At 39.2% G+C, this 57,671-nt stretch carries 44 protein-coding genes and 1 tRNA gene (1 of these 45 running past the window's edge); 11 read left to right on the plus strand and 34 right to left on the minus strand.

Going from position 1 to position 57,671, the window contains the following annotated elements; translation table 11 throughout:
* Nucleotides 1–235 precede the first annotated feature (235 nt).
* From tnpA to AC0UA9_RS01835, 4 genes are all read right to left on the minus strand, one after another.
* The gene (gene tnpA / locus AC0UA9_RS01820) at nt 236–607 is read right to left on the minus strand and encodes an IS66 family insertion sequence element accessory protein TnpA (RefSeq protein ID WP_475656200.1); all 372 of its coding nucleotides are present in this window, start codon (nt 605–607) and stop codon (nt 236–238) included.
* 294 nt (nt 608–901) lie between these two features.
* Nucleotides 902–1,180, minus strand: coding sequence for a peptidylprolyl isomerase PpiC (gene ppiC / locus AC0UA9_RS01825; RefSeq protein WP_475656202.1), 279 nt, complete (start codon nt 1,178–1,180; stop codon nt 902–904).
* Nucleotides 1,181–1,352: 172 nt separating this feature from the next.
* Nucleotides 1,353–1,437: transfer RNA gene (locus tag AC0UA9_RS01830), tRNA-Leu, on the minus strand.
* A gap of 193 nt (nt 1,438–1,630) precedes the next feature.
* The gene (locus AC0UA9_RS01835; protein ID WP_475656205.1) at nt 1,631–2,287 is read right to left on the minus strand and encodes a TetR/AcrR family transcriptional regulator; all 657 of its coding nucleotides are present in this window, start codon (nt 2,285–2,287) and stop codon (nt 1,631–1,633) included.
* A 157-nt stretch (nt 2,288–2,444) separates the two neighbouring features.
* Here AC0UA9_RS01835 and AC0UA9_RS01840 point away from each other — a divergent pair, with 157 nt between their 5' ends.
* From AC0UA9_RS01840 to AC0UA9_RS01850, 3 genes are all read left to right on the plus strand, one after another.
* On the plus strand, nt 2,445–3,542 hold the full coding sequence (locus AC0UA9_RS01840) for an efflux RND transporter periplasmic adaptor subunit (protein ID WP_475656207.1): 1,098 nt from the start codon (nt 2,445–2,447) through the stop codon (nt 3,540–3,542).
* Between the two features lie 10 nt (nt 3,543–3,552).
* Nucleotides 3,553–6,603 (plus strand): efflux RND transporter permease subunit, encoded by a 3,051-nt coding sequence (locus AC0UA9_RS01845; protein ID WP_475656209.1) that lies wholly within the window; start codon nt 3,553–3,555, stop codon nt 6,601–6,603.
* Between the two features lie 144 nt (nt 6,604–6,747).
* A complete protein-coding gene (locus tag AC0UA9_RS01850; RefSeq protein WP_475656211.1) occupies nt 6,748–7,248 on the plus strand; it encodes an RDD family protein in 501 nt (166 codons plus the stop codon).
* Nucleotides 7,249–7,303: 55 nt separating this feature from the next.
* On the opposite strand, the gene lptG is transcribed toward AC0UA9_RS01850, so the two are convergent.
* Together lptG and lptF are read right to left on the minus strand one after the other, a co-directional pair.
* Nucleotides 7,304–8,371, minus strand: a complete 1,068-nt coding sequence (lptG, locus tag AC0UA9_RS01855; protein WP_475656213.1) for an LPS export ABC transporter permease LptG — start codon at nt 8,369–8,371, stop codon at nt 7,304–7,306.
* Nucleotides 8,371–9,537, minus strand: a complete 1,167-nt coding sequence (lptF, locus tag AC0UA9_RS01860; RefSeq protein WP_475656879.1) for an LPS export ABC transporter permease LptF — start codon at nt 9,535–9,537, stop codon at nt 8,371–8,373. The genes lptG and lptF overlap by 1 nt, the downstream gene beginning before the upstream one ends.
* Before the next feature lie 218 nt (nt 9,538–9,755).
* Here lptF and pepA point away from each other — a divergent pair, with 218 nt between their 5' ends.
* The 4 genes from pepA to AC0UA9_RS01880 all read left to right on the plus strand — a co-directional run bounded on the left by pepA (nt 9,756) and on the right by AC0UA9_RS01880 (nt 15,499).
* The gene (pepA, locus tag AC0UA9_RS01865) at nt 9,756–11,264 is read left to right on the plus strand and encodes a leucyl aminopeptidase (protein ID WP_475656215.1); all 1,509 of its coding nucleotides are present in this window, start codon (nt 9,756–9,758) and stop codon (nt 11,262–11,264) included.
* A 23-nt stretch (nt 11,265–11,287) separates the two neighbouring features.
* Nucleotides 11,288–11,773, plus strand: a complete 486-nt coding sequence (locus AC0UA9_RS01870) for a DNA polymerase III subunit chi (RefSeq protein WP_475656218.1) — start codon at nt 11,288–11,290, stop codon at nt 11,771–11,773.
* Between the two features lie 72 nt (nt 11,774–11,845).
* Nucleotides 11,846–14,731 carry a valine--tRNA ligase gene (locus AC0UA9_RS01875; RefSeq protein WP_475656219.1) on the plus strand — a complete coding sequence of 962 codons (2,886 nt, stop codon included), beginning with the start codon at nt 11,846–11,848 and terminating at the stop codon, nt 14,729–14,731.
* A gap of 558 nt (nt 14,732–15,289) precedes the next feature.
* Entirely contained in the window at nt 15,290–15,499 is a 210-nt protein-coding gene (locus AC0UA9_RS01880) for a cold-shock protein (protein ID WP_475656221.1), read from the plus strand.
* 319 nt (nt 15,500–15,818) lie between these two features.
* Here the strand turns inward: AC0UA9_RS01880 and AC0UA9_RS01885 are convergent, their stop codons facing one another.
* The 8 genes from AC0UA9_RS01885 to dbpA all read right to left on the minus strand — a co-directional run bounded on the left by AC0UA9_RS01885 (nt 15,819) and on the right by dbpA (nt 26,280).
* Nucleotides 15,819–16,475: a FlgO family outer membrane protein gene (locus tag AC0UA9_RS01885; RefSeq protein WP_475656222.1), complete on the minus strand. Its 657-nt coding sequence runs from the start codon at nt 16,473–16,475 to the stop codon at nt 15,819–15,821.
* A 118-nt stretch (nt 16,476–16,593) separates the two neighbouring features.
* On the minus strand, nt 16,594–17,082 hold the full coding sequence (locus tag AC0UA9_RS01890) for a hypothetical protein (RefSeq protein ID WP_475656223.1): 489 nt from the start codon (nt 17,080–17,082) through the stop codon (nt 16,594–16,596).
* A gap of 42 nt (nt 17,083–17,124) precedes the next feature.
* Nucleotides 17,125–20,598, minus strand: coding sequence for a hypothetical protein (locus AC0UA9_RS01895; protein ID WP_475656225.1), 3,474 nt, complete (start codon nt 20,596–20,598; stop codon nt 17,125–17,127).
* A gap of 206 nt (nt 20,599–20,804) precedes the next feature.
* Complete coding sequence (locus AC0UA9_RS01900) at nt 20,805–21,563, minus strand: fimbrial biogenesis chaperone (RefSeq protein ID WP_475656227.1); 759 nt, start codon at nt 21,561–21,563, stop codon at nt 20,805–20,807.
* A gap of 140 nt (nt 21,564–21,703) precedes the next feature.
* On the minus strand, nt 21,704–22,360 hold the full coding sequence (locus AC0UA9_RS01905; protein ID WP_475656230.1) for a hypothetical protein: 657 nt from the start codon (nt 22,358–22,360) through the stop codon (nt 21,704–21,706).
* Between the two features lie 122 nt (nt 22,361–22,482).
* Nucleotides 22,483–23,310, minus strand: a complete 828-nt coding sequence (locus tag AC0UA9_RS01910) for a DUF2884 family protein (RefSeq protein ID WP_475656232.1) — start codon at nt 23,308–23,310, stop codon at nt 22,483–22,485.
* Between the two features lie 216 nt (nt 23,311–23,526).
* Nucleotides 23,527–24,774: a cell division protein ZapE gene (zapE, locus tag AC0UA9_RS01915; protein ID WP_475656233.1), complete on the minus strand. Its 1,248-nt coding sequence runs from the start codon at nt 24,772–24,774 to the stop codon at nt 23,527–23,529.
* Nucleotides 24,775–24,843: 69 nt separating this feature from the next.
* Nucleotides 24,844–26,280 carry an ATP-dependent RNA helicase DbpA gene (gene dbpA, locus AC0UA9_RS01920; protein WP_475656235.1) on the minus strand — a complete coding sequence of 479 codons (1,437 nt, stop codon included), beginning with the start codon at nt 26,278–26,280 and terminating at the stop codon, nt 24,844–24,846.
* 146 nt (nt 26,281–26,426) lie between these two features.
* Here dbpA and AC0UA9_RS01925 point away from each other — a divergent pair, with 146 nt between their 5' ends.
* Complete coding sequence (locus AC0UA9_RS01925; protein WP_475656237.1) at nt 26,427–26,588, plus strand: DUF2986 domain-containing protein; 162 nt, start codon at nt 26,427–26,429, stop codon at nt 26,586–26,588.
* Between the two features lie 263 nt (nt 26,589–26,851).
* On the opposite strand, the gene nagP is transcribed toward AC0UA9_RS01925, so the two are convergent.
* The 4 genes from nagP to AC0UA9_RS01945 all read right to left on the minus strand — a co-directional run bounded on the left by nagP (nt 26,852) and on the right by AC0UA9_RS01945 (nt 33,370).
* Complete coding sequence (nagP, locus tag AC0UA9_RS01930) at nt 26,852–28,171, minus strand: N-acetylglucosamine MFS transporter NagP (RefSeq protein ID WP_475656239.1); 1,320 nt, start codon at nt 28,169–28,171, stop codon at nt 26,852–26,854.
* A gap of 131 nt (nt 28,172–28,302) precedes the next feature.
* The gene (gene nagA, locus AC0UA9_RS01935) at nt 28,303–29,436 is read right to left on the minus strand and encodes an N-acetylglucosamine-6-phosphate deacetylase (protein ID WP_475656241.1); all 1,134 of its coding nucleotides are present in this window, start codon (nt 29,434–29,436) and stop codon (nt 28,303–28,305) included.
* Nucleotides 29,437–29,501: 65 nt separating this feature from the next.
* A complete protein-coding gene (gene nagK, locus AC0UA9_RS01940) occupies nt 29,502–30,410 on the minus strand; it encodes an N-acetylglucosamine kinase (protein ID WP_475656244.1) in 909 nt (302 codons plus the stop codon).
* 248 nt (nt 30,411–30,658) lie between these two features.
* Complete coding sequence (locus AC0UA9_RS01945) at nt 30,659–33,370, minus strand: family 20 glycosylhydrolase (protein ID WP_475656249.1); 2,712 nt, start codon at nt 33,368–33,370, stop codon at nt 30,659–30,661.
* 115 nt (nt 33,371–33,485) lie between these two features.
* Here AC0UA9_RS01945 and AC0UA9_RS01950 point away from each other — a divergent pair, with 115 nt between their 5' ends.
* The gene (locus AC0UA9_RS01950; RefSeq protein ID WP_475656252.1) at nt 33,486–34,196 is read left to right on the plus strand and encodes a DUF6445 family protein; all 711 of its coding nucleotides are present in this window, start codon (nt 33,486–33,488) and stop codon (nt 34,194–34,196) included.
* A gap of 66 nt (nt 34,197–34,262) precedes the next feature.
* The gene (locus AC0UA9_RS01955) at nt 34,263–34,976 is read left to right on the plus strand and encodes a SapC family protein (RefSeq protein WP_475656256.1); all 714 of its coding nucleotides are present in this window, start codon (nt 34,263–34,265) and stop codon (nt 34,974–34,976) included.
* A 489-nt stretch (nt 34,977–35,465) separates the two neighbouring features.
* Here AC0UA9_RS01955 and AC0UA9_RS01960 read toward each other — a convergent pair whose 3' ends face one another.
* The 11 genes from AC0UA9_RS01960 to AC0UA9_RS02010 all read right to left on the minus strand — a co-directional run bounded on the left by AC0UA9_RS01960 (nt 35,466) and on the right by AC0UA9_RS02010 (nt 49,268).
* Nucleotides 35,466–38,087: a TonB-dependent receptor gene (locus tag AC0UA9_RS01960; RefSeq protein ID WP_475656259.1), complete on the minus strand. Its 2,622-nt coding sequence runs from the start codon at nt 38,085–38,087 to the stop codon at nt 35,466–35,468.
* Between the two features lie 550 nt (nt 38,088–38,637).
* Nucleotides 38,638–39,963: an amidohydrolase family protein gene (locus AC0UA9_RS01965; RefSeq protein ID WP_475656263.1), complete on the minus strand. Its 1,326-nt coding sequence runs from the start codon at nt 39,961–39,963 to the stop codon at nt 38,638–38,640.
* Nucleotides 39,964–39,973: 10 nt separating this feature from the next.
* A complete protein-coding gene (locus tag AC0UA9_RS01970) occupies nt 39,974–41,329 on the minus strand; it encodes an amidohydrolase (protein ID WP_475656882.1) in 1,356 nt (451 codons plus the stop codon).
* A 570-nt stretch (nt 41,330–41,899) separates the two neighbouring features.
* Nucleotides 41,900–42,520, minus strand: a complete 621-nt coding sequence (msrQ, locus tag AC0UA9_RS01975; protein ID WP_475656265.1) for a protein-methionine-sulfoxide reductase heme-binding subunit MsrQ — start codon at nt 42,518–42,520, stop codon at nt 41,900–41,902.
* A 107-nt stretch (nt 42,521–42,627) separates the two neighbouring features.
* On the minus strand, nt 42,628–43,641 hold the full coding sequence (gene msrP, locus AC0UA9_RS01980; protein ID WP_475656268.1) for a protein-methionine-sulfoxide reductase catalytic subunit MsrP: 1,014 nt from the start codon (nt 43,639–43,641) through the stop codon (nt 42,628–42,630).
* Nucleotides 43,642–43,751: 110 nt separating this feature from the next.
* Nucleotides 43,752–44,120: a glutaredoxin family protein gene (locus AC0UA9_RS01985; RefSeq protein ID WP_475656885.1), complete on the minus strand. Its 369-nt coding sequence runs from the start codon at nt 44,118–44,120 to the stop codon at nt 43,752–43,754.
* A 217-nt stretch (nt 44,121–44,337) separates the two neighbouring features.
* A complete protein-coding gene (locus tag AC0UA9_RS01990) occupies nt 44,338–45,123 on the minus strand; it encodes a glucosaminidase domain-containing protein (protein WP_475656272.1) in 786 nt (261 codons plus the stop codon).
* Between the two features lie 45 nt (nt 45,124–45,168).
* On the minus strand, nt 45,169–46,374 hold the full coding sequence (locus tag AC0UA9_RS01995; RefSeq protein ID WP_475656276.1) for a DEAD/DEAH box helicase: 1,206 nt from the start codon (nt 46,372–46,374) through the stop codon (nt 45,169–45,171).
* A 119-nt stretch (nt 46,375–46,493) separates the two neighbouring features.
* On the minus strand, nt 46,494–46,952 hold the full coding sequence (locus AC0UA9_RS02000; protein WP_475656281.1) for a YehS family protein: 459 nt from the start codon (nt 46,950–46,952) through the stop codon (nt 46,494–46,496).
* A 180-nt stretch (nt 46,953–47,132) separates the two neighbouring features.
* Nucleotides 47,133–48,404, minus strand: a complete 1,272-nt coding sequence (locus tag AC0UA9_RS02005; protein ID WP_475656284.1) for an O-acetylhomoserine aminocarboxypropyltransferase/cysteine synthase family protein — start codon at nt 48,402–48,404, stop codon at nt 47,133–47,135.
* A gap of 165 nt (nt 48,405–48,569) precedes the next feature.
* The gene (locus tag AC0UA9_RS02010) at nt 48,570–49,268 is read right to left on the minus strand and encodes a glutathione S-transferase (RefSeq protein WP_475656287.1); all 699 of its coding nucleotides are present in this window, start codon (nt 49,266–49,268) and stop codon (nt 48,570–48,572) included.
* Between the two features lie 223 nt (nt 49,269–49,491).
* On the opposite strand from AC0UA9_RS02010, the gene AC0UA9_RS02015 reads away from it, so the two are divergent.
* Nucleotides 49,492–50,010, plus strand: a complete 519-nt coding sequence (locus AC0UA9_RS02015; RefSeq protein ID WP_475656289.1) for a prepilin-type N-terminal cleavage/methylation domain-containing protein — start codon at nt 49,492–49,494, stop codon at nt 50,008–50,010.
* A 710-nt stretch (nt 50,011–50,720) separates the two neighbouring features.
* Here the strand turns inward: AC0UA9_RS02015 and AC0UA9_RS02020 are convergent.
* The 5 genes in view from AC0UA9_RS02020 to AC0UA9_RS02040 are tightly spaced (at most 50 nt apart) and all read right to left on the minus strand, a layout consistent with a single transcriptional unit that may run on beyond the window.
* Nucleotides 50,721–51,974, minus strand: coding sequence for a hypothetical protein (locus AC0UA9_RS02020; RefSeq protein WP_475656293.1), 1,254 nt, complete (start codon nt 51,972–51,974; stop codon nt 50,721–50,723).
* A 2-nt stretch (nt 51,975–51,976) separates the two neighbouring features.
* Entirely contained in the window at nt 51,977–53,071 is a 1,095-nt protein-coding gene (locus AC0UA9_RS02025) for a nucleoid-associated protein (RefSeq protein ID WP_475656298.1), read from the minus strand.
* Nucleotides 53,072–53,121: 50 nt separating this feature from the next.
* Nucleotides 53,122–56,445 (minus strand): type I restriction endonuclease subunit R, encoded by a 3,324-nt coding sequence (locus AC0UA9_RS02030; RefSeq protein ID WP_475656302.1) that lies wholly within the window; start codon nt 56,443–56,445, stop codon nt 53,122–53,124.
* Nucleotides 56,446–56,473: 28 nt separating this feature from the next.
* Entirely contained in the window at nt 56,474–57,433 is a 960-nt protein-coding gene (locus tag AC0UA9_RS02035; protein ID WP_475656304.1) for a virulence RhuM family protein/type II toxin-antitoxin system death-on-curing family toxin, read from the minus strand.
* A gap of 2 nt (nt 57,434–57,435) precedes the next feature.
* A protein-coding gene (locus AC0UA9_RS02040; protein WP_475656306.1) for a DUF6933 domain-containing protein crosses the window boundary here: on the minus strand, nt 57,436–57,671 show its final stretch. Its footprint extends 361 nt past the window's final position; the window shows 236 of its 597 coding nt (coding positions 362–597); its start codon lies beyond the right edge, outside the window; it ends in the stop codon at nt 57,436–57,438.

Raw genomic sequence — 57,671 nt, forward strand, 5'->3', positions numbered from 1 at the left:
GCGGTTGGTACGGTTGATGAACTCAACGCTTTTGCCATGCATACCAATAAAAAATGGATAAGTGGGCAGCGACAGCAAACCTGTGTGTTTGGTTAACGCCAGTTCAGCTCAACTTCCGTTGTCCCCCCTGTAAAATCTAATTACTACCTTGATTACTGCTAGCCTTGCCTGAGATTCAGCAAAAATGGCTGAACAAGTTGGGATTTGAATAAATAAACTGAAAATTAGTATTTAATTATAATTTCTGCGTGAATAACAAAAATAACAGCTTAGGTAAATCAATACTTGGGTGTCCCAAATTTTTTTGGGGTGTCACAAACTTGCATAAACAAAAATAACAGCTTAAGTAAATCAACACTTGGGTGTCCCAAATTACTATGAAAGCTTGGCTTTTTACTTTAACTAACGTAGGTGCTTGTTCACTTGCCTGTAATCTGTTGCGATATTTATAAAAGTTTGATGTGGGTAATTTATTTTGTTTACAGAACCCAACTATGGATAATCCGCTCGTCTTTTGCTGCTCAATTAAACGTTGCCAATCTTCTAGTGTTCTTCTTAGCTTCATAATACCTCCTGAAAAATCAGAGGGTATAATTAAACGAATCAAAATGATCTGCTAGGTGTGGTTACTCGGACGCTTACGCATAAACAAAAATAACAGCTTAAGTAAATCAACACTTGGGTGTCCCAAATTACTACCTGGGTGTCCCAAATTACTATCAAAACTTGGGTGTCCCCAATTAATCATCATCAAAACTTGGGTGTCCCCAATTAATCCCTATCAAAACTTGGGTGTCCCCAATTAATCCATCAAAACTTGGGTGTCCCCAATTAATCCAATTATACCCAATTAGCTTCCAATTTTTGAAAAGCAGCTGTATTAAAAAGTAACAGCGCTTAATTATGTTCTGTAAAGCACTTTGATTACATGCCAACCAAACTTAGTTTTAACTAAATGTGGTTCTAATATCGCGCCACTGAAGGCTACTTTGTCAAACTGGGGTACCATTTGGCCACGTCTAAATTCGCCTAAATCTCCGCCCTTTTTACCTGAGGGGCATGATGAGTGTTTTTTAGCTAAGGTTTGAAATTTGGCGCCTTTGTTTAACTGCTTAATAATATCTTCGGCTATTTCTTTGTGCTTAACTAATATGTGAAGTGCGTGCGCTGTTGTCGCCATCTTAAAACCTTTTTAATATTGTTTGATACTGTTTAATAAGTAAATTAAAGCAAAAATCACTTGGTAAATATATACCTTATAAAAACCTGTAATCGGTTACAGCTACTCTATTTCAATATGATTTTTTGGCATAAAAAAACCCCGACTCTGCTGAATCAGGGTTTTGCTGTGATGGTACCAGCGGTCGGACTCGAACCGACACGTCTTGCGACAGGGGATTTTGAATCCCCCATGTATACCAATTTCATCACGCTGGCAAAGCTTTTAAAGGCATTTGTAATTTGCAAAAAGCTCTATTCTTACTCTAAAAAAAGATTTTTTTGCAAACTTTATCGGTAACTTAAACGATAACAACGAAATATTTTTGCTGTAATCGCTAAAGTGGTTGGCATTATACGAGATCTCGTTGCATGTGCAATAAATTTTTCTTCTGTCTGGGTTATTTGTTGATTATTTATTCACTTGTGTATTGGTTTGGTGCGCTTTAATAAATAGCGCTACCGCTTTGTCAACCTGTTGGTGAATTTCGCTGTCTGATATTTTTTCATTTGGTAATAATAGTGCTTTAACGTGTAGGCGCCCTTTGACCATTTCCATTAACATTTGAGTCGCGGCTAATGGGTCGTCTATCGCTAATACGCCGTTTTTGTTTAAATGTATTAAATAGTCTGTTAGTGGTTCCATGCCTTTAAGTGGCCCTTGTTCATGTACCAACATTCCTATTTCTGGCAGTTTAGGTACAACTTGAATTACTAAGCGAAATAACGACACCGCGGTGTCTGATACAATCGCTTGCACGAACTTAAAGCATATTTGTTTCAGCGCTTCTTGCGGTGCTAATTCACTTAATTGGATAGCGCTGATATTAGCGGTATGAAGAATAACTTCTTGTTCGATAACAGACTTTAATAAGCCTTGTTTATTACCAAACTCATGATAAATAGTGCGACGCGAACCTCCAGATTTAGCAATAATCATCTCGAGTGAGGTTTTTTCGTAGCCATTTTTTAGTAACAGTGTTTTGGCTGCTTTGAGTATTAGTTTACCTCGTGGGCTGAGATTACCAAGGTTTGATTTTTGTGCTTTTAATTCTGCGCTTGTGGCCATTATTATGCTGACACCATTTAACTATTTGTTGACTTTGGTACTGCATAGTACCAAGATATGTATCACTTATCAGGATTAATTTATCTGCAAGCAAGGTTAACCAGCGCTTTGCATGCTATAAAGTACTTTATATAAAGATCACATCACTGGAATTATCATGCGCATATTACTTTCTCTTCTTTTAGTTGCTTTTTTAGTCGGCTGCAATAAACAAGAAGTGAACACTGAAAAAGTGATCAGGCCTATTGCATGGACTCAGGTTAGTGAGTCAAACCTACAACAGTTGCGTACATTGTCTGGTATTGTTGTTCCGGTTGAGGCTACCACGTTAAGCTTTGAAGTTACGGGCAAAGTAGATGCGGTGAATGTGAGACTTGGTGATACCGTTAATAAAGATCAGGTACTGGCGCAACTTAATCACCGCAGTTTCGCACTGTCGGTCAATTCTGCGCAAGCGCAATTAGATAAAGCAAAGTCTGACCAAGTAGAAGCACAAAGTGATTTTACTCGTTATGGTCAGTTAATTAAAAAGGGGCTGGTGTCGCAAGCTAGCTTTGATAATGTCCATGCTAATTATATGGCCAGTAAGAGTGCGGTAAATGTTGCACAAGCGCAATTAGATATTGCCAAAAAAAACTTACAAGATGCAACATTGCTCGCGCCCTACAAAGGTATTATTACCAAACGCTTAATTGAGCCGTCACAACAAATTGCGGCCGGACAATCAGCCTTTGAAATAGAGGGTGAAGACGGATTAAAGGTGCACATTATGGTGCCAGAAACATTAATACGCGCCTTACAGCATAACAGTATTTTTTCTGTGCGCTTTCCGGTGCTACCGCAACTAACCATGTTAGGCCGTATTATTGAAATAGGCACAAGAGCTGAGGCGGCTAATGCGTTTCCTATCAGCGTAATGTTACAAACAGAAAACCAGCAGTTAAGAGCAGGAATGACTGCCGAAGTTGACTTTACCTTTGACGACCTTGCTAACAGAGGTAGTCAAGGAGTAGTTGGTGTGCCATTTAGTGCAATACGTGCAGGTATTAACCAAAAAAGTTATGTGTTTATTTACAACGCTAAGACACAAACCGTTAAACAAAGTGAAGTAATTATTGAAAATATACGTAATAACACTGCCTTTGTTTCTACAGGTTTATCAGCGGGTGATATTATTGCTGTTGCGGGGGTCGCCTTTTTACGTGATGGGCAAAAAGTAACCCTGTTAGATAACACCACACAACGTTTTAATTAAGAATATTACGATGAATATTACTCATATCGCGTTTCAATACCGTAAAAGTGTTTTTTTTGTGCTAGCACTGTTATTGGTAAATGGTGTCTTTGCTTACTTCACTTTGCCTGCGCAAGAAGATCCCACAATTACGATAAGGGAGTCAGTTGTTTCTACGTCTTTTCCAGGTATGTCGCCTGAACGAGTCGAGCAATTAATCACTAAAAAACTTGAAGAAGAAATACGAAAAGTGCCTGAAGTAACTGAAATAAGGTCACTGTCAACCTCGGGCTCTTCCAGCATTCACGTTAAAATACATGATCGCTATTTTAATCTTGATGATATTTGGCAAGACGTACGCAATAAAGTGGCCGCTGCGCATAATAATATGCCCGCAGGTACTAGCACACCTTATGTAAACACTGAATTTGGCGATGTTTCAGTGGTGACATTAGCGCTAACTGCTGACGGCTTTGGCATGAGTACTATGTATGAAATTGCCCAGCATATTCGCGATACCTTATACGGAGTAGAAGGCACAAAGAAAATTGAAATTATGGGCCACTTACAAGAGCGTATTTATTTGGAAGCGTCAAATGCACGGTTGGCGCAACTGGGTATTTCTCCACAAACTCTGATTAATGAGCTTAAAAAACAAAATATCATTCGTTCTGGCGGTGAGGTAGACACAGGTAAGAAGAACTTTATTATAGAGCCGTCTGGCAACTTTGGCAGTGTTCCTGATATTGCAAATACTTATATTCACATCCCCAACTCTGAAGGTTTTATTGCTTTAAAAGATGTGGTGAGTATCAAGCGTGACTATATTGACCCACCTGATAAAGTGGCTTATTTCAATGGTAAACCAGCCATTTTCTTTGCGATTTCTATGTTGCCTCAATACAATATTTTAGAATACGCGCCCCGAATAAAAACGAATGTTGAACAAATAATTAACACACTACCTATTGGTTATCAGCTTGATATTGCCACTTACCAAGCGGATGAAGTAGAAAAAACAATTCGTGGGGTGTCTATTAATGTGTTACAAACATTAGCGATAGTGCTAGTGGTGGTGGTCTTGTTTTTAGGGTTAAGAACCGGCTTAATTGTTGGCGCTATTGTGCCCTTTGTAATGTTAACAACCTTATCGATTATGCTCTTTTTTGATATGAAATTAGAGCGAATGAGTTTAGCCACTTTAATTATATCACTGGGCTTATTGGTTGATAATGGCATTGTGATTGCTGAAGACTTCAAACGCAGAATTGAGCAAGGAGTTAGCCGTTTTGATGCCATGCTACAAGGTTGCCAAGAGCTCGCTATTCCGTTATTAAGCTCTTCTGTGACCACTATTTTATTTTTCTTACCGTTAATGCTAGCTGAGCATGTTGCGGGGGAGTTTACTCGGTCAATTTCGTTGGTTATTTTAATTACTTTAATGACCAGTTGGGTAATGGCGTTATGTATCACCCCTATTCTGTGTTATTACTTTATAAAACCTTCGGTTAACGAGAATCAAGTGGGGGTATTATCCACTAAGCTTTATGCTGGGTACGAGCAGTTTTTACATTGGGTGTTAAAACATAGGGTAATGTTTATCACTGTGATAGTCGCGTTATTTATTAGCGCTATTGTTTCAATGAAGTTTGTCGCTAAGCAGTTTTTTCCTGAGTCTGATCGGACGCAAATATTAATGTACATTGATTTACCTAATGGCACTTCATCGCGTGAAACTAACCGCCAAATGCAAGCAATATTTACTTGGTTAAATAATACAGAAAAGTTCGATTTTATTGAAAATTACTCTGGCTATGTTGGCTTTAATGGCCCGCGCTTTGTTTTATCACTAAACCCCGAAGATCCGGCGCAAAATAAAGGCTTTGTGGTATTAAATGTGGTGGAAGGTACCGATGTTGCTAAACAAGTATTGATGCTCGATACTGAACTAGAAGCTAGATTCCCCAATGTTTCAGCCCGAGTAAAAAAAATGTTTTTAGGCCCTTCTGACGCAAAAACCATAAAAATACAAGTAAAAGGCCCTGACAAAGACGTTATTTACCAAAAAGCTCAGCAAGTAATGGACTTACTTCACCAAGTGCCCGACACCATTAATATACGCACTGACTGGGAAAATTTAATTGTTAAAATTGATGTACAAATTGATCAACACAGGGCGAAAAGAGCGGGTTTAACCTCGACTGAAATTGCCGACGCCTTACAAACTTATTTCTCTGGCGCACAAATAACAGAATACCGTGAAGGTGATAAAATAATACCGATCATACTGCGAGCTCAGGAAGCTGATCGCCACAACTTAGACAAGTTACGTACCTTGAATGTTTATTCTGAAAAAACAGGCAAGGCAATACCGTTACTGCAAGTAGCTACGTTTGCGCCGGTGAACCAATTTTCAGTGATACACCATGAAGACATGTTTCGTACTATTAGTATTGAGGCGCGTAATAACGCTATGGCTGCGGAAGATCTGCAACTGGTAATTGATAAGCAACTACAAGCATTAGCAGCCGATTTACCCATTAACCATAAAATTGTTTATGGTGGCGCAATTAAAGAGTCGAAAGCTGCCCAAAAAGCCTTAAGTGCCAGTATGCCGATGGTTATTGGTTTTATTCTTATTCTTTTGGTGGCTCAATTTAACTCGTTTAGAGAAGCAACAATTATAACATTAACCATGCCATTATCATTTATTGGTGCGGTGATCGGCCTATTAGTGATGCAAGCTCCCTTTGGCTTTATTGTTACTTTAGGCTTATATAGTTTAGCAGGTATTATTATTAACAATGCCATTGTGCTGATTGAACGCATTAAAATAGAAGGTGAAAGTGGTAAAGCCCCCTATCAAGCTTTAGTTGACGCTTGCTTAACTCGATTGCGCCCTATTACGATGACTACAATTACCACGGTAATGGGGTTGCTGCCGCTGATTATCAGTAAAGACCCTTTGTTTTACGGGATGGCGAATGTTATCGCCTTTGGTTTAGGGATTGGCACGCTATTAACCCTAGGTGTAGTGCCTGTATTGTACTCTTTGTTTTATAAAATTAAGGCAAATGGGTAAAGTTAAAGAGAGGTTCTAGTAGTATCTAGTATCTACTACCTAGTACCTATTTCTTTTATTCCCCCAATCACGCACAACTCACTTATACTTTAGCGGTGTCTTTGTTAAACTATGCTTTTTCGATCTTACTTTCTGAGCACCTTTATGACCGAGACTTCTAATAATAACTTCCCCCGCGCTGGCTTTCGCCGTCGTTTTGGCTCTTGGGTTTATGATGTGCTTATTGCGATTGCAGTTTACATGCTCGCTGGCGCCATTTCATTTATATTACTCTATCTCGCACATTATAGTGGTTTGTATGGAATGCAAGGCTATGCTCATTTTTCAGATACTATTACCAACACATTTTGGCTAAAGTGGCCAAATGAGTTTTGGAAGCTTGCTTGGGTGAGTTTTTTCTTTGTTTACTTTTGGGCGAAAAGTGGCCAAACATTAGGTATGAAGGCGTGGCGTTTACGCTTACAAAACCAAGACGGTACACGTATCACTAAGCTCACAGGCATAAAGCGTCTACTACCAACCTTGCTTGGCTTAGGTAATTTAACCGTAATAGTTGATCGTAAAAACAAACTCAGTTTACAAGATAGGTTAACCAATACTGAGGTGGTGGTTTTATCACTAGAGGCGAACAGAGGTAGACTGTAGAAAACCATGATATGAGGGCAAGTTAACGCAATATCACCTTAACTTGCCGTAACCATTAAGCCACTTTTTTGTTGATAAAATACCAAGCAAAACCAACAAATAGCAGGCTTGGGGACACCGCCCCTATTAGTGGTGGAAACTGATACACTAAACTCAGTGAGCCTAACACTTCATTAGAAACAAAAAATAATATTCCCGTGATAACACCCATCATAATCCGTGCGCCCATAGAAACAGAACGCAGCGGGCCAAAAATAAATGACAAAGCAACAAATAGCATTACCGCTACGGTTGCAGGTTGAATAAGTTTTCGCCAAAATGCTAACTGATAGCGGCTAGGATCTTGTTCATTCGCTTGTAAGTAATCGAGGTAATCTACTAAGCCCCTTACAGACAATGACTCAGGGGTAACAGTAACCACTCCTAACTTTTTAGGTGTTAAAGAAGACTGCCAAATTTGGCGTGGTGCTTGCGTTGTCACAATTTCTTTTTTGCCTAATTGGGTATTTACTACCGTAGACAATAACCAGGCTTCATTTTGATAAACGGCTGATTCAGCACTCAGCCAGCTATCAAGCTTTAGATCTTCATTAAAGCGATATATTTGTACCTTTTTCAACTGGCCTTGCTCTAACACTTCGCCAATATTAACAAAGTAGTCACCATCTTTAGCCCAAATACCATTTTTTGCTGAAATTAAACTGCCTCCAGATATTGCTTGGGCTCGTATCTCTCTGGCCTTTGCTTCTCCATCTGGCGCTAACCACTCACCGACTGCCATAGACACTAAAATAAGCAATACTGCTGTTTTCATCACAGATTTAATAATATCTAAGCGTGACAAGCCAGCTGCTTGCATGACAACTAATTCGCTATTGCTTGCTAACATGCCAATGCCAATTAAACCGCCAATTAATGCCGACATTGGAAAAAACACCTCTAAGTCACGTGGCGCTGAGTAAAGCACGTAAAGCGCGGCATGCGATAAATCATAATTGCCACGGCCAACCGCACGCATTTGTTCAACAAACTTTATAATGCCACTGACACTGACAAAAACTGCTAAAGTTAAAAATGTGGTAGAGGCAACAATGCGACCAATATACAGATCTAATATTTTCATTAACTGGCACCTCGTTCTTGAATATCCTGAGCGTTTTTCCGTTTAAAGCGAGGTAGTTTTCCCTTTATTTTTCGGCCACTGCTGCGCTCCTTCATCAATAAAGTACCCCCTAATACTAAGGCACAAAAGTGAATGGGCCAAAGCCCAATAGCAACAGGTAAAACTTGGCGTTCAACACTTGATTTCATTGCAGTTAATAATAAAAAATAACCTAAAAATAACATTAACGCGGGCAACATTTTCGCAAATTTACCTTGTCTTGGACTGACCACACTTAATGGCACTGCGATTAATATTAAAATAATGCACGCCAGTGGGAACGCCAGCCGCCATTGAATTGTTGCGCCATATTCAGCAGCTAATTTAGCGTCTGCAGGGTGAAATAATTGCTGGGTAGGCAGTGCACTAAGTTTTCTATGTTTTTGCGCCACTTCTTGGTCTTTTATTTGAATATAGTAATTGTCGAAGGTCACCGACTGAAAAACACCATTCGTAGCATCTTTATGATAACGCATGCCTTGAGACAGCACTAAACGCTGTGATCCTGACTCTTCTTCAAAGACTTGCCCTTTTTTTGCATAAACCAAACTAGAATTGATAATACTGTCGTCTGGGTTATTTGCATTGGGTAATTGTGCCAAAAACACTTTATCAAAACTGTTGTCGTCACGGTTTTTGCCATGAATAAAAACAACGGCTTTTTCATTGCCTGTTTTTTGAAAGCGCCCAGCAATTAAGGAGCTTAAACCGGAGTCTGCGGCAAGCTCGTCTTGTACTTGATACTGATATTCTGATGCCATTGGTGCTAAATATAAGGTAAAAATACCGGTAAAAATCGCGGTAATAAACGCCAGTACTAAGGTTACCCGCACCACATACCATTCACTGACACCGCAGGCATGTAGTACTGTCATCTCGTTATCTGCATAAATACGACCATAAGCTAATAACACACCTAAAAATAAGCTTAATGGTAACATCATGCCGGCTAAGTCAGGTATTTTTAGGGCAATAAATATCATGACCATTTGTCCAGGAATACTGCCTTCTGATGCATCACCCAGCACCCGAACAAATTTTTGACTGATAAAAATGGTCATTAACACAAAAAATACCGCAAGTTGTGTTTTGGCCACTTCTTTTAATAAATAACGAAAAATGATCACAAAAGATCCTATTAAACTGTGTTTTTTCTGACAATCAACAAGTTTTTCTAGTAAACTTGCCGTTTTCATAACTAAACTATATAGTCAGCAAATAAACTTTATTGGTATATGCTGCGATAATTATAGCCCTTAGCGCCATCACTTGAATAGTTAAGAGTGCAGTTTTTTATTAATTTTCGCAAGCAATAACAACTTTATTCAATGTAAAAGGAGAACTCATGGAGTTCGGTATAAAAAGCGGTAGTCCGGAAAAACAACGTAGTGCTTGCATTGTTGTTGGTATATTTGAACCTCGTCGTCTTAGCCCTACAGCAGAACAACTTGATGAAATTAGTGAAGGCTATATTAGCAACCTTTTGCGTAAAGGTGATTTAGAAGGTAAGTCTGGCCAAGTATTATTACTGCATCATGTGCCTAATATTCTTAGTGAGCGCGTATTGCTTGTTGGTTGTGGTAAAGAGCGTGAATTAGACGAGCGTCAATACCGCCAAATTATCAAAAAAGCAATCAACACCTTAAATGAAACAGGCTCTATGGAAGCGGTATGCTTCTTATCAGAGCTTCATGTTAAAGGCCGTGATACCTATTGGAAAATTCGCCAAGCGGTAGAAGCTACCCAAGACGGTTTATATAGTTTTAACAGCTTAAAAACTCATAAAGAAGAGCCACGCAGACCTTTACGTAAAATGATATTTAATGTACCTACGCGTCGCGAACTGCCTATTGGCGAACGTGCAATTGGCCATGCAATGGCTATTGCAGAAGGCGTTACTACCTGTAAAAACGTCGCTAATATGCCGCCAAATATTTGTAATCCTGCTTACCTTGCTGAACAAGCAAAAATTTTAGCAAACGATTACGATAAAGTTACTACCACGATTGTTAATGAGCAAGAAATGGAAGCGCTCGGTATGGGGTCATACTTAGCGGTTGGTCGTGGCTCTGCTAATGAGTCTTTAATGAGCATCATGTCGTATAAGGGGATTGATGATGACTCTAAGCCACTGGTGCTTGTGGGTAAAGGTTTGACCTTTGACAGTGGTGGTATTTCATTAAAACCAGGCGCTGGCATGGACGAAATGAAATATGACATGGGCGGCGCTGCCGGTGTTTTAGGTGCAATGCATGCCTTAGCCGAGTTAGACCTCCCCATTAATGTGATTGGTGTTTTAGCTGGTTGTGAAAATATGCCCAGCAGTAATGCTTATCGCCCAGGGGATATTTTAACCACGATGTCAGGCCAAACTGTAGAAGTATTAAATACCGACGCAGAAGGCCGCTTGGTATTGTGTGATGCCTTAACTTATGTTGAGCGTTTCGACCCAGACGCCGTTATTGACGTAGCAACGTTAACAGGTGCTTGTGTTGTAGCTCTAGGCCAGCATGCTAGTGGCTTGCTTACCCCACATAACCCGCTGGCAAGTGAACTATTGAACGCCTCAGAGCAAAGTGGTGATAGAGCATGGCGCTTACCTTTATGGGATGATTATCAAGAACAACTTGAAAGTCCATTTGCAGACATGACCAATGTTGGTGGTAAAGAAGCAGGCACTATAACCGCCGCTTGTTTTTTAGCGCGTTTTACAAAAAAATACAATTGGGCACATTTAGATGTTGCCGGTTCGGCATGGCGCAGTGGTGGTAAAGACAAAGGCTCTACTGGCCGTCCAGTGAGCATGTTAACGCAATTTATGCTTAACCGTGCAGGCCAAGAGCAAGGCGAGTAGCCATTAAAATCGGGCAAAAAACTATGCAAACACAGGTGATGTTTTACCTCCTTGATGATGAAGTAAAGGCGGATGAAAAGCACAACAATGATAAAAGCGCTGACACATTTGATACACGCTCAGCGTTTTATCATGCCTGTTTGCAAGCCAGTCATTTTTATCGTCAAAACCAGCGCGTATTTATCTACACTCAAGATAAAGCACAAGCCGAGCTGGTTGATGAAATGCTATGGGCCTTTGACACCAACAGTTTTGTGCCACATAACTTAGCAGGCGAAGGCCCTAGACAAGGCGCTATGGTAGAAATTAGCGACCAGCCATTGCGGGGTCGTCGTCCTGTGCTTATCAACTTAACTGACACTGTGCCAACGTTTGCTAACCAATTTCAGTTTATTGTTGATTTTGTCCCAAGTGATGAAACCTTAAAACAAAAAGCCCGTGAGCGTTTTAAAACGTGTCGCCAATGGGGCTTTCTAGTAAATAACCAAACCGTGGCACAGCCACAATAAATAGGTTGTTCCTTAAATTTTGCAAAGTCTTAATTCAACTTACCATTAACAATTTTTTATACCGGAAACATGATGGAAAAAACATTCAACCCAACCGACATCGAACAATCTTTATACGCTAGCTGGGAAGAGCAAGGTTACTTTAGCCCAACCGGTGAAGGCGACAGCTTCAGCATTGCCATTCCACCGCCAAATGTCACTGGCTCTTTACACATGGGACATGCTTTTCAACAAACCATCATGGACACTTTAATTCGTTATCAGCGTATGCAAGGTAAAAATACCTTATGGCAAACAGGCTCTGACCATGCGGGTATTGCTACCCAAATGGTGGTTGAGCGTAAAATCGCTGCTGAAGAAGACAAAACCCGCCACGACTACGGCCGTGATGCTTTTATTGATAAAATTTGGCAGTGGAAAGAAGAGTCGGGCGACACTATTAGCAAACAAATGCGCCGCTTAGGTAACTCTATTGACTGGACACGTGAACGCTTTACCATGGATGACGGTATGTCTGAAGCGGTACAAGAAGTGTTCGTGCGCTTATTTGAAGAAGATTTAATTTACCGCGGTAAGCGCTTAGTTAACTGGGATCCAAAATTCCATACCGCTATTTCAGACTTAGAAGTAGAAAATAAAGACAAAAAAGGCCACATGTGGCATTTACGCTACCCACTAGCTGATGGCGTGAAAACTGCCGAAGGTCTTGATTATTTAGTGGTAGCAACCACACGACCTGAAACCATGTTAGGCGATACTGGCGTTGCTGTTAATGCTAAGGACCCTCGTTATAAAGCATTAATAGGCAAACAGGTTTTGTTACCGTTAGTAAATCGCTTAATTCCCATTGTTGCAGATGACCATGCAGACATGGAAAAAGGCACGGGTTGTGTGAAAATAACCCCTGCCCATGACTTTAACGATAATGAAGTTGGTAAGCGTCATGCTTTAGCTCAAATTAATATTTTTGATAAAAACGCCGCGGTTTTAGCCACTGCAGAAGTTTACGACACTAAAGGTGAAGTAAGCAGTGCTTATGACGGTGTGCTGCCTAGCGAATTTGCTGGTATGGACAGGTTTGTTGCCCGTAAAGCGATTGTTGCTAAATTAGACGAGTTAGGTTTATTAGTGGAGGTAAAAGACCACGACTTAGTTGCTCCTTATGGCGATCGCTCGGGGGTGGTTATTGAGCCATTATTAACCGACCAATGGTATGTGCGAGTTGAAAAACTAGCCGGTCCAGCGGTAGATGCGGTAAAAGATGGGCAAATTGAGTTTGTACCTAAGCAATACGAAAATATGTATTTTGCTTGGATGAATAACATTCAAGACTGGTGTATTTCGCGTCAACTTTGGTGGGGACATAGAATTCCAGCATGGTATGACGAAAACGGCAAAGTCTATGTTGGCCGAACCGAAGCCGAGGTTCGCGCAAATAATAACCTTAGCGACGCGGTAACACTTAGCCAAGATGATGACGTACTCGATACCTGGTTCTCTTCTGCCCTTTGGACTTTTTCAACCTTAGGCTGGCCAAAAAATACTGAAGATTTAAAAACCTTTCACCCAACTGATGTGTTGGTAACTGGTTTTGATATTATTTTCTTCTGGGTTGCACGTATGATCATGATGACTATGCATTTCAACAAAGATGAAAATGGTAAATCACAAATACCATTTAAAAAGGTCTACATGACAGGCCTTATTCGCGATGAAAATGGCGATAAAATGAGTAAGTCAAAAGGAAATGTGGTTGATCCACTAGACATGATTGACGGCATTTCCTTAGACGATTTATTGCAAAAGCGAACTGGCAATATGATGCAGCCTCAGTTAGCGAAAAAAATTGAAAAGCTTACCCGCAAAGAATACCCGAATGGCATTGAAGCTCATGGTACCGATGCTTTACGGTTCACCTTGACCTCAGTTGCCACTACCGGCCGTGATATTAGCTGGGACATGAAACGTTTGGAAGGTTACCGTAACTTTACTAACAAACTATGGAATGCTAGCCGTTACGTGTTAATGAACACTGAAGAGTTTGATTGCGGCACTGCTTCATCTCAAGAAGCAGGCGGTGAGCTGGAGTTATCGCTTGCTGATCGTTGGATCATAGGGCAATTTGAACAAACGGTAAAAGCCGTTCATGACGCCTTTGACACTTATCGTTTTGATCTTGCCTCACAGGCCTTGTACGAGTTTACTTGGCATCAGTTTTGTGACTGGTATTTAGAGCTAACGAAACCTGTGTTATTCCCTAAAAATGAAGGTTTGGTCAGTGATGCACAGCAGCGCGGTACTCGTCATACTTTAGTCAATGTTTTAGAGCGTTTATTACGTTTAATGCACCCTATTATGCCATTTATTACTGAAACCATTTGGCAGCGTGTACAACCTTTAAGTACTTTTGCTAAAAAAGGTGACTCTATTATGATTCAGGCATACCCTGAGTTTGATGCCAGTAAATGTGATCAGCAATCTATCGATGATTTAGAGTGGGTTAAACACTTTATTATTGCCATTCGTAACATTCGAGGCGAAATGGATATTTCACCTAGCAAAGCGTTGCCGGTATTGCTTAAAAATGTCAATGACAACAACCAACGCCGTTTAAAAGAAAACGAAACCTTTTTAAGTGCTCTAGCAAAGCTTGAAAGCATTACAGTGTTAGCAGCAGATGACCAAGCCCCAGCCTCTGCTTCGGCTATTATTGGTGACTTATCCGTGCTTATACCCATGGCCGGTGTTATTGATAAAGCCGCAGAAATTGCGCGCTTAGACAAAGCAATTGACAAGGTAACCAAGGAAGTGGCTAAAGTGCGTGGAAAATTAAGTAACGATAATTTTGTTAGTAAAGCGCCTGCTGCGGTTATTGAAAAAGAGCAAGCAAAACTAGCTGAGGCCGAATCTACACTGGCCAAAATGCAAGCACAAAAGGCTCAAATAGCTGCGTTATAAATTAGCCGATTCAAGTTAAGTAATGCCAACGAACTCCCTCTGTGGTTTTTTCGTTGGCATACATTCACTTGCTCACCTAGGTGATTTATTGCAATAAAACAATTATTTTTATTTAAAAAACGGTTAATCATTATCAAGTTTTTTGTAATTTTCCCTCAAGTAAACAAACACCTAGACTGTACATTTACTCTAATTCAATTTATTTTGATAATAAGTTGAACTATTTCATCTTTTTATAAAGCAAATTAAAAACAGTTGTGTTATGCTGCAATTGCGCTGAGTTTTTGTGTTGCGGATGAAGGTTAATACTAACTTTTGTTTTAGATCTACCATGTGCTTTTAGGTACTTGTATATTCTTAACAAATGAGTTTTAGGCAATACAAACTAGTTGTTTGTTCCAAATACTTTTTGTTACGAATATGGTTTGTTTCCTTCCTCTGCCTGTACTATTTATGGTAGAGGGCATTTACTCGGGTGAAAACGGTATTATCTTTTTGGGAATAATTCCTTAAAGGAATACCACATTAATATTTTTATGACTACGGGAAAATGTAAGTATGTCTGATTCAGTTACTGGTAAAGTTAAATTTTTCAACGAAACTAAAGGTTTCGGTTTTATTGAGCAAGAAAATGGTCCTGACGTGTTTGTTCACTTCAGCGCTATCTCTGGAGACGGTTTCCGTACTCTAGCTGACGGTCAAGCAGTTACGTTCACTGTTAAACAAGGTCAAAAAGGCCCTGAAGCAGAAAACGTTCAAGCTATCTAATTGATAGCTACACTTAGACCTTCTCATTCGAGAAACTAATTCTTAAAAAGCGAAGGATTTAACCTAGGTTAAACTTCGCTTTTTTGTTGCCTACATCTTTAGCAAATACTTTATTTATATTGCGGCATTTATATTGCGGTTAGCGTCAACAAGCCTTACTCAGCTCACGTTAGTAAATCACTTGATTAGCTCTCCACCCTAGTTTTAAACCAAGCTAACTTGTTCGGGATATGGGCAACGATTGCTCAAATACGCACCTCCCCCCCATTAATTGCTGCTTTGATAATAAGTAAGCATGGTAACCCTTTTAACCGCCACTTTACTGCGTTATATCCACCCAGTTTTTTTCTTGGTTAGTGTTAGCAGCTTTGGGCGTGTTTAGATCGTTTTCACGCCTTGTATTTTCGTTGAGCATTTCGCCTATAGCCCAGCGAGGAATAAAAGTTTGGGCGGTTGCAACAACCACGTGCGAGATCATACCTATCATGCGTGCATTAAGAATAAAACCCTCTTTTTGCTCAAGTAAAGTACCTGTTACCACGTAGTCAATAATTTGATTCTCTGGCAATTCTTTCCAGTCTCGGCTGAAAACAAAATCACCTTCTTGAGTGACTCTAAAAAAACCTGTCGCTTTATAATCAATGACAATTAAGCCATGGCGTTGAAACTCATAAATAAAACTTTCAGCAATTAAATTGCCTAACCAACTAGTACTTTCTAAATCACTTAAATTAACAAAAGAAGCCATAGCAATGGGCGTTTTGTGGTTAACAAAGGCGCTGTTCTCAAGCATTTGAAAAGCTAAACCTTGCACTATAGTATTTAAACTATGGTTTTGTAAATTAGTGCTGTCAATGGGCTTATGCTTGACTTCTTTAACGTCTTCAGTTTTAAAACTCTGATAAAAGCCATTGTTTGAGCTTGATGAACAGGCGGTTAGTAGGCCTAATAAAAGTAAACAGAGATAGAATTTCATAGTAGTACCTAGTAATTAAGAGTCAAAAACATAGCGCGGTGCTTAAGTTTTAAGTTAAATTTACATTTATTATGCACAAAGTATGCCTTAAAAACTTAACCTTAAACTTGATACAACCTTAGAGCTCATTAAATTCTATAGTGAAATTTTCAGAATACTGGCGATTTGAACTTAATATATTGTTAATCCTTAACCGCCCGCCTAGTTTTATATCAATAATTCCTGAGGTTTCACTATTAATATTAATGCCAGTATCCGCTGTAATAACAACACTGGTTACGTCATTAGTTACAACCCCATCTGGCACATAAATAATACCACTGCCGTTGTCATTATGAGATTTAATTCTAATGGCAACTTGAGTGTGAGGCGTTGCAAAAATACGGTACTCACCTAGTTGCCCTTCTTCTGCAACACAAATTTTTGACCCCATCACTTGGCTAATCAACTTGGTGTCATAAGCTAAAACACAGCCTCCGGGGATGTAAATTAACTCCCCAAAATCAATACGACTACGTTCAACTATATATGCCTCTGCTTGAATTTTTACGTGAAAACAAAGGAAGTACAAACCGAACAACACTATCACTAATGTCTTAACTCTCATAACAAACCTCTTATTAAAGCAACATAGCCAAATGGGTGCTTATTACTCGCTTATTTTTTGAATATTAACATAAGCGCCATTACTCGTTACCCAACCTATGAGGTTGTTGGTCGCTAAGCTATTTTTTGCTGCTTGATAATCAACATATGTTTGGCTGATGATACAATATTTGACTACCCCGTTAATCTTCTTCTCTGCAATATATAAAGGCCCTGCGTTAGTAAAGTTTTTAGCGGCAGTAATTGCGTTTTCCCTGTAATTATGTGCCGCTAATTGTATAACAAACCCTGCGGTTTTTATGTCGTTTTTTATTGAAACATTTATCTCTGTACTTGAACCCGCTGCACCAGGTGTTGTAGCTGACACCGTTGAGTTGCTAAGCTCACTTGGAGAATTTGAGTATTCCCCCCTTGCTATTACAGACACCGATCTTTCTATAGGCTTAACTGCTAATTGTGTTCTTGTTACGGGGGTAACAGTAAGTTCGTTTCTTTGCACAGGGTTAACAGCATTACGCTCCCGGCGCTTTGGCGCAACAGGTAAGTTATCTGGCTGAGAATGACGTTGTTGCATTTGTACATTACTCCTCGCTGGCAAGCTATAAATTTGTCGACGTAATGGATCATTTTCATCTAGCCAAACCTGCTGACCTGAGTTATCAGCATTTAATAACATTACTTGTGTACTTTGCGTTTTACGCTGGCCATTAATATCCATGAGGCTTAGTTTTATATCGTCAAGCTCAACATACCCCCCTTGTCTATGGGTTGAAAAAACAAAACCAATAGTATTCGCGGTAAAACCACTTTGTTCCAAGTAGTCTGGTAGCACAGCAACTTGGTAGCGCCCTGGTTTTAACCCTCTTGTTTCGTAATAACCATCTTGGTCTGTGCTTATTTCTCTAACGATTTCGCCAAAATTATTTTGCACATAAAGTATCACACCACCTAGAGGGCGCTCTTCGTTTTCAGCGGTAGCTACATACACAAAGCCTGATACGTCTGTGGTAATATAAAAGGGAATATTTACATCAACATACGCGCCAGGGTGAGTATAAATAACATAGTCTTTTTGCAAGGTCGTAGTGCCGTATTCCCAACTTGCATTAAATTTAAAGGGCGTGTTAGGGCTAACTCCTGGGACAATTGCTCTGCCGTTATCTCCACTTTTTATTTCTTTCCACGCACTGTTTCCGGTGAACGTAACCCCTTCTAAATCCCAATCAGCTTCATCGCGCCAACCATTGGGGTTTCTGTCTAAATAGCTATAGGTATTAATAGAGGCAGAGCCTGAGGATAGATCATTTGATATTCTCATTTGCTTATTATGATGGTCATAACCAAAAAAGAAGTTGAATCCTAAACTAATGTTCCAGTTATCTTCAGCGTTATAAGTACTAGCAAGATTACTTGAAAAATATTTATTGTTCCAGCTCAGGTTATAGCCTAATTGCCACTTGTTATTGGTATCAGCTAAATAATAAACACCTCTAAGGCTATGATAAAGCTTACTGTTATACCAACTTAAAGCCAAGTTAGCGCTTTGAATAATATCGCTGTCGCTATCAGGCTTATATTGTATTCCACCGTTGACCCTTAGCCTATTGGTAAGTGAGCCTCCAAAGCCTAAATTACCAGACCAATTTTCCAGTAAAACGCGCGCATCATTGACTTCTTCTGCTTCAAGGTTCGGGCTAAGCTCAGACGCCACTTGCTCGTAACGGTTAAACTCTAACTGCTCGTAACGATTATAATACAAGGTATTAGTAACGCTTACGCCACCAAAGGACTTTGACAGCCGTTGGCTAAATTGCCAGTGGTTGTCTTCCTTTTCTATACTACTGTTAATACTGTTACTAACAACATTACCTGTAACATCAGCAATTAGAGCGTCGTTTTTTTCTGTGTTATACCCCACTCCGATACCATAACCTAGTGAACCAAATGCGCTGACAGAGCCAGAATAATTAGCATAAATGTTATGCCAATTGGTATTAGCTGAGCTAATACGGTTACTTTTAAAGTCATCTGCTGATTGGTATACAATAGAGAAAGTATCACGGCCAAATGCATTACCTGTTAAAGTAGATATTTGCGCATAACCAGCACCACTTTGCGCTGACACTTCATTTTCAAATAAGTAACCAGGTAAAACAAACGCATTTTTAAGCGTTAAAAAGCTTTGTTTCTTATCATCAAAATGATTGTTTGATTCAATAGCACTTAAACCAAGCAACCAACTGTCACTTATACCGTAGTCCAAAGTAAAACCAGCATCAGTAATACTGTAGCTTCTTTCACTTTGGTCATTAATAACGCGCTTATTTCCATCGACACCATAAAAACTGTAAGCCATTTGCCCAGCAGATAAGGCGTTATTGTCAATATTATAATAACGTGTAATTTTCTTTTCTTCACCAAAAGGGCCATACAGTTTAATTTCGTAACGGTTGTTACCGTATTGCGTTTCAACATCTTCAAAAATTAAATTACCATTACTTGGTACTTCTTGTAGCGCTACAAACTCACCATTACGGTATAGCTCTGCATTCCAGCCTGGGATGGCCGTTTCTTCTATAGTTATACCAACGTTCCTGTTACGATAGGTTTCTGGGGCCCGTGAAAATATTGCACCTAAACCTGAGCGGGTTGACGTAGTTAAGTTCCGACCGGCAGCATTAACATCACCAAATGAGTAGCTGTCGAATGCGCCAACAATTAATGCATTAGGCTTAGTTTTATATCGTGATAAACGCACCGAGCCGGTGAGGCTTTGTTGGTTAGTATCGGTAACCGTAACATTAGCAGAGTGATATAAAAAATCAGACACTGTTTGCAGTGAATAATTTAGCGAATTGTTTTCTTTGTCATCGGTTTGTAAATTAGCGGACAAGCTACCATGAGGTATGGTAAATAAACGATATTGATCTTCAATAATGTCTTCATTGAGCAAATCAGAGTAATTAACTTTACCCGCATTTCTAGCCAAAAGGCGCAATAAGGACAAACGGGCTAATTGCTGTTTAGGAAATTTATAATCAGCCGTTGTAATATGTAGCTTTAAATTGCTTGTGTTATAGCTAATGTCAAGATCAAATAAGTCACTTAGGGTTTTACTGTCAATAAATAAATAGTAGCCATCGTCAAGCCATGCGCCGTTTGTCGTTGATTTAGGGTTGTCTATTAGATCAAAACTATAGAGCGTGTTGTCTTTCCATATAATTAACTCATTGGGCGTAATCGTATTTCTTAATGTGAGTACGTCAAACAAAGGTTGCACCGCTATAAATAGCTTATCTTCTATCAGGTAAGCATCAACAGATGAGGCGATCAACTCTTTGTCTAGGTAAGTGTCTAGTAACAAAAAGTCATTATCGTTAGGGGGGATTTTATTTAATTGCGCTCCGTAACTTACACTACTCCAACAGAGTAAAATACAGATGACAAAAATATGACGCGCTAAAACAAAGCTTGTTAGGGGCCGCCCGCTAGCCAATATTAAGTGATTTTCATTCATCTTAACTCACTATTTTTAATGGTTTTTATTTTAATAAGTTAGTGCAGCTAATACTGTTAAACATGTACATATTAAGTAACACACCTTAATTCTTGTAGCATGTTTCATGCCAGGGAGTAAGGTAATAAAAGTGCGTGATACAAAACAAAATGCGGTTATCAATCAATAACCGCATCTTCTAAAAAACATAGCAGTATAAAAGGTGACTACTGGTTATAATGAACTGTTAATGAACCACCGTACTTAGCCACTTCAGTGAAGCGTAGTGAGATGTTATTTAGCGAAAGGCTTTTGGGTATGACAAACTCAAAGTCACGGTAGCTTGACTGGGTATAAATTGACACAGACTGCAAGCCATTAATCTTTTTTCCCGTGAGTTTATTAATAATAGCTAAGTCACCGTAAATAGAGCGAGTACCCGTTCTATTAAGTCTAAAAGCAATTTTACCATTGTCTACCCGTTTTACATCACTAAAATTTGCTTGGGCGTGCAGAGTCGCTGTACGAGCAACTACGGGCACATTATGCACCAAACGCGGTGATACATTGACTAAGTTCGTCGTGGGGGGGGTTACTTTTCCACAGTTTAGGCTCAAATAACTATGATATTCTGCTTTGTCTGTCGTCGCACTTCGCCTTAATGACAAACGAATAGATTGAGATTTACCTGCAGCAATCGAAAAACGACGTGGCGAAAACTTAACCGTTTTATTGGTGTTATTACTCGGTATGCTATCCACTAATTCCTTTCCCATTACCGCGGCGTCATTAAAGTCAAAGTAACGAAATGACAACTGGCACTCTTCAGCGGTTAAACTGCGATTTAACACAATAAATGAGGCAACCCTACTATTATTGTCAAGATAAATACGATTACTGGTTAAGCTAATCGCGTTAACGTGAAAAGCAGTAATGGTTAATATTATGGCAACAAGTGCGCTTGTGATTTTTACTTTGGCTAACATATAATTACCTATTAGATACCCTTTATTATGATGTTTTGGCAGGCAAAATAAACAGTAAACTTGAACAATAAAAAAGCCATGTCAATGTTCACATGGCTTTAAGTTGTGTGATTAATTATAACCACAGATTAATTGCTCGCTTAGTATATTGCATCAATAGTAAAGTTTTGCGTGTAGTTTGTGTCAGCTGTTAAGTCTGTATTGATAGTGATTTTACCACCAACAACAATACGCAATTCACCATCAGTCACACCAGCATCACCTCCATCCGTACTATCAGCTAAGGCCGTAGTCGTTGGTGATGCAACAAAAAATGATTGGCAAGTATCACCTGCTGAAGCACCATCGTATTTACTAATACAACCTGAATCTGGTGTATAATCAAAGTCAGCCCCTGTTACTTCATTAACTGTTACTTTAACATCGGAGCCAGAAATACCTACTACGCGGTAAATACCAAGTTGATTACCTGAAACACCTGCGGCAGTATCAATACAACCTGAGCCTGTGACAGCACCTGCAAGACTACCTGAGACTGGCGTATCCCTTAAAATAGCTGCATCAGCGTCATTTATCGTAGGGCCAGAGGCATCCATCGAACAAGTGCCGCCACTAGCTGAAAACATAGTTGCACCAAAATTTAAGTCTTGTACTGGTAAAATTTCTACATCAGAAATTGTTCTAAACGAAACTGGAAAGTCTACGCTTTCAGCATTTGCAGTCATAGTCACTGTGCTAGCCATAAAAGCAATTGCACAACAGACAAGTGATTTAGATAACACTTTATTATTCTTCATAGTTTGTTCCCTTTATATCTTGAGTAGGTTAAGACTGCTATAAACAGATATAACTGCCTTATTCATTTTATCGGCTTGAAAATAAATAACTTTAGAGAATAAAATTAAATTAAGTGACGTTATCACTTAATATTTCTAGCTGGCTTTACAGTAAGCACGTTAATACCAGCTAAAGCTGCAATATTATGCTGTAGTTTCCCTTCGAGTTGGTCTATTTCAATTGCTGCTGAGCATAAACTGTCGGCTTTACGCTCTATTTTTTCTGCACCTGTTTTCATTTCGTACTCTATGGTGTCACCAAAGTTTTCCATTCGGGCTTCAAACGCATTACTATCGCCTCCTGAAAGCATCATTTCTTGGCCTAAAGCAGCGAGTAAACTTCCCATTGAAGCCATGACAGCTTGTTCTACCGCTGTGCTGATACGTTGCTCTATTTCAGCACCAAAAAGCTCATCGTCAGCAACCCCATTCGCTCCAATAGTAAAGCCTTTGTTTATATTAAAGCGTGCGATAATTTCACTTTTTAACAGGGCGAGTTCTTGCGTTAAGTCTGCTCCAACATCATTACCTTTCCCTAGCAATTGGTTAAAGGCCAAATTAACACCATCAACGGCAAGATCAACCCCTTCAATAGCAAGGCTTTTTACCTGTGGCACTATCTTTCGGATGTGCGTGGAGTATTGTGCTATTAATTCAGTTTGCTTTGCATTTAAGGCGATTTTGTTGCCACCAACGGTTAAATTATTTTGTGTATCAATGGTATATAAAATATTATCTTGCTTTTTCGGTTCAAAAAATTCTATTTTTGCGTTATTTATTGTTAAACCTGCTGTTAAGTCTACGTCACAAGATTCCTGCGCATATAAAACATTCGGTAACAGTAGGGAGAGTGTTGTTGCTGCAATAAATATTTTTGACAATGTCATTGTTAACGGTAGTTTGTTTATCATTATGCTTCCTTTATAAGCAATACCCACCTGTATTAGATATTAATTTTGGTGATGATATTGGCTAATAGCTGCTGTTCTTGATTGTTGGGTTACAAGCGCAATGCCAACTTTAATTAGTTTATTTTTCAAAAGATTACAAAAACACACAGTAATAAAAACAACGCTTTTTAGTTAAAAAGGCTAAATATTAGTTTAATATTTAGCAAACTAACAGCGCTATTGGCGTTGTTGCATTTCAAACAAGCGTGATTGACAACGTTGAAATTCAAAGCTCAGTTGTTCACCTTGATAAAGCGCGTTAATATCGACATCAGCGCTGAGTACTAACAGTACCTTTCTATCATAGAGCTCATCAACTAGCGCAATAAATCGACGTGCTTCATCATCTAAGTGTCGCAAATTTCCCATTAGTATGCCACTACGTTGGTAACTGTCTTCTACGCCTGAAAAAACCGCTGGAATGAGTGTGCCGGAAAATTGTGGTACCTGGCTGATAAATACACTTTGAAATTGATCCGCTATTTTTATGTAGTCTCGTTGACTCCTAGGACCTGAGCATAGCGCGTAAAAATCAAACCAAATATGTTTATCTGTTTTAGCTATATAACTAATACGTCTGTTATTAATGGTAATTTTACGCTTTTGCTTAGAAGCTATATCAAGCTGGTTCTGTGAAGTTAGCGCAGCAAAACGTTTAGCTAACAATTGGTCTCCCGCTTGTTTAGTCAAGTAATAATTATGGTGATGTTGTGCTGTTTCGGTATTAGTTAACCTATGGTCGGTGTCACCGTCTACCGATATGACTAAGCAATATTGATTTATTAAAGCGATAGTTGGTAAAAACCTTTCTCGTTGCAAACCATTACGGTAAAGTGCTTCAGGCTGGCAGTTAGAAGTAAAAATAAGGATAACGCCTAACGAAAAAAGTTCACGACATAACCCCGCAAGTAGCATTGCATCGCCAATATCGCTGACAAAGAATTCGTCAAAACATAACAGGTCAATATTATCGGCCCATGACTTTGCTATAACAGTCAGTGGGTCTGTATTGGTGTTAGTGCTCCATAATGATTGCTTCACTATCGCTTTTTGTTGTACTGAAAGTTCATTTAATTGTTGATGAACGTTTTCCATAAAGCGGTGAAAATGAATCCGCTTTTTTCGCTGAATTGGTGTGTTTTGATAAAACAAATCCATTAACATGGTTTTGCCTCGCCCTACTCGCCCATAAAAATACAAGCTTTTAGGTAAGGGGACTTGGTTTTTTAGGAAAGGCAGTTTTCTAGACAGTTTAGCAGGGAGCAACTTGTTCACTAACCTAGTGACCAAGTTGGTTGCATGGCGTTGCTCACTTGCTTGTACAAGTTGTTTAGATAATTGTTCTAAGGCGATAACTGCCGCGTACTGTGCATTGTCTTGGCAAAGCACTTGTTGTTTAACTAATTGTTGATATTGTTTAAGCAAAACTTGATCGCTTTTCTATACGCTTAGGCTAAATCTATACGTTTATGTTAAATGAATATGATTGCTGCACTATACTGTTAAATGGCGTACTTTATAAGTTTTGCCTTTCATCTTACCCTTTGACAGCTTTCTTAAGGCTGTTTTTAACACCTTTTTATTTACTGCAACGTAAGCTTTTATATCAAGAACACTAATTTTACCAACATCTTTACCGGTAATTTCTACACCACCACTGATACCGTCGGGATTTTTCGCTGTTAACGCCCCTAAAATATCCCCTGGGCGTAGCTTTTGTTTTTTGCCCCCGTCAATTTGTATGGTCGCCATTTTTGCTTGTGGCCTACTATTATTTAACACCTCACTTGAGGGAAGTAATACTGGTTTAATTACTTGCTTAAGTTCGTCTTCAATAAGTCCTACTTTATACGTTTCCTTGTCACTAAATAGTGAAACAGCTCTACCTTTGGCGCCTGCACGCCCTGTTCGGCCAATGCGGTGTATATGTACTTCACTGTCATGCGCAATATGATAGTTTACCACCAAGTCAAGCGAGTCTATGTCTAAACCACGTGCTGCTACATCTGTTGCGACTAAAATAGCAGCACTTTTATTAGCAAAACGTAATAACGTTTGGTCTCTTTCTCGTTGCTCTAAGTCACCATGTAGGGCTAAAACACTAAAGCCGTCATCATGCAAACTATTGCAAACTAATTGCGTTTCTTTTTTGGTGTTACAAAAGATAACGGTCGACTCTACCGGCTTATCAAGTAATATTAAGCGTAGTGCTTCAAACCTTTCAAGGTCACCTTCCACATGAAAAAACTGCTGGCTAATATTTAATTGTTCCTTTTCACTGCTGACTTTAACTATAACAGGCGAAGTCATAATACTTTCGCTTATTGCTTGAATTTGCTTAGGAAAAGTAGCACTAAATAATAAGGTTTGGCGATTAAGTGGGGTACGCTCAATAATATTGTCAAGCGCTGCTTCAAACCCCATTTCTAACATGCGATCTGCTTCATCGAGCACCAACAAGTTTAAATCGTCTAACTTGAGCGTACCTTTAATAACGTGCTCTTCAATTCTACCAGGTGTACCAACAATAATATGTGCACCATGCTCTAACGAACCTATTTGCGGGCCAAAAGGTGTACCACCACATAAAGTGAGTACTTTAATGTTGTGCACTGCCCGGGCAAGCTTACGGATTTCTTTTGCCACTTGGTCTGCCAGTTCACGTGTGGGACAAAGCACCATTGACTGAATTCTAAAGCGTTTAACCACGAGTTTTTCTAATAGTGCTAAACCAAAGGCAGCGGTTTTGCCTGAACCGGTATTTGCTTGAGCAATAACATCTTTACCCGCTAACATTTCAGGTAAGCTTTGTGCTTGTATTGGCGTCATTTTTTCATAGCCAAGGGAAGATAAGTTTTTCACTAAATCTTTATGTAAGTTTAGTGAAGCAAAAGCTAATGAGCCTTTACTGTTATTAGTTGCTTCGCTCAAGGTGAATGCCTCTGTCTATAATATAATGTAAAATCTTTTTAGGAAGTAATGTGTTTTTAAGAAATAATACGCTTTCAAGAAAAAGCGAGTAAGTGCATAATAACAGTTATCTGCTGTTTCAGCTATTTAAACAAAAGAAGCACATTATGAATCGTAAAAAGAAAATTAATGAAACACTAAAAAAGAAGCAGAAAAAAGCAAATGCTAAGCTTCAGCAAAGTAATAAGCCACGTTATGTTTCTAAAGCGGAAAGAGAGAGACTAGCGCAAGAAGCAGAGCAAGACCTACAAAATGTTGTTGAAAACTAAGCGAAAACGCGCCTCATGCTAGCTCTACTGTGAACTAACCTGACCTGTTCAGCGTTTGAATTGTTGTTACTGATAAAATAAAAAAACCCTGAGTTTAAAAACTCAGGGTCGATCAAATGATCGTTTAACGCACCCTCAACTTTCAAAATCAATAATAATTAATAGGGATTATTGATTTTGGCCGCAGAGCTTTTTTACAAACGCTGGTTAGGGAGTAAGGCCAACGCTTATAAACTTTTGTTAGTCATAGCTATTTAGATAAGCTATTTCCAACTTTTCATTTTACAGCCTTTAATAGCGTAAAATAGAATAAATAAATAACAAGGTAACAACACGATATACCCACCTTGTTGTCCTGCAGCAGCGCCACTGGCTAGCCCCCAAAATAATGGGCCAAATGCACCACCTGAAATACCCATGACCAATAACGCAGAGCCAACACTGGTAAGTTTTCCTAAACCGGACAAAGCGAGTGGAAATACAGCTGGCCAAACAATAGCATTAGCCAAACCAAGAAAAGCGATTAAAATAAGCGGGTCTGGAAATTGTGGTGCTCCTAAAATAAATGACATTGCATTAGCAATTAAAAACGAGTTTGTATCACCAAAAACCACGCCAAGGCTAATAAAAACCCCTAAAGTAGCCGAGACAACCAATGCTTTTTGTTGTGAGATATAACGCGGTATAAGCACAATACCTAAAAGGTAACCTATCACCATACAGCCCATGGTATATGAAGTCATTACACTGTAGTTTTTAACGCCTAACGATAAAGCAAAAGTGCCAATTGTGTCACCAGCAATAACCTCTACCGCAACATAGAAAAACAATGCTAAGACACCTAAGGCTAGGTTAGGATGCGCTAATACTTCTTTTAGCTGCCCCTTGTTGTCACCCTCTTCATCAACTTCTTTTGCTAGTTCAGGTAAAGGTGAGTTTTTAACAGCAAACGCTAACAGGCCAATAAATAGTGCCATACCCAGGTAAGGGAAAACTAAGGCATCGGCCATGCTATCAATTTGTGTTTGTGTTAATTCGCCACCGGCAGTGTCGCTAAAACCGCTTAAAATAAGGGCTGTAAAAACAATAGGCGCGACAACACCAGCACCTTTATTTAAAATACCCATAATTGAGATACGCGCCGCAGCAGACTCTTCTGGACCAATACGCACTACGTATGGGTTAACCGCTGTTTGTAATAGCGTTTGTCCTGCCCCCATAACAAGTTGGGCTAATAAAAATAAGGCAAAGATTTGAGTTTTTGCCGCTGGAATAAACAACAAGCCAGCCAGCATCATAGTGCCCATACCTAATGCCATACCGTTTTTATAGCCCACTTTACGAATAACGGCTGCCGAGGGTAAGGCTGTGAAAGTCACGGCAATATAAAAAGAAAAGAGAATCAATGAAGCCTGAAAAGGCGACAGTTGCAGTATTTGCTTTAGATAAGGCATTAAGGAGCCATTAAGCCAGGTTGCAAAACCTAAAATAAAGAAAAGACCTGCCACCATAGCCATTGGCAGTGCATTACTTCTTTTGACTTCATTTTTCTCTTGTTCATCTTTAGGTAATGACATTTCCATAACTTCCTCATTTATTTGTATGTTAATGGCTAAAACTAGCATTAACTTTTTAATTATTTCGCTGTACGTTTTCTGCTTTTATCTTTTTCTTATCTTTTCCGCTATTTTCACTTGGTTGTGGGGGCGCTAATTTACGCCACTTTTATTCCGCCAATCCAAGTTGATTGCACGGTAAAGTCTTCATTTAACACAACAATATCAGCCTGCCTGCCCACTTTAAGCTCACCGCGAGTAGGCTGATTATGTTGATATAAATATTGCGCAGGGTATAAACTTGCCATACGCAATGACTCATCTAGCGGGACATTTAACCCTAAATGGGTGTTTTTGACCGCGGTTGCCATGTCGAGTGACGAGCCTGCTAATTCACCTGTTGTAGAGGTTAATTTTCCATCTTCAACATAAACAGTGCGGTCATATAAAGGGAATTCTGTCATATTGGTACCAACTGGTGGCATGGCATCTGTCACTAAAAAAATGCCGCCGGCAGGTTTAGTTTTAATCGCTAGCTGGCAACTCGCGTAATCAACATGGTGTCCGTCAACAATTAAGCCACATTGAGTGTTATCATTTAATAAAGCACAACCAACGACACCAGGCTCACGCCCTTGTAATGGTGACATTGCATTAAATAGGTGAGTAAAGCCTGTTGCGCCAGCGTCAACTGCTTTTTGTGCCGTGCTAAAGTTTGCATTGGTGTGACCTAAGCAAACCTTAATACCAAGCTCAACCATACGTTTTACATCTTGCGCAGATACGGTTTCAGGCGCCAAAGTTACCATTACTTGCCCCATGTCTTTACGCGATAATACTTGCCACTCATCATCTGAAATTGGACGAATTAGTTCTGGGCTGTGCGTGCCTTTTTTGGCTAATGATAAATGAGGACCCTCAAAATGAATGCCCAATATACCAGGTACTTTTTCTGCTATTGCTTGTGCCATAGCATCGCCTGCTTGTGCCATAACGGCTACTCTGTCGGTAATTAAGGTTGGCATCATGGCTGTAGTACCAAACTTTGCATGCGCACTAATAATAGTCTTTAATTTGTCTACAGAAGGTGCATCATTAAATAAGGCGCCGCCGCCACCGTTTACTTGCAAGTCGATAAAGCCAGGTACAACCAAACCTGTAGCTTGCACATCAAAATCATTGGTGTTTTGGTCTATTGCACTGATAACACCGTCTGTAATGGTTAACACTTGGTTGTCAGTAAATTGTTGACCATCAAATAAACGTTTTGCGTAAAGGCGTAATGGTGACATGTTAGTTTAATCCTCAAATATGTTTCTTTATTTACTCGGTTCTATTATTAAATAATGACATTAATTTACACCGAGCTTTGTCGTTTTGCTAATGATTGACGAGCAAATAAAACAGCCCCAACTTCAGGCTCACTTAATGGCTCTGCGAGTTGAGCTTTTAATGTTTTATCAAGCCAGGGTTTCAAGCGCGGGGTTAGCCCGCCTAACATTGATATACGTGCCGGTTTGCTAGTTAACAATACTTTGGCGATGCTATTAAGGTATTCAGCGCCGTCAGCAACAATAGCAAGCGCAACCCTATCACCTTGCTCGGCGGCGTCAAATACTATATTTGCTAATTGTGCAAAGTAGGTCGCTTTTTTCCCTGCTATTTTTTCAACCACGGCAGTGGCGTCATCACAGGCTAGTCTTTGTAAAAACATGTCATTGATCATTGATGATTGCGCCACACCATCTAAGGCAAGCAATACATGCTTAGCCGCTTGTAAACCAAACCAAGCGCCACTACCTTTATCGCCTTGTGGGAAACCATGACCACCAATGAGCACTTCTTTATCATCAACACATGAAAAGCCACAAGAGCCAGTACCCGAAATAATAACCGCACCATTATTACTATGATGCGCGCCTAAACAAGCGATAAGTAAGTCATGAGCAAGAAATATTTGCTTAAATGGATGCTGCCACTGTGACATTTGTTTAAAGTGCGCTGGTAAATTAACGCCAGCAAGGCCAACGCCTGCATTCAGCTCACTTAACTTCATGTGTGTTAAACCAGCATCTTTTAAGGCCAGTTGAGCCGACTCGGTAATTGAATTAGTTGCTTGTTCAAAACCATGCAGAGGGTTGCCTGGGCCAGCGATGCCTGTCCCTAATATTTCATCATTTTCATTCATAACAATGGCTTTACATTTACTTCCACCACCGTCTATTCCTAAAAATAGCGTTGTGTTATTGTCACTGCTTGTGAGCATACTAACCTCAATATTTCTTTTAATTATTTAATTGTTATGTTTCTACCATCAATAATATAAAACAATGCAATCAAATCTATTTATAATTTTATCTTATCGCCTAATGACAGCGTTGTCATTATTTTTTTTCATTAAATTGTAAACTAACACTTTTTAATCGCTATAAGAATTCGCAATTCGTTGATTATATTAGAGATAGAGGCAAATAAAAAATATAATTAATTTTTTATCTGCCATCTATTTTATGATTAGCGTGCCGATACTTTCGTCTTACGCCCCACGCGTAAACCGTTGATTGAACGGCTGCGCACCAAAACTTCAGCATTACCTACTTGCACTGGTTCACTGTATTTATGCCAAGCTTCTTTTTCATTTGGCGTGTTTTGGATCTGATACTCTATCCCTAGCCCAGGAAATGCTATATTTGCTTTTAAAATACCTTTTTCAATCACAGCCCCCACCGTTGGCAGGCGATAATCAATACCTGCAAGCTCGAGTTTTTCAAATTCTTTTTGCCCTAAAACTTGTGCAAATAAACGCCAGTCTTTATCACGCAATGCTTGCATTTTTTCAGTAAAAACACCGCTTTCTTGATGGTAGACAGCACCGTCATAATTATAAGGCACAGCCCACTTAGGTAGGTTCCAAGCACGCTCTGCTAATGCAATAATGCGGGGATATATTTTATACTCTGCCACTTCGTCAAGGCGAACGTTTTCACTCCACAACTGCCCTTGAATGCCTAAAAAGGTTTGCGCTTTAGCCAAGGGAGTTATTGTGTCGTCTGCGCTGTAGGGGTTGTCTTCCCTGTCTAGCCAAAACTCTGCATGTACGGGTAAATTGTCAGGCATAAATTGAAATACTTTTTCGGTATTTGTATGGCGAGAGGCCCAATAGTAACCATGCTCTTTGGGGTCGGCTTCGTATGGGAAGTCAAAGTACAATACGTCGGGTGATGAAAGCACTACTTGTAAACCACGGTTAGCTAAACTATGTACTTTGCTATGGCCACCCCAAAATAATGCATCCCAAGCATTAGCTTGTGCAATGGCAGGCATATTTTCTTGGCGAGTATGTTCCATACCATCGCTCCAACCGGCTGTTTCTATGTTGAGACTTGATAAAATACCAGCAACGCGCTCAATAAAATAAGCGCCTAACTCGCTCATGTCGGTCACACCTTGATTATTATTGGCGACAAATGCTTTACAAGCTGGGGATTCTAGCCACGCACCTGCGGTTTCGTCAGCACCTATATGGTAGCGCGTTAATGGTTGTCCTGCATCTTGATGAATTTTTTTCACCTGTGTCATCACTTCTAGTACAAAAGCATAAGATGACTCAAGACATACGTTGATAGTGTTATCATTATAATACTGTACCGATAAATATTCGGTTGTATCGTCAAAATCATTGAGTAAAAATTGCTGCGCTTTTTCCGGCTCTTCAAGTGCCTGATATTTTTTGTAACGTGCTGCCATTGCCTCAATTGAAGCACGGGAGTGCCCTGGCATATCTAAAGAAGGAATAACTTGAATATGGCGAGCTGTGGCTGCTTTTAAGATGTCTTGATAATCATCGACACTGTAAAAACCATTAACGGATGAGTTAGCGTCAACACCTGCACCTAATTGAGGTAACAAGCAGGTTTGCTCTTGCCTGTCATTGTAAAGCGGGTAACAACGCTTACTCGAGATTTCAGTTAGCTCTGGTAAGCTTGGGATCTCTAGGCGCCAAGCTTCATCATCACCTAGGTGTAGGTGCAGTTTATTTAATTTATAAGCTGCCATTTGGTCTAATAAATCAAGAATAAACGCTTTAGAATGAAAATTACGTGCTACGTCAACTAGCATACCGCGAAAATTATAGTGAGGCTCGTCAGCAACATCAACAACAGGTATCGTTTGCTGGTTTACGGTATATAAGCTCGCTAACGATTGTAAGCCGTTGAAAACACCCGTGTCGTCAACACCTACGATATTAATCCCTTGCGCATTAACAGCAAGTGTATAACTGCCAATCGCTTTAGTGTTATCGGTTTGTATATGCAGCGTAACGGGTAAGCCTTTGTCTGTTTGCTTAAGCCCCAAGCTTGCTAAGCGCTCAAGCGCTACATCAACTGTACTTGGGATAACATTGGAAAAACTAACTTTTAGCCCATTACTTACATCAACTACTGCTTTGTTTTCGCTATAGCGCACTGATTTGGGCGTAGGAATAATAGCGCGCTCAACAGCTTGTGTGTCGATAGCCGTGCTAGCAATGCCTTGCGCGTTACGTTGATAGAGTTTATCGCTTGTTAACCACTGTGTTTTATCCTTGCTGGTACGCTTAAACTGGGTTATTTCGTCGGTAAATGGTTCTACAAAAGGAAGTATCTCTAACTGCGTGTCTTGGTCAATTGTCGGCTTTGTACTTGCTATGACTCTTGCTTGTAAGTTGGTAGCAGTGAGCAAGTAATTTGGCATAGCGTCACTTTCCGCTAACATCCAAAAGTTTGCTCTGAAGGTAATACGTTTTGTTTCTCCTGCAGCAAACCCTGTAAAGGTTTCAAGTGGTTTTATTTGGTGTAAGTCACCATTTAGGTGCGTGACACTAAATTCTTCACTTTCTGATGACTGTACCGGATTAATTTGGCTAAAGTGAATAGCCCAATTGTTCGCAGTAATCGCTTTGCTCGCCGTTAAGCTTAATTCCACTTCGAAACAAGCCCCGTCTGCTTTTTTAGCATCACATTTATCTGTGGGCATATTAGTGACTACACGGTAATTCACCTTAAGATCTGCGGCCATGCTGTCAAGTTCTTGTTGGCTAATGGGGTGTAACTGTGTTTTATGCTCTGTTGTTATCGCTTTATTAGGCTCTTGGTTTGCTTGCCCACAACCTGTTAATGCCAGGCTTAGTGATAACGCTAAGGAAGACAAAAACAGAGGTGGCAAAACAAGTGTGCTTTTATTCATATTTTTCATCCGATATTTTTTAGTTGTGTGATGACTATACTACTATCTACAATTTTGACAGCGCTGTCAAATGTAAGTATATTAATCTTTATCTTTTGCTAATTAAACGTTTAATATGATAAATATAAAGGTTAACCCTGCGCTGACTATAAGTGAAGTTAATATTCCTGATACGTCTTTATCTGCTTTTATTGTCGATGATTTTTTATTAGATACCACCAGTGTTATGGACTTTGCCCACAACATAGCCTACTTTAACCCCATGTTTGCTGATAAATCTTTTTATCCTGGTGTGCGAGATCACATGCCATTGCCATATAAAAACCTGTTACAGGCTTTTTTTCAGGATCAAATAATGCCTCTTTTGCAAAAAGAACCTACCCCAGTTACTTTTCATAAGTGCTTGCTGTCGTTAACTACTTGTCAACCAGATAAATTACTTTTAGATCAGAAACTTCCTCATATTGATTCTTGCAATGCGACTGATTATGCCTTTGTACATTATTTATCAGGAAAAGCGCTTGGGGGAACCAGTATATATAAATATATCCCTGAAAATCTTATTGAGTTTAAAGAAGAGCATAAGCCGCTACTTAAGCAAATGTTAGCAGATGTAAGTCAAACTACTGCGGAACACAGTGGCTATATCACAGGAACAACAAGCATATTTGAGCAAGTATTAACTATTGAAGCCAAATATAATCGCCTTGTTGTTTATCAAGGTAATTTACTACACAGTGCAAACTTGGTCTCGAAAAATAGCTATTGTGATGACCCTAAAACAGGACGTTTATCCATAGCCTCTTTTGCAAGTTTACATCGCTGATAAGCATATTAAACCAAATAACATCCTCTGTTACAGAAGTATCAATATACCATGGAGCCCCATTTTATGGCACAAATCACCCCACTGAATAATGCGCAACACCAAACAATAAAAATACAAGATAGTGTCGACTTCTCTCGATTTAAAGAGCAGCATTTAATTCCGGTAGCGGTACATGACTTTATCCCGCTTGCTTCGGAGTTTGCTATTGTATTTGTTAAAAATGAAAACACCGGAAAATTTACTGCTGTTGCCATGATGGGCGTCAAAGTTGGTGTTAACCTTTATTGTCAAAATAGTGAATGGACCCCGTCAGTCATGCCTTCTAGCTTTGTAAATGCGCCGCTATCATTGCATTCTCAAAGCGAAAACTCCCAGCAATGTTTTGTCGGGATTGATCTTGACAGCCCAATGGTTTCCAATGAACACGGCCAAGCATTATTTGATGACAAAGGCGAGCAAACTGAATATTTGCAGGCAAGAACAAAGCACTTACTTGATGTTGCTCAAACGTTTGAGCAAACAGATGCAATTCTCCAATATTTGGCTTCACAACGGTTACTTACACTGAAAAAGCTCAATATTAACCTTGGTGAAGGTAAGCAATATGGTATTGATGGTTTATTTGTTATTGATGAAAAAAAAATAAATGAGCTTGACCATAATGTATTCTGTACATTGCGTGAGAAAGGCTTATTACCGTTAATTTATGCACAATTATCGTCAATGCAGCAAATAGCTCGTTTAACTAAAAAACAAATTCTATTTGATCAACACTAGGCTTGTCATAGTAGCCATTTTTTAAGCGCCTTTTGCCCGCTTAGTAATATGTTCTCTGCTCGCTAGGCGGGCATATGAAGTGGCCAAGTAAGGTATGAAAATCCGGTGATATCTCATCGGTTTTTTATCTCTAAGCGCCGTAAAGTCGTTAACCAACACATCAGGTTAGTTATTAAATTTTACTCTACTGATAACACCTTCTTCGCGACTCATAGCCTCCTTATTACTCTTTCGTGATTCTGACAGGTTATCCTCATATGTAACCTTTGCCTTTTCATCTCTTGGTTGGCTTTAGCAATTTCAATGGCAGTTAAATGTTGTAATTAATGGCTCTGGCGTTGCTCGCTGATACATAGGAAGGCTAGCGCCTTACTGAAAGTCATTATGTTAATAGCTCAAGTTCCAAGCTATCAAACAAAAAATGCCACTCACTTAACGTGAATGGCATTCTAGCTTTTGTTAAAACTTTACTATTACTAACGATACAACTTAGAAGCGTACAGCAACACCAAGTTTATAGCGTGCTTCACCTTCAAAGCTCCATACTGGGAAGTTATTTAACAAGTCTGGATTAGGTAAACTTGTTGATGCATCATTATTACCCAGTTGAATACTGTTTGCTTCTGTCAGGTTAATACCTTCAAATGTAACATCTAAGTAATCTGTTACTGAGTACGTTACGCTTAAGTCAAGAGATCCGTATGCTTTGTGCTCACGGTTACCATACCAGAAAGGTGCTTCACGAATAATAAACTCTGAACGCCAGTTATATGCTAAACGAGCTGAAAAATCATCATTTTCATAAAAGCCTACTAAGTTATAAGTATGCTTAGAAGAATCAGAAAATACGCCAACTCTGTCTGGGTAATTACCGCTAGGTGCTTTAGCATCTGCATAAGTATAGTTAGCTGAGTAACCAAAGCCATTATCAAAGGCATCTTGAATTTGAATTTCGATACCTTCAATAGAGCCACCACTACCGTTAGTAGAGGAACTTACTGTCCAGCAGTCATTCACACCTTCACCACAAGGAGAAACACCAGCATCAGGGTTAGTCTCGTAGACTGGAATGTCTATTCCTATTTGTTGGTTGGTTTGTTGCTGTGTAGAAATAAATGAGCTCACCTCTTTCATGTAGTAAGTTAAGCTAAGCATTGCGTCGTCACTAAAGTACCACTCAACGCCGATATCTGCTTGGAAAGCTTTAAACGGTTTTAAACCTACATTGCCCGTTTGTAATACTTCATTTTGTGGTCTGTTATCGGTGTAACCAGCTAAACTACGTGTAGCAAATAAATCAGCATAATTTGGACGAGAAATCACTTGTGCCGCTGAGGTACGTAAAATTAAATCATCGGCTAAATCCATGACAATGTTTATACTTGGCAGTACTTCGCTGTAGTCAGCTTTATCTGTTGTTATTGTCGTATCATATACACCTGTATCGCTTAAGTTGTAATAGTCTGAAGCAATATCTGTTGCAATATAACGTAAACCAAGGTTACCGCGAATACCATCGGTATCAAAACCAGCCATAACATATAATGCTGTGTTTTCTTCTTCAACTGTCCCGTAAGCTTGAGGGCGCTGTGTATAGCCTTCAGTCATAGCAAGTGAGTCAGAGATCATCAGGTCCATGTTTGGCTCAGGTATTATAAAACCACCACCAGCAGTCACGGTACCAGGGTAGTATTCTGACGCATCTCTTAATGGGCGTAAGTCTGCATTAACATTAGCACCATTACCATCTTGTACCACTTTATGATCAGCATAACGCAAGCCTGTCTTGATTGTACTAATCACACCAAACTCTACCGGAATTTCAAAATCAAAATTAAAATACGTTTCTTCGTCTGAGTCAGGGTTAAATTCTGGTGCCCATGTTTGAGGCCCCATAGTTTCTGGTAAAATACTTGAGTCGTATGACTGCTTAACTAGGTTATATTTAGTTTCGTCACCTGTCATATCAACAATGCCATCATAGTCAGCGTTGTTGCTTGTCCACTCACCATAGTTTGCTGTTACCACTTCACTTTCTGATTTTGTGCTACCTATGCGGCCACTGAAGGTAAAGGCGTTTGCTTCATATTTCCAGTCAAAATCAACTGTGTTAGAGTCCATTTTAGCTTTTCGCGCCCACGTTTGGAAAAAACCAGTGCCTGTGCCATCAATATCACGATAAGTACAGTTGCCTGATGCATTAGTTTGCTCACAAGAGCCTTCTCCTGGAAAAATTATAACTTGTGAGTTAGCATTGTTCGCACCAAAATCTAAAGACATTAAGCTTAAACCAAACTCTAATGAGTCTGTTGGGCGATATTGCATAGCCACATTAATGGCAGTACGATCACGGTCTTGTTGGAAAGTTGTTGGTGCCATACCACCAGACCAACCGCCTGATGATTCAATACCATTACGCTGATAGTTCGTTTCTGACATTGCCCCTGAAACTAAAACACCAAAGGTTTCGTTATCATTTTTCCAGCTATATAAACCTGAAAGCTCAGGATCTGTCTTTTCAGACACTGTACCGTAGTCACCTTTTACACTTGCAAATACAGAGTTAGCTTCTAGATCTAATGGCTTACGTGTTTTAACAATAACTGTACCACCAATACCGCCTTCAACAAGGTCAGCCTGTGATGATTTGTAAACTTCTAAACCACCTACTAATTCAGAAGGAAGCATTGAGTAGTTAAAGCTACGATCTACTGCTTGTTGGTCGAACCAACTTGTTGAGGCTACTGAGTGACCATCAAGTAATGTTCTTGTCAATTGCGCAGAAGCACCACGAATTGACACTTGTTGTCCCTGCCCAAACTGACGAGAAACACTTACCCCAGGAATGCGCGCGAGTGACTCACCAACATCGCCATCTGGAAATTTACCAACGTCTTCTGCAGATACAACGTCAACCACGGCATCAGAAAAACGTTTACCGTTTAATGATGCTTTTAATGAACCACGAATACCCGTAACCTGAATAACTTCAACATCTTTATCTGTAGCTGCTGCTTCTTCAGCGGCCATAGCCATTGGTGCAGCACCTGCAGCTAAAATGAGAGCAATTGAGCTCGATAACACGCCTTTTTTAAATGTTTTAGATGACATAATATTTCCCTTACACACGTTTGTTTTTTGAAAATGTATTTTTATACACTCATTAATACTATATTATTTTTCTATACTACGACAGCGTTGTCATTTAGTTGATGACAACGCTGTCATCAGTCAAGTTAAACCATAACGCTTATTTTTTCTTTTGGCTAGTGTATTTTCAAAAAAAAATGTTAATAAAACATCAAAACCATTATATATAGCTAAAAAATAACGACTTTTATTTTTTATTTAATTAATAAAAATTTAATATTTTTATCATTTCTAAGCAAAAAGTTTGTCAAAAACACAACAAACTGTTTGTTTAATCAGCGCAAATTGAGTTTTCAGTGCAAATTTTCAAGGGTATTTACCGACTAATGAGACATTTGTCCAACGACTATTTGGAACTATTAGTTGCGTTTTTATTATTACTTTACTGATTAACTGATATATTAACCGAAGATAAAAAAACGCGCAGTAACAATACTGCGCGTTTTTTCTTACGCTGCTTTTATACCGCATACTTTCTTCGGAGGTTGCTCATAGCCATTTTTTGGTTGTTTTATTTGCTATAGGCTCTTGGCATGTCGCTTTTACTCGTATAACGGTCACGTAAGGCATCTTGGCGAGATCGCGTTGATACTTGCTCACCGTTAATCCACATTAAGTCAACTTTAGTACTTAGCTCTAAAGGGTCACCGCTCCATAATACTAAGTCTGCTGTTTTCCCTACACCAATGCGGCCTGCATTTAGCTTGAACACATCCGCTACATTCGCTGTAAGCGCTGACAACGCTGTTTCTCTTGGCAAGCCATTCGCCACGGCAATGCCTGCATCAAAGCGTAACTGGTTAATATTATAACTATCACCATTAGGCGCTAATATAACGCTAACGCCTGCTTTCGCAAGTAGTGCCATGTTGGCTAATGAAGCATTTAATGAGTCAAAACTACTGGGTAAGTTGTCAATAGCGCTTAAAATAACGGGGACTTGTGCTGCGGCTATTTCATCCGCAATAAGTACCGCGTCACTTGCGCTAACAAGTACTAGATCAAGGCTATATTTTTTCTTAAGAGCGAGTAACGCCAACAAGTCTGTTGCTCGGTCGGCGTAAACTAATAATGTTTTCTCGCCTGACAATATGGCATTAACCGCCCGTTCATCACGTTTTAGTTCTTTAGCTTCTTTATCTGCCTTCGCTTTTTTATCTTTGGCATTGGCTAATGCCTTTTTCGCATCTGCCAGTCTGTAGTCAAGTTGCTGTAGTTTCTGTGCTCTAGAGCCATTAGTTTCAGCGCCTAAATATACCAGCACCCCATTTTTCTTCGCGGTAATACTGTTAAATTCACCTGATAAATTAGCGGCAAATGTTTGGCCAGCAAATAAGCCTTCGCCGCCGTGGGGAGCTGAAATATTAGTTGTGATCCCCCCTTTGCGTGCATAAGGAATTGCGCTCGACTTTGGGTTAAATGCTAAACTTGCATCAAAAGTAATATCGGCTTTTTTATCTTTGCCATCACGTGTTCTTGATACAGCGCCAACTTCAACTAAGCCTAAAGCGTTCATGCTGCCAATAAACCCTGGGGTTAGTATTCTTCCTTTAGCATCAATCACTTGATCTGCTTCAATGTGATCTGGTGTCTGCTGGTTGGAGTAAACTTGGGTTATTTTTCCTTCGTCAATAATAACGGTAGCTTGCGCTAATATACCCTGCTCGCTCGTCATTGTATAAACTGTGGCATTCGTAATGGCGGTACTTTTAGCTTGTGCTTGGCTGGTCATTAACACGAGTGCTGTAATAGCAGCAGGCACTAAAGCATTTAAATTGAGTAGTCGTTTTGTTAGTTGGCTCTGTGTTTTTGTTTGCGTATGTTGATTATGTTTCATAAGTTATCCCCTACTCTTGTCCTAAAAGAAAATCACTTTTCGCCTGATATTTTTCATCAAAACGATCATAGACTTTCGCACCATCAACAAAAACTTGCTCTGCTTGTGAATACACACTGAAAGGGTTGGTGTTCCACAAGACAACATCAGCATTTTTACCTACTTCTAAGCTACCTGTTTTATCAGCTATCCCGAGTGATTTAGCTGCATTAGCTGTAATCCACTTTATCGCGTCTTCTTCTTTTAAGTTAAAGCCATTATCATTCGCCCGGTATAACACTTTACCGGCTTCTTGATTTAAACGTTGAATGGTTGTCGCTGAGTCAGAGTGCACGATGGCACATGAGTTGTTAACTGAGTCAACAATTGCAACATTTTCATCAACCATGTCATACGCTTCCATTTTAAAGCCCCACCAATCAGGCCACATGGCAACACAATTGCCGTTAGCAGCGAGTTCATCTGCAATTTTATAGGCTTCAATGCCATGGTGAAAGGTGCCTGAGTCATAGTTAAATTCTTTCGCAATATCCATCATTACGGCCATTTCTTCAGCTTTATAACAATGGTTATGGATTAAAATTTCACCGTCAAGCACCCCCATTAAGGTGTCTAATTCAAGATCTCTTGTTGGCGCTGTCGGGTTTTTACCTGCTTGGTATTCTTTGTTGTATTTGTCCCAGGCACGTTTATATTCGGTGGCTTCTGCCCATGCTGCTCTATAGCCAGCTACATTGCCCATACGGGTTGAAGGTAATTGTTTTCTACTCCCATAAACACGCTTTGGGTTTTCACCACAGGCCATTTTTAAACCATAGGGGGCATCAATAAACTTCATTGATTGCATTGTATGGCCGGGTACATTGCGTAAGGTAACACCACGACCACCAAATAAATTGGCTGATCCTGGTAATATTTGCAAAGTGGTTACCCCGCCTGCTCTGGCTGCTTGAAACCCTGGGTCTTGTGGCCAAACACTGTGCTCTGACCAAACTTCTGAGGTGTTGGGTGATGTCATTTCATTACCATCAGAATGCGACTCAACACTTGGGCTTGGGTAAACACCAAGGTGTGAATGAACATCAATAATGCCAGGAGTTAGCCATTTGCCCTTGGCGTCAATCACAGTGACATTGGTTGCGCTTAAGTTCTCCCCTACTTGTTTAATTTTACCGTCCATAATAAGTACATCGGCATTATTGAGCCGCTCACCCACACCTGTTAAAACGGTTGCATTCGTGAATAAGGTATTCTGGTGTGGTAATGCTTGGTAGGTACTTGGGAAAGGGTTTTTATTGATGGTCACTTTATCATCTTGTTTTTCATTGGGTGAACACGCAGTGATAGTTAATGACACGGCCGCCATCACTAAACTGAGCGTTATTGCGTTTCTTTTCATGTTTATTCCTTGAGGTACATAGTAAGGTTCATCGTTATTCAACTTGTGTTAGAAAACAGGCTGTTGGCATTGTAGGCGGTGTTTTTTTAAGCTTTTAAAACCCCCTTTCCCTACTAGCAACGCTATCTTTTCTGTTGAAAATATAAAACGCGTTTTAATATTGTTAGTTATATCGCGCTTTATAGGCTTAATTGAATAGTGTAGACCGAAAAAGAATATTATGTTTGCCCTTTAACGACAAGCGCTTAATAACAGATAACAGGGCTTTAAGACGGATATTCGACCAATGGTAGAAAAAGTACGATGGTTGGCTTAGTCATACTGCAATTAACCAAGCGCTAACGATAAATAAATTCCGACAGTTTAGTGAAACTGATGTGATTATTGCCTTGCTATACGCTAACAATGTGCCATGAGTGACGTTGTTATACACAATCTCAAATGGCAGAAGAGCAAAATGATTTTTTATCTTGTTTGTTGCAAAGAACAAGGAAAACTAGTCAAAAAGTAAATATTTCAGTCATGGCTAGGCTGTTTTTACTGGCTTTTTTTACTGGTAAAGCGATTTTTTACATAACGTGTCATTTTTTTATACCTAAATAATAATAAAGTTATCGCCAAGGCAAAATATAACAAAGGAGAGGTTAGCTCTGATTTAACTGACCAATAAAAATGCAGGGTGACCAGCATAATAATGAGATAGCTCATGTTATGTAAACGCTGCCACGACTTACCCATTTTACGTTTTAGTGTATCCAATGAAGTAATAGCTAAGGCCGTTAGCAGCAAAAAAGCAATCATACCAACAGTAATATAGGGCCGCTTAATTACCTCACTAATAAATAATATGCCATCAAATTGTACTTCAAAGCTAAGAAAATTTACTAAATGCAAAACCGCATAAGTATAGGCATAAAGCCCAAGAAGCCGCCTCACTTTTAATAGTTTACCTTGCTTTGTTATTTGAGCTAAGGGGGTAATTGTTAAGGTGACTAACAACAAATTAAGTGCGCCTATCCCTGTAAAGTGAATAACAGCCTCTACCGGATCTGCGCCTAATTTATCTTCAAAGGCTAAATAATATAGATTAACTAAAGGGATTAGCGCCCCTAAATGAATAAGCACTTTTAGGCAAAATATTGTTTTATTATTTGTCATAATGAATAATTTCAAGTTAAAGTGCGAACAACTTATTACCTCGCAGAACCATAAACCGGCGTAAAAAGGTAAGGTATTAACAGGTGATCACGCCATGCTATAGGGTATTAATAGTATTTTGACAAGTCCATGCCTTGATAAAGGCTTGCAACTTGTTCGCCATAACCATTAAACGGTTTTGTGGCAATACGGTTTCGTGCAAATAAACCACCGGTTGTTATGTGGCGCTCACTTGCTTGGCTCCACCTTGGGTGGTCATGATTTGGGTTAACATTGGCGTAAAAGCCATATTCATTTGCTGCCAGTTTATTCCATGTTGTTGGCGGTTGGTGCTCTACCAATTTAATACCAACAATGGATTTAATACTTTTAAAACCGTATTTCCACGGCACAACGAGGCGAATAGGGGCACCATTTTGCGGTGGCAGCGTTTTACCATATAAGCCAACACTCATTAATGTTAAAGGGTGCATTGCTTCGTCGATACGTAAACCTTCTACGTAAGGAAATTTAATACCGCCTCCCAAGCGCTTGTCTGCTTGTCCGGGCATTTGCTTAGGGTCGTAAAGTGTTTCAAAGGCGATATATTTTGCACGTGAATTTGGCGATACTTTTTTAAGTAAACTCGCCAACGAAAAACCTATCCAGGGAATAACCATTGACCAAGCTTCAACACAGCGCAAACGGTAGATACGCTCTTCTAATGGAAACATTTTGCTTAAATCGTCATAATCAAGGGTGATTGGGTTATCACATTCCCCTGAAATTTTTAATTGCCAAGGGTTAACCTTAAATGCTTGTGAGAGCGCAATGGGTTGATCTTTTTGCGCGCCAAATTCATAAAAGTTATTATGCGAAATAACTTTTCTCTCGGGCGTTTTCAATAGGGTTTGATTTAAATTATCTGGCTGATAACTAAGCGCTTTTGTTTGAAAGCTTGCTTGTTTTTTATCAGTAGAGAAAAAGCTCGCTTGCGCATTGGGTGTTACAGTAGCATTTAATAAAGCGCCTGCGCCTAAAAATCCCATTTGTTTTAATAAGCTGCGACGCGCAAGGTAGACCGACTCATCAGTAACGTTAGCGTCGGTCAATGTATTGCTAGTAGGTATTTTAATTAACATATCAGCTCTAAATATCGATAGTTTATATCCATAGTATAGTAGACACTGATAACGCAAAAATTATTTCAGTAAATGTATTATGTTAATTGGATTTTTGTGCGAGCCAAAAGCTAGGCTGTTTTTACAAGCTGTTGCAGGTGTGAAATGATATCAGTAGACTCATAAAGCCACTGTACTTCACCAGTCGTTTTTTCAATACGTAAACAAGGGACTGTGCGTTTACCGCCCTCACGTATTAGCTCTTCACGGTAATCGTTTACTTGATTTATATTACGCAGTGCTATATTTATCCCTTCGCGCTTCATCGCACGACGTACTTTGACACAAAAAGGACAGCTAGGTAGTTGATACAAGCTTAAGTGTTGAGTTACCTCATCAATTTTTTTTTGCTCAGCTACTGTTCTTTTAGGTGAGCTTGGTGAAAATATAAAGTTAAGTAATAAAATAAGACGGCCTATTGGCCAGCGTATAAGCGACATAATCATAGTAGGAGTTCTATCGTAGAGTTTGTGATAATACGGTATAAATAAGTGAGTAAACTCTATTATTTATACTGCGAATAACTGGCTCTAAGCATATCTTGCTCTTAGAGCCCAATTGAGCATGAGAGTCTAACATAAACTCACTTTATTAGCCTATAAGACTCACATTAAAGTGTTTAGCGTTAAGTGCTAAGAGCTCAGCTTAAGTAAGGGGTTATTTAGCTTCTATGTTTAGATCATATTGCTCAAGTTTATTAAATTTAATCATCTCACGTAATTCTGCTATATATTCCGCCCCGCGCTCAGAGTAACGACTTAAACCAGCCGCTAAGGCAACGCCTGTTACCGGCATATTTTTAGCACTTAATTGTGTGCGAATTTCACGCAGTGACTGATAAGCAGGATGACTATTTAAGTTTAACATGTAACTTTCAAGCGAGGCTTGGGGGGAGTCAAATGCGGCAACCTCATGGGTTTTTCCTGAGTCTCTTTTTGTTGGAACAAGGCCGCACCCCTGTTCAAAGCACCATTGGCCAAAGTAGTTATTGGCTAATTTGGCAAACCTTGATGTCCCCCAAGCGCTTTCATTAGCAGCTTGCGCCAAAATAAGTGAGGGTGGTAGCACATTCACTTTGTTAATGAGCACTTGCCAAGTTGCGTCATCCTTGATACTAAAGTTTGTCACGCGGTACGCTGTTGCTAAATCAGTTAATTTTCGAGTATCCCACCAGCCTAGGTTATCTTGATTTTTATACCAGACTTTGAGTTGTTTTCTGGTATTGGCTATCGCTTGATTATTATTTTTAATTAGGGGAACAAAGTAGTTAAAAAATGCCGTTTTTCTTTCACTTCCTGCTTTATATCCTTCAAAGTTAGGCACACTGTCCTTTGGTGAAAAAAATACGAGCCCAATCACGGTCAATAACACAACGGCTACCAGTACATGATAAGTTGTCAGATATTGCGTAGTAAAAAACTTTTTATTGGTTGGCTTTTTCATATACTACCTCGGGCTGATTAACGGTGCAGCGATTTTCAACACCACTTATTGTGCAGTTCGCTTGTTTTTAGGCACATAGTCTACAATAGAAACAGGCACCACTTTTTTCACCTCAAAACCTGCGAACGTTTTACGCACAATAACATGCCTTAGGCGGCTTTCAATAGCACATAAGTTTCGAAAGTTATCTTTTGAAACCAACGAAACAGCCTCGCCCGATGCGCCAGCCCGGCCTGTGCGCCCTATGCGGTGAATATAATCGTCAACTTGATCGGGCAAATCATAGTTGACTACTCGTTCAAGCGCGCCAATATCAAGGCCACGCGCAGCAATACCAGTAGCCACTAAAAAGTGAATTTTTCCGTTTTTAAAGTCGCTTAATAATTGCTCTCGAACTGCTTGAGTTCTACCACTGTGAATTGACTCAGCTTTTATGCCTCGTTTTTCTAATTGGCTAACCAGTTTGGCTGCGCCATGCTTGGTTTCAATAAAAATAAGCGCCTGTTGCCATTTTAGCGTGGTAATTAAATGGCTAAGCAATGCCGATTTATTACCTTTGTCTGTGGTCACTAACCATTGTGCTATTTTGGGTGTTGCTGCCTTGTTTTGGCTAAGTGAGATTTCTACTGGTGCATTAATTGTTCTTTTCGCCAAGGCTCGCACGTTATCTGACATAGTGGCTGAAAATAGTAAGCTCTGTCTTTGTCTGGGTAAACGTTCAATAATTTTGTTAATGTCGTTAATAAAGCCCATATCAAGCATTCTGTCTGCTTCATCTAGCACTAGCATTTCAAGTTCGTCAAAATGTAGGGCGCGCTGATGTGCCATATCTAAAAGTCTGCCTGGGGTTGCCACCATGATATCAACGCCCCAGATCAAACGCTGTTTCTGTTCGCTTGCATCAATACCGCCATACATAGCCATAGCGCTTAGGTTTAAATACTTACCGTAATGGCTAATACTTGCTTCAACTTGCGCTGCTAATTCACGGGTTGGTACTAAAATAAGCGCCCGGATACGCTTGCCTCTAAGTTTGCGATTATTTTTTAATTGCTTTGCGCTTAGTTGCTCTAACAGTGGTAAAACATAACTTGCAGTTTTACCAGTACCTGTTTGCGCGCCAGCAATAAGATTTTTCCCTGACAATACAATCGGTATCGCCTGTTTTTGAATAGCAGTTGGCTGGGCGTAAGCTAAATCAGCAACGGCGTTTAAAATAGGTTCAGATAAACCAAGTGTGGAAAATGACATGTAGGTCTCAGCTTAGTGAGTGTATGCGGCGCTAGTAGACAGCCGCAATATAAAATAAACAGACGTGGAACACACCAGTAGTGCTAAGCAAAGCGACACTAGCTAAAGTTAGAGAGAGTTTACTGTTGTGCTTGAATTTTTAACCCGTTAAGAAACGTTGAAAGCACTTCGTCACTACAGTTCTTATAGTGTTTGTGATGGATATTTCTAAAAAAGGCACTTAGCTCGTATTTACCTAAGCTTAAACCTGCCAGTTCAAGGATGCTGATCACCTCATCGGCCTTTAAGGCAAACGCTATCTTTAATTTATTAAAAATAGCATTATTACTTAACACTTGTTCGGTTGGGTGGCTTGGGCCATCTTTTGCCCCCCTTTTATCGGTAATTAAACCGTTTAGAAAACTCGCCAATTCACTATCTGATAAAGCTTGGTATGCGCTATCGTCTTTTTCTTTATAAAAAGCTGCTAGCTGCTCTGCCGTTATAACACAATGACCTAAAGCAAACACGGTAAGTGTTTTTTCATCATTAAAGTTTACAATTGTGCAGATGCGACGAAGAAGATCATTGTTTATCATTAATTTTGCCTAGTGCTAATATCATCTAAAGATATAAAAGTGAAAGTGCTTATAGTTAGTGCTTAAGTATAACGTTTAACTGCCTATAAGCGCTATAACATTCATACAAAATGTGAAATTAGCATAGTACAATAACTCCCGCACCTAACGCTATAAGTGGGGTATTATTGTACTAAGTAGTTACGCTTTTGCTAGTGCTTGCTCAATATCAGCAATAATATCGTCAATATGTTCAATACCGACTGAAATTCTTACTAAATCTTCAGAAACACCGGCTGATTTAAGCTCTTGTGCATTTAGCTGTCTATGAGTTGTTGAAGCAGGATGACACGCCAACGATTTTGCATCACCTATATTGACTAGGCGTAATATCATCTCAAGGGCGTCAATAAATCTTCCGCCTGCACCACTGTCGCCTTTTATACCAAAACTTAATATACCTGACGCTTGTCCGCTAGTAATTTTTTTACAAAGCGTATTATAAGGGCTATCAGACAGTCCGGCGTAATTAACCCAACTTATTTTATCGTGATTATTGAGGTAATTAGCTACTTTTAACGCGTTTTCACAATGACGTTCCATACGTAAACATAAAGTTTCTAAACCCTGCATAATTAAAAATGCACTGTGTGGTGATAATGCTGCCCCAGTATTTCGAAGAGGGACTACACGACAACGGCCAATATAGGCCGCTGGACCTAATGCTTCGGTATAAATAACATCATGGTATGAAGGATCAGGCTCGTTTAACATTGGGAACCTGTTTTTGTTACCAACCCAATCAAACTTACCTGAGTCAACAATTATACCGCCAATTGTAGTGCCATGACCGCCAATATATTTTGTTAATGAATGAACAACAATATCTGCACCATGCTCAAACGGGCGACACAAGGCTGGACTTGCTACGGTATTGTCAACAATTAAGGGGACGCCATGTTTATGGGCAATTGCAGCTAGTGCTTCAATATCAATAATATTGCCCGCAGGGTTACCAATAGATTCACAAAAAACAGCCTTGGTGTTTTCATCAATTAATTGGTCAAATGACGCTAAATCATCACCCGAAGCAAACCTTACTTCTATGCCTTGTCTTGGTAAGGTGTGGGCAAATAAATTATAAGTACCACCATAAAGCTGGCTGGTACTGATAATATTATCGCCTGCAGCCGTAATTGCTTGAATTGCGTAAGTAATGGCTGACATACCAGAAGCAACCGCCAAGCCAGCAATACCGCCTTCCATTTCAGCAACACGCTGCTCTAAAACGTCGGTTGTTGGGTTCATGATGCGGGTATAAATATTGCCTGGCACTTTTAAATCAAATAAGTCAGCACCATGTTGTGTGTTATCAAATGTATAAGATGTTGTTTGATAAATAGGCGTCGTTGCAGATCTGGTTGTCGGATCAGATTCATACCCATGATGTAAGGCTAATGAGGCTAATTTCATAAAAATTCCTAATGTTGGTTAATGAAAGTAAATTTACGTTAACTTACCCTAATACTAAAAAGGTTTAAACTCAAATACACAAAAGTATCTGCTAAAAAACTTACCTGAGGCCAAGTCATGCATAAACAGTATAACTTTGCTTTTTTCGGTTAACAAAAGGCTGCTTTACCCTAATGTAATTATTTCATTACTGTCTAACCACAGTGGGTGTTTAAACATAATTTTTGAAAACATCAGGCTTTGTAAGTAGTGATTAAGCCATTGACGAAGTTTAGGGTAAGGGGATTGCCAATACCACTGTCGCTCTACTCTTGCAAATTGCCTAATGAAAGGGAGCAAAGCAAGGTCAACTAAGCTTTCTTTATTTGACATAATAAACTTGTGTTGAGTTAAGCGCGCTTCTATATTTTCTATGTATTTCTCACACGCTTGTCGACACTCAATAAGGTTGTCTTCGTGATAACGCTTCGCGCATCGGTACGCTGCTAAATGTTGTTTAAATTCATGGTCAAATATAGCGATTAAGTTAAGCATATCAACCAAGTTATCTTTCCCTTCAACATTAGCATGACGGTGTAAAAGATCATCAGGATCATTTTGTTTTAAAGCCCATAGCATAATATCTAAGCTTTCATCAATAACTTTTGTTGGTGCTTGCGCTTGTTCAAGCACCAATACTGGCACTGTCCCTTTAGGTGATGCCAACAGCATTTCGGCTGGTTTATTACTTAGTACAATGTCTCGCAGTTCAACTGGGTAGCCAGATTTAAATATTGCGAGCCGCGCACGCATAGCGTAAGGACAATTGCGCAGTGAGTAAAGTACGGGGAGTTGCTTGATTGCAGAGGAATTATCTTTAAACATTACCTTTAAAATACACCTTAAAGTGTTACCTTGAAATATTGCCGTTAAATATTACAGCACGCTACACATTAAACAGTTGGTTTTTTGTTGCCATACAGGTACAGTATGCGCCTTATCGTATCATTTATTATGACTGCATTGTCATTAAAATTGATTGTGTTACGTGCGCCATGCTCTAGCGGTAATGCTGGAACAGTAATAATTTATCCCCTGTGTGTGTAAAATGAATAAAAGCAAAGGTTTTACCTTAATTGAATTAATTATTGTTATTGTCATACTAGGGGTGTTGTCTGTTACCGCGCTGCCTAAGTTTATTAACCTGTCAAAAGATGCAAAAGTAGCTGTATTAACCCAGTTTAGCGTTAGTGCTAAAGCCGCTAATGATTTTATTTTTCTCAAGTCGAAAATGCCCAGTTACACAACTTTTCCTGTACTTAACCGCCCAGATTTAGTTGATATAGATATGGATAAAAATGGCGTTATTGATCTTAATGGCCCAGACTTAAGGTTGCTTTATTCTTACCTTGATAACCACGAAATATATAAACAAGTACAAGTGTCTGGGCAATTTGAACTGTCTGGTGATAAAGTATTTGAAGAGCAAGGAAAAGACTTTGTTTATATTGGTTATGATCTCAATAATAATAACCAAGTCAGTGACGACAACTGTTACTTTAGATACACTCAAGCACAATCAGAAACTATTCCCCCTGCGTACGATCTTATTACTGATGGTTGTTAGCGGTTAATTTGTTGGATAAACCATAAGCTGACATAAAGTTTACAGCTAACTGCTTGATTTATATAAATCACTAATGTTCACCCTCAAGGTAAATTAAATAATAAAATGACATGAAAACTAAATTTTAAAGCATATATTGACAATTTATAGAACCAAGATGCAGGTTAGCTTAACACTGTTATATCGCTGCTGAAAGTTAGTTACGAGTATAATCTAATTTTTATAGTCTACACATTCAAGTACATACAAATTATTTAACTTTACTTCCATGATTTGCAGTATGTTTTTAAATTGATTAATCCTACTATAAATCAATCTTTATTACTGGGAAGCAATTCATGAACACAGTAGTCTCCGATTGGCAAGTTGTTACCATTGTTGATGAAAACGCTCATTCAGTCGGTGACGTTCTTTTTTGCATGTCTATTGAAGATACTCGCAATCACTGCCATCCGGAAGCGATTATATCTTTACTTCGCGTATAACCCACTTCAACACTTATACATGCTTGATCAAAACGATAACTGGTAGCCTTTATCAAGTAATAGATGAGGGTAAACGAAGTAGCATATCACTTCATTATTTTTCTTTGCTTAGACAGGGTTTCAGCCCTGAGCAAATTAATGCGTTAAAAAGCTTAGCTATGACCACGGCACACTAATCAATATTTCAACTGTGAAACAGAATACCATATAAAATTATAATTCAAATCAATATGGCCAAAATCGTAGTACAAAAATATAAGTTGCAATAATACTAATGCTCCATCCTAAGATTCTCGTACCATGCAATGTTCTGTTTAACAACGTGGATTGATTTTCAATTGTTGTTTTAGCGTCATCCAAGCACTCTTTAAGTTGCTGAGGATAACCATTACGTTTTAGTTCAAACTCCCCAAATATCATGTCTCGACTTGAATCAATGTTCCTCTTAAGAAGAAGTTGGCTTCTGACAAGTCCACTAATTATCATAGAAACCAATATCGTTCCTATAACGAATAAAATCGATTCTTCAACTGTTTTCAACTTATCCATTGTAAGTAGCGCAGCAAATGACAAAGGAATACTGAATAACTTTCCAGTCACATCACTCAAAACTTTCGAAAGGGAACTTGCAATTTCAACTTCCGCTTTAGCCAGCTCATTTCTTAGTTTACTAAATGAAAAGCCACTAATATAAACATCAAAATTTTGCTTATATTTTGCTAGTAACTCTTCCCAATTGTTGAGTATGTACTTGAATGCTTTTTCCCCCTTGGGAACCGACTCTATTGTTTCAGCTAGGCATAATCTAAACATACTCGCTTTTTCTTGAGCATGAGACTCTGCACGTTGCTCAGCATGAACTATATCTTCCAATGTACGTAAGTCTAATACTTCCCCATCTAGGTCACATTGCTCAAATTTTGTATCTAGAACAACAGGGTGATAACCGTTTTTGGATGAATCATTAATAACAAAAACTAACTGATACGTATCAGCCTGACTTTTTTCATCATGATAATGGGCGACTTGAGACAATAATTTTATTAACTGACAAATATTATTTAGCCTTTGCCCCATAACATTAATCGTATCGGATTCTACTAACAGATCCGCATTTGCTATGTAATAGCATTCAGGTGAGTCGCCCTTATAAACGGTTTTTCTACTGCTAAGTAACTGCTCGAAGCTCTGATAAAAATGTAGGGAACCACTAGTCGAAAGTGCCCAAGTAAATTGTATGCATTGACCTACCTGAATTTTTTGATTGTCACTTAAGTCAGAATCATCGACTAATATTTCATCAAACTTGCCAACAGATTTATCAAGCAACAAACTCTCTTCAATAGTCGATATTAATTTATCATCCGCATTTAACTCGGCCTCAAATCGACTATCCGAAATAATTGGCAAGCCAGCAGCCCTGTATAGGCTGACTACTGATTGTAAAGAGTTATCAATGTTATTAGATTTGGTTACCATCGCTACTCATCCGTAATAGCTGATTTAGTTTCTTCCGTTAGATTATTAATGACCAAACGATTATTTGTTTTGTCGTACCAAATTTCAGCGTTTTCTGTTAAGCCTAACGCATGCTTTTCAAACTGAAACTGCCAGTTAGCCGTTTTAAGTTTAATTTTTGCATGTTTATTAATAGTAGCTAGATGAACCCTAAACTCACTAGGAACCTGCACATCTTCACTATTTAGATGTTCAGCAAGCTCCTTCTCCATTTCATTTCTTTTGTCATCATCATAATTTGCTGGAAGATGTTTTCTTGCAATACCAGTTAAATCATTAATTGATGCAGCTCTCTTTTGGTCATAGCATTCTCTTAAGTATGAGAAAACTCCAGCTTTTAGTTCTTTAACATTAGCTTTCAGCTCTGGGTTCTTACGAAAGAATTTTGCCATTTCTTTACATGCAGAATCAGTAGCACGACTAGCTGCAACCCCACCACTGCACCCCAATGCTTTAATAAAATAGCCTGATGCACTTTGATTTGTTCTTGGGCTGACAAAACTTAAGTAACTAAACTGATCTTTGTCCTCTCCTTCTGCTTCTTCGTGCTGTAAATATCGTTCAACGTTTATTCTTGCTGCTTGGTGAAGTTTGCTAAGATCTAATTCTTGAATACCGACAGGTTCAAGGTTTTCATTTAATTGAATTCCTTCACGCTGTTTGATCATAGCAACTAGCAAAAATGGCTTAGCATCACTTACGTAAGATGCAAATAAGATATAACCACCAGAAGCAAAATTCACATCTCGCGCTTTATTCTGCAAAGAGCTCATCGCGGTTTTAGTTAATTCAATGAAATCCAGTTTTTCCTGTTTTCCAAACCTAAACTTCTCAAATTTTCCGGGAAAGTAACCTCTTTCTTCTTGAGTAGAAGCAAACGTACCAAAAATAGCATTATTATCTTTAGTCCCATAAAGACCAATTACACCATCAACAAGTTTTTTAACCGATTCCATTTCACAGTTTAAGGTGTCTTCTTTGATTACAGGTTTTTGAATAGGCTGCTTAGATTCTTTACGTAAATGATGTATTACTACGTGTTTATATTCAACTGCCACTCTTAGTATTCCTTATATAAATTAACTAGTTCCTTAGCCCCTAACGGCAACTAAGCAGCTCTATTCTTTTTAAAATTCTCAGCCTGCTCGAAGATTTCTTTATATACTTCATCGCGGCTTACTGGTGGGTAGCCAAACTTAGCTAGTAACATTATCAGGTCTACTTTTAGCTCGGCCTTTATGTCATCACGTTGATTCCAGTCGGTATATTTAGCTTTATCATCAACAACACCTTTAACCGCTTGAGCTAGCTCTAATAGCTTGTCTTCTGGGTATTCAAAGTCATATTTAACGGCTAGTGAATGTAATATGTCGTAGAAGGCTTTTTCTTCTAGGTTAATGCCCATGTCCTCAAACGATCCCATTTCAGTTTTAAGATCTTGAAACATATTGATGATTTCATCAGAAAAGTCTTCAAGTACATCACTGACGAGAACGTCTTCTTCTTTGCGCTCGTTGTACTGATCTACTAATGATTTAAAGCGCTGTGAAAAGTCGATGGCTTTCATTTTGTTAACTTGCTTAAATTCACCAATAGCCTTAGCTAACATCTGCTGGAGTAACTTTATCTTGGTATTAGGTAGTTTTATTTTTTCTATTTTGGCGAGGTAGTCATCATCAAAAATATCAACACCATCACTCTTGTTATGTGAGTCTTGCCCTAGTTTAAAGATCTCTTCTACACCATCACTTTTCAGTGCATCAGCGATCATCTCACGTACTTTGGCATTCATTTGGGCGGTATCAGGGGCATCGCCTTTTGTTAGCTTATAAACAATAGAGCGAACCGCCATGTAAAAATGAATAGTGTCGCGTTCTTTTTGGATGATTTTTTCGCTACCACAACATACGTCATAAGCGGTTTTAAGGCGTTTAACTAATGCCATAAAACGGTGTTCTAGCTTTTGCGTTTGCAGTACAAATTCAGCGGCATTATTTAAACAATTAAGTTGTGCTACAGGCTTGCCAGTAAAATATGGAGCTTCATCAAACTGATGCATCAGCTTACCTAAAAGATCTAAGTGATCTTTTACCACAATCACTGACTGTACAATATCTTCAAAGTTGCTGACATCTGTTTTTGAATACTGGGCTAACGCTTTATTCATTTGAGTTTTAATACCAATATAGTCAACCACCAAGCCTTTGTCTTTTCCTTCAAACTTACGGTTAACGCGAGATATAGTTTGAATAAGGTTATGTCGCTGTATTGGCTTGTCGATATAAATGGTATCTAAGAAAGGTACATCAAAGCCTGTTAGCCACATATCAACCACTATGGCTATTTTGAAATTCGATTTTTCATTTTTGAATTGAGTATCTAAATCTTGACGGTATTTTTTACTGCTTACCTTTTTACTGCCCAGAAGATCCCACAAATCTTTAGGATCATCTTTACCACGCGTCATCACCATTTTAACGCATTCCATTGGCTTGGCTAATTTACCATCACTGATGGCTTTTTTACGCTCTTCTTCTGTATATTGATTATTGCCTTCAGCTTCTTCTACAACAAACCACTGTGGGCGTAATTCTTTTAACTCTTGATAAAATAAATACGCCACCTCACGCGCTGAGCTTACAAACATAGCCTTACCTTTAATAGTAGCGCCTTCATCAACACGGCTTTCATAATGCGCGACAAAGTCTTTTGCTAACGCATGAATACGATCAGGATCACCAAGAATAGAAGTCATGTTAGCTGATGCTTTTTTACTTTCTTCTATCTGATGTTCGTTACTACCATCATCTGCGCACTGCTGGTAATACGCTTCAATTTCATCTAGCTTGGCATTATTTAGAATAACCTTAGCCGCCCGGCCTTCGTAAACAATGCGCACGGTTATTTCATCTTTAACCGATTCAGTCATGGTGTAACTATCAACCACCTGACCAAATACATCAAGGGTGGCGTCTACTGGCGTACCAGTAAAACCAACGTATGTAGCATTGGGCAATGACTCATGTAAATACTTAGCAAAACCATAGGTTTTCTTAACCCCCTTTTCAGTAACTCTTACTTTTTGGTCAAGGTTAGTTTGGCTGCGATGCGCTTCATCTGAAATACAAATAACATTACTGCGATTGGTTAATAATTGCGTGTCTTCAGTAAACTTATGAATAGTAGTTAAGAACACACCGCCACTGTTGCGACCTTGTAATTGCTCACGTAAATTATCTCTGCTAGTAACAGTTAGAATAGTTTGGTCGCCAATATAAGTTTTGGCGTTAGTGAACTGTTTAGATAGCTGATCATCAAGATCGGTTCTGTCGGTAATTAACACAATGGTTGGGCTTTCAAACTCAACACTTTTCATTAACAAGCGCGATAAAAATTGCATGGTAAAACTTTTACCACAGCCAGTAGCGCCAAAGTATGTACCACCTTTGCCATCACCTTGCGAGCCATCAGCCCTTGTATAGCCTTTTCTGCTGGTTTTAATACTTTGATAGAGCTTTCTAGCCGCATAATATTGCGGGTAGCGGCAAACAATTTTAATTTCTGCTTTTGAGGTATCAGGGAAAAAGACAAAGTTGCGGATAACATCACGTAAACGGGCTTTATTAAACAAGCCCTGCAACATAGTGTGCAGTGAATTAATACGCTCTTTTTCTATTGACTCATTACCCGTGACTTTACGCCAAGCGTAGAAAAATTCATAAGGGGCATATAAGCCGCCCATTTTGTTATTCACGCCATCACTGATGACGCAAAATGCGTTATAAACAAATAACTGAGGTATAGCTCTTTTATAGCGAATTGTTAGTTGCTTCCAAGCATCATGAATTGATGCTTCTTCTTCACGAATGGCGCTCTTAAACTCGAATACCACCACTGGTAATCCATTTATGTATAAGATGCCGTCTGGAATACGTTTTTCGCCATCAGCACCTTCAATTTCAAGCTGATTAACGATTCTATAAATATTACTATCGTTATAATCGCCTATAGGTTCTGCTACCTGTGGTAATTCAATATCAGCACTTTGAATCAAGTGTGGGAGAATAGACTGAACAACATTGGTGTAATCTACTAGCTGAATGTAGAGATCTTTCTGAGTATGGTCTTCTCGCTTTAACAGAAATCCGTCACTTAACCATTTACAGAAGGTTTTATTACTCTCGTATAAATCGCTCGCGGGTAGTGATTCAATTTGCTTAATAATTGCATCAATCTCACCACTGGTAATATTATCAACTTTATATTTTTGCGCTAAAAACTGGCGTAAATCCGTCTTAATAAGTACTTCAGACTTATCACGTTCAGAGCCATCGGTATTTAAAATAGCACTGCCATGAACATAAGAAAAACCTTGTTCACCCAGTAATTCAATAATGGCTGCTTCTAGTTGCGCTTCTGTAAACTTTTTCAAAATCAATCCTTTAGTTAATTTATCCGATCTAAGCCAACATATTCATAATTAACCTAATGATGGTTTCTTTTTGATCTGCTGCCGATTCAGCCACAAGCAGTGTTAAAGCCGCCAAGCCGGTATCATTTATCACTGGCTCACCACTGGTTCGATACAAATGATCGTTACGATAAAGAAAATCGACAAATAAAAAGGCACCACTACGCTTATTGCCATCTGAAAAAGGATGATTTTTCACCACAAAATAAAGCAAATGCGCGGCTTTACTTTCAATGGTTGGATAAGCTGGCTCTCCAAACACGGTTTGTTCTAAATTTCCTAATAAACTATCTAAACCATCACCACGCGGTTGAGCAAATAATTGCGTTGCTTCACCTCTGGCGATTAATTGTGCTTTTAACTCGTTAAGCGCTTGCATCGCTTGCGTATGCGTAATGAGTTTGCCACCGTTTGTACCGCTAGGTTCGTCTAACAAACCCTCATCATAACGCTGCAACCATAAAAACGTTTGCGTATAACGGCTAACAATTTCGGCTAAGCCTTTGCTTTCTTTTGCTGCTATTTCTGGACTGCTGAGGGCTTTATTAATTAACGCCAGTGCTTGTTCTAATTCTTTGGCGTTTTTGTCAAAACGTTGTTGGTTAATGGTATAACCTTTGACTAAATACTCTTTTAAACGCGCCGTTGCCCAACGTCTAAATAATACACCTTGTGGCGATTTAACTCTGTAACCAACTGAAATAACGGTATCTAAATCATACAAAGCCACTGGTTTATCGGAAGAAGCAATATGCATTTTTTGCATATTGCTTTTTTCATCTATTTCACCTTCTTTGATAGCGTTGCGAATATGTCTTGAAATCACCGACTGGTCTCTAGCAAACAATTCAACCATTTGTGCTTGGTTAAGCCAAATCGTTTCATTTTCAAAACGAACCTGAATTTCTGCTTCTCCCTTTTGCGTTTGATACAGCGCTATCTCATTCATACTCAGAACTCCTTTTCTGTTGTTTTATCGCTATTTAACAAGCTTAACATTGCTTTTATTGGCCAAATACAATCTTTTTTACTTTTTGCTGCCCCTTCTTCACGGCTTTTAACTGAACAGGGTCGGTCGGCCAACCATGCCGCCATTCTATACGCTGAGCAATCGATAATATTAACATTGTCATGCCAAAGTAAATGCTCAATATCACTAGCCATTTGGTTAAGCGTGCCTTGTACCG

The sequence above is a fragment of the Colwellia sp. F1 genome (assembly GCF_056238625.1).

Excerpts from the sequence above, each read along its gene's own strand:
- ppiC (WP_475656202.1), bottom strand. The coding sequence starts at position 1,180 with ATGGCGACAACAGCGCACGCACTTCACATATTAGTTAAGCACAAAGAA.
- AC0UA9_RS01835 (WP_475656205.1), bottom strand. The coding sequence starts at position 2,287 with ATGGCCACAAGCGCAGAATTAAAAGCACAAAAATCAAACCTTGGTAAT.
- AC0UA9_RS01840 (WP_475656207.1), top strand. The coding sequence starts at position 2,445 with ATGCGCATATTACTTTCTCTTCTTTTAGTTGCTTTTTTAGTCGGCTGC.
- AC0UA9_RS01845 (WP_475656209.1), top strand. The coding sequence starts at position 3,553 with ATGAATATTACTCATATCGCGTTTCAATACCGTAAAAGTGTTTTTTTT.
- AC0UA9_RS01850 (WP_475656211.1), top strand. The coding sequence starts at position 6,748 with ATGACCGAGACTTCTAATAATAACTTCCCCCGCGCTGGCTTTCGCCGT.
- lptG (WP_475656213.1), bottom strand. The coding sequence starts at position 8,371 with ATGAAAATATTAGATCTGTATATTGGTCGCATTGTTGCCTCTACCACA.
- pepA (WP_475656215.1), top strand. The coding sequence starts at position 9,756 with ATGGAGTTCGGTATAAAAAGCGGTAGTCCGGAAAAACAACGTAGTGCT.
- AC0UA9_RS01870 (WP_475656218.1), top strand. The coding sequence starts at position 11,288 with ATGCAAACACAGGTGATGTTTTACCTCCTTGATGATGAAGTAAAGGCG.
- AC0UA9_RS01875 (WP_475656219.1), top strand. The coding sequence starts at position 11,846 with ATGGAAAAAACATTCAACCCAACCGACATCGAACAATCTTTATACGCT.
- AC0UA9_RS01880 (WP_475656221.1), top strand. The coding sequence starts at position 15,290 with ATGTCTGATTCAGTTACTGGTAAAGTTAAATTTTTCAACGAAACTAAA.
- AC0UA9_RS01885 (WP_475656222.1), bottom strand. The coding sequence starts at position 16,475 with ATGAAATTCTATCTCTGTTTACTTTTATTAGGCCTACTAACCGCCTGT.
- AC0UA9_RS01890 (WP_475656223.1), bottom strand. The coding sequence starts at position 17,082 with ATGAGAGTTAAGACATTAGTGATAGTGTTGTTCGGTTTGTACTTCCTT.
- AC0UA9_RS01895 (WP_475656225.1), bottom strand. The coding sequence starts at position 20,598 with ATGAATGAAAATCACTTAATATTGGCTAGCGGGCGGCCCCTAACAAGC.
- AC0UA9_RS01900 (WP_475656227.1), bottom strand. The coding sequence starts at position 21,563 with ATGTTAGCCAAAGTAAAAATCACAAGCGCACTTGTTGCCATAATATTA.
- AC0UA9_RS01905 (WP_475656230.1), bottom strand. The coding sequence starts at position 22,360 with ATGAAGAATAATAAAGTGTTATCTAAATCACTTGTCTGTTGTGCAATT.
- AC0UA9_RS01910 (WP_475656232.1), bottom strand. The coding sequence starts at position 23,310 with ATGATAAACAAACTACCGTTAACAATGACATTGTCAAAAATATTTATT.
- AC0UA9_RS01925 (WP_475656237.1), top strand. The coding sequence starts at position 26,427 with ATGAATCGTAAAAAGAAAATTAATGAAACACTAAAAAAGAAGCAGAAA.
- nagP (WP_475656239.1), bottom strand. The coding sequence starts at position 28,171 with ATGGAAATGTCATTACCTAAAGATGAACAAGAGAAAAATGAAGTCAAA.
- nagA (WP_475656241.1), bottom strand. The coding sequence starts at position 29,436 with ATGTCACCATTACGCCTTTACGCAAAACGTTTATTTGATGGTCAACAA.
- nagK (WP_475656244.1), bottom strand. The coding sequence starts at position 30,410 with ATGCTCACAAGCAGTGACAATAACACAACGCTATTTTTAGGAATAGAC.
- AC0UA9_RS01945 (WP_475656249.1), bottom strand. The coding sequence starts at position 33,370 with ATGAATAAAAGCACACTTGTTTTGCCACCTCTGTTTTTGTCTTCCTTA.
- AC0UA9_RS01950 (WP_475656252.1), top strand. The coding sequence starts at position 33,486 with ATGATAAATATAAAGGTTAACCCTGCGCTGACTATAAGTGAAGTTAAT.
- AC0UA9_RS01955 (WP_475656256.1), top strand. The coding sequence starts at position 34,263 with ATGGCACAAATCACCCCACTGAATAATGCGCAACACCAAACAATAAAA.
- AC0UA9_RS01960 (WP_475656259.1), bottom strand. The coding sequence starts at position 38,087 with ATGTCATCTAAAACATTTAAAAAAGGCGTGTTATCGAGCTCAATTGCT.
- AC0UA9_RS01965 (WP_475656263.1), bottom strand. The coding sequence starts at position 39,963 with ATGAAACATAATCAACATACGCAAACAAAAACACAGAGCCAACTAACA.
- AC0UA9_RS01970 (WP_475656882.1), bottom strand. The coding sequence starts at position 41,329 with ATGGCGGCCGTGTCATTAACTATCACTGCGTGTTCACCCAATGAAAAA.
- msrQ (WP_475656265.1), bottom strand. The coding sequence starts at position 42,520 with ATGACAAATAATAAAACAATATTTTGCCTAAAAGTGCTTATTCATTTA.
- msrP (WP_475656268.1), bottom strand. The coding sequence starts at position 43,641 with ATGTTAATTAAAATACCTACTAGCAATACATTGACCGACGCTAACGTT.
- AC0UA9_RS01985 (WP_475656885.1), bottom strand. The coding sequence starts at position 44,120 with ATGTCGCTTATACGCTGGCCAATAGGCCGTCTTATTTTATTACTTAAC.
- AC0UA9_RS01990 (WP_475656272.1), bottom strand. The coding sequence starts at position 45,123 with ATGAAAAAGCCAACCAATAAAAAGTTTTTTACTACGCAATATCTGACA.
- AC0UA9_RS01995 (WP_475656276.1), bottom strand. The coding sequence starts at position 46,374 with ATGTCATTTTCCACACTTGGTTTATCTGAACCTATTTTAAACGCCGTT.
- AC0UA9_RS02000 (WP_475656281.1), bottom strand. The coding sequence starts at position 46,952 with ATGATAAACAATGATCTTCTTCGTCGCATCTGCACAATTGTAAACTTT.
- AC0UA9_RS02005 (WP_475656284.1), bottom strand. The coding sequence starts at position 48,404 with ATGAAATTAGCCTCATTAGCCTTACATCATGGGTATGAATCTGATCCG.
- AC0UA9_RS02010 (WP_475656287.1), bottom strand. The coding sequence starts at position 49,268 with ATGTTTAAAGATAATTCCTCTGCAATCAAGCAACTCCCCGTACTTTAC.
- AC0UA9_RS02015 (WP_475656289.1), top strand. The coding sequence starts at position 49,492 with ATGAATAAAAGCAAAGGTTTTACCTTAATTGAATTAATTATTGTTATT.
- AC0UA9_RS02020 (WP_475656293.1), bottom strand. The coding sequence starts at position 51,974 with ATGGTAACCAAATCTAATAACATTGATAACTCTTTACAATCAGTAGTC.
- AC0UA9_RS02035 (WP_475656304.1), bottom strand. The coding sequence starts at position 57,433 with ATGAATGAGATAGCGCTGTATCAAACGCAAAAGGGAGAAGCAGAAATT.